The following is a 57671-nucleotide window of genomic DNA, read 5'->3' as shown; positions in this document are numbered from 1 at the left end:
TCTTACAAGCTGTGGCGCAGAGGTTCAAAAGGGTAATGCGCCTACGGAGAGAAAGATACAAAGGTTGTTTAGAAACCCTACTGTTGCAAAGATGATAAAAAGGTGTAATGACTTTGGTGCAGGAGGAGTTTCTGTTGCGATAGGCGAGCTTACAGACGGACTTGAGGTAGACCTTGACAAGGTGCCTAAAAAATACGAGGGGCTTGACGGGACGGAGCTTGCAATATCAGAGTCACAGGAGAGAATGGCAGTAGTTGTAGACAAGGGCGATGCAGACAGATTCATAGAGCTTTCCAATACTGAGAACCTAGAGGCTGTAGCAGTTGCAACTGTCACGGACACAAAAAGGCTTAGAATGAGCTGGAATGGCGACTATATAGTGGACCTGTCAAGGGAGTTCCTTGACACAAACGGAGTGACTCAAAACACAAAAATCCATGTAAAGGCGCCATCAAGTGCAGACTATTTTGAAGAAAGGGCAAAAGAAGCTGCATCTGGAAAAGACCTAAAGAGCACGTGGGTTAAAAATCTAAAGGATCTTAACATTTGCTCCCAAAAGGGGCTTGTGGAAAGATTCGACAGCACTATAGGAACTGGAAGCGTTATACTTCCTTTTGGAGGAAAGCACCAGGCTACGCCTTCACAGGCAATGGTTGCAAAGATACCAGCGCTTTCGGGCAATGTAAACACTGCTACTGCAATGAGCTATGGATACAACCCTCAAATAGGAAAGTGGAGTCCTTTCCACGGTGCAATGTACGCCGTTATTGACTCGGTTGCAAAGCTTGCAGCGATAGGTGTTGACTACAAGAATGTAAGGCTTACGCTTCAGGAGTACTTTGAAAAGCTAAGGGACGAGCCTTCAAGATGGGGCAAGCCTTTTGGAGCTCTGCTTGGGGCGTATGCAGCTCAAAAGGGGCTTGGAATACCTGCAATAGGCGGAAAGGACAGCATGTCTGGAACATTCAATGATATAGATGTTCCACCGACGCTTGTTTCGTTCTCTGTGGGGATAGTGAGGCCAGATAAAGTCGTTTCAAATGAATTCAAAAACGGCGGAAATGAACTTGTGCTTGTGAAGCCTCCTGTAAATGGCGACAAGACTTTTGATTTTGAAGGGCTTGGCAGATGTTTTGAAAAGGTGGCTGAATTTGCAAAATCAGGACAGGTATACTCGTCATATGCACTCGGCCTTGGAGGAATGGCAGAGGCCGTTTCAAAAATGGGCTTTGGAAACAGAGTAGGGGCAAGCCTTGAAGGAATTTCAGAAAAAGATCTGTTTGCACCTTCTTACGGAGCAATACTCATGGAAGTTGACTCTTCAGCTGACATAGAAGGAATGCTTTCGGGAGTGGACTATGCTGTAGTGGGAAGCACTATCTTTGAGCCGGTCATAAAGGCGCTGGGAGAGACTCTTGAGATAAGCGAGCTTTACTCAGACTGGGAAGAGCCTCTTGAAGACATATTCCCTTCATATACAAAAGAAATACAGGGAAAACCTGAAAGCAGAATATATACGGGCGGTTCGGCCATAGCACCTAAGATATCAATTGCAAAGCCGAAGGTGTTCATTCCGGCGTTCCCGGGAACAAACTGCGAGTACGACTCTTTAAGGGCTTTTGAAAAGGCTGGAGCGAAGGGCGAGATAATGGTATTTAAAAACCTTAAGCCAAGCGATGTGGAAGAGTCAATAAACAACATGGTAAGGCTTATAAAGCAGTCGCAGATAATAATGATACCTGGAGGTTTCAGTGCGGGAGACGAACCTGAAGGTTCAGGAAAGTTCATAGCGACTGTATTTAGAAACCCGGCTGTAAAAGAGGCTGTAATGGATCTTCTAAACAACAGGGACGGGCTTATGCTGGGAATATGCAATGGATTCCAAGCTCTTGTGAAGATAGGCCTTCTGCCTTACGGCGAGATAAGGGATATAGACGAGTCCTCGCCTACACTTACCTACAACACTATAGGAAGACACGTAGCAAAAGCTGTAATGACAAAAGTGGTTTCAAACAAGTCTCCTTGGCTTTCGCTTTCAGAGCCGGAAAGCATGCATACTGTGCCTGTATCGCACGGCGAGGGAAGGTTCTTTGCCAGCGATGAAATTGCTGCAAAGCTATTTGAAAACGGACAGGTGGCAACTCAGTATGTTGACTTCGAAGGAAATCCAAGCTATGACATAAGATTCAACCCTAACGGATCGGTCCATGCAATAGAGGGGATAACAAGCCCTGACGGAAGGATTCTTGGAAAGATGGCCCATTCAGAAAGAATCGGAAAGAACATATGCAAGAACACTCCGGGTGAGAAGGACCAGAAGATATTTGAATCAGGAGTTGCATATTTCAAATAAACAAGAATATTCAAAAGTGTAAAGCCGAGCTTTGTAAAGCTCGGCTTTTATGCTGCCTTTCGTCTTGTGAATGCACATACAAAATATGAAAAAGATGAAAAGAGAACTATCACAGCACCTGAAGGAATTCCTATCATGTATGAGACATAAAGTCCTAAAAGGCATGCTATGCAGCCTATAAGTATTGAAGTGACCATTATGGCCTTAAGATTATATGTATAAAGAGCGGCTATTGACGGAGGTATTGTAAGCAGTGCTATTACGAGTATTATTCCAACAACTTTTATTAGAGCCACTACTGACATGGCCACGAGTATGAAAAGTGCATTCTCGAAAAACCTCACGTTCATTCCCATCACTGCTGAAAATTCATCGTCAAACAGGAATGACTTCCAGTAACTGAAAAATGAAAACACAGATGCAGTCACTATAATGACAAGCGCCGCCATAAGCGTTACATTAGACCTTGAAATGGTAAGTATATCTCCGAAAAGGTATGATGTCATATCGGGAGGATATCCCGGAGTTACGGCTATAAAGAGTATCCCAAGGGCCATGCCGCTTGACCAGAACATTCCTGTAAGCGCATCTGAATTGGTTCCGGTGCTTCTCCGCATTCCTGAAACTGCAAGTGCAGAAGCCACGGCGAACAATAGCCCCGGTATTATGGGCTCAATGCCCATGAGATAGCCAAGTCCTATACCTCCAAACGAAGCGTGGGCTATGCCACCACTCAGCATAACGAGACGCTTTTGCACTATTATTGTACCTATTATTCCGCACACTATGCTTGAAAGAATGGCTCCCATTATGGCGTTTTGAACAAAAGAGTATCCAAGTGCATCAAACATCTTTACCATCCTCCTTTAGGGCGTTGTGATTTAAATGCGGACTTAAGACCCTGTGAGGGAAGCCATGAGCTATCATGTCTATAGGGCAGCCGTATGTTTTTTCAATGCTCATGCTCAAATCTATTTCATCTTCGCCATGATAGTATAGCTTTTTGTTGAGACAGGCTATGCTGTGAACATATGAGGATATTGTACCTATGTCGTGGCTTACAATTATAACGGCCATATCTTTGCTAAGGTGGCTTAAAAACTCATATATATTCGACTTTGAAGTCGAATCGACGCTTGCCGTAGGCTCATCCAGAAGGAGTACTTCGGGATTCGAAACAAGAGCCCTTGCTATGAGAACCTTCTGTAGCTGTCCCCCTGAAAGCGTGCCTATCTGCCTTTTTTCAAGATCCAGAATGCCTAAAAGGGAGAGTGTTTTTTGGGCCTTGTATATATCTGAGCTTGAGTATCTGTGAAAAGCTCTTGCCCTGCCTCCAAGCATTCCAGTCAAAACGACTTCAATGACGCTTATGGGAAAGTCCTTGCTGAAGGATGAAAACTGGGGTACATAGCCTATTGGGCGGGAGCTGTTGAGTTTTACAGTGCCGCTTGATGGCCTGATGAGTCCGCATATGGCCTTTAAAAGAGTACTCTTGCCCCCTCCGTTGGGCCCAATTATTCCGAGAAACTCATCTTTTCGTACGTCCAGATTTACAGACTGCAGGGCGCAGTGGCCTGAGTAGCAGACGGTAAGGTCTTTTATTTCAAGTATATAGTCTTCATTTTTCACTGGAGGACCTCCTTGAAAGTGCTGGCTATTTTCTCCATGTTTTCAATGTAGTTTCCCGAAAGTGTTGAAATTTCAGTGGTTTTGCCTTCTATTTCATTTGCAAGCGTTCTTGACTGACTACTGTCGATTTCAGACTGGTAGAATACGACCTTTATGTTTTTTTCTCTTGCAAAGTCGATTATGTACTCCAGCTCCTTTGCGCTTGCACTTTTTCCACTGCTTTCAACGCTTACCATTTCAAGGCCGTAATCGTCTGCGAAATAGCCGAGGGATGGGTGATATATTATAAATGATTTATTTGGGAGCCCTTCAAGGGTCTGCTTTATTTTCAGGTCAAGACTAGACAGCTTCTCCTTGTATGACTTTGCATTTGAAATATATGTCTCACTGTTTTCACTGTCCATTTTTGAAAGCTCGCTTGCTATTGTATCGACCATAACCATGACTCTTTTGGGAGACATCCATATATGAGGATCCTTTATTCCGATATCATGGTTTTCATAGTTATTTTCAGTACCACCCTTTTCGGTCAATTCATCTTCGTGAGAGTGAGCATCCTCGAAATACCTGTGAGGGTACATTTTCCCGACTTCGTCATCCAGCCTTACTATTTTGAGCTGTGGATTGAGTTCTTTTGCTTTTTTGAGTATATTTGCGTCCTCTGCGGGGACTCCAATTGCAAAATATATTGAAGCATTGCTGAAAGACTCCATTTCAAGCGGAGTGGGCTGGTAGTTTGAAGGGCTGCTTCCTGGCGGTATCATTGTAACCACATCTACAAGATCGCCAGCCACCGCACGTACAAATTCTTTTTCGGGAACTATGGATACGGCTATTACCGGTTTTGTTGGTTTCTCAGGCGAGGAACCATTGCATCCTGCAATCAGAAATGATAGTGATAGTACTGTCAGTAATAGTAAAATACGTTTTTTCATGTGACACCTCCAAAGGGTAAATGAAATTCGTTTGCAATTAATAATAGATTATACATTCATGCAGAGAATATCTCAAGTGTTTTAAAAACTATGGCATATTTATTTTAAATACCCATTTGGAAATTATAATACCACTGCGAAAGTGAGTCAAGCGGGGCAAAGAGGGATAATTCTTGAATATGGGCTTAATGATATGGTAATATGGGCTAAAATATAAAAAATCTAATGAATTTGGGCATATAAGCAAAAATAAAATACATTTCACATAAAGATTAAAGGGGGCTTATACATGTTTGAAAAAGGACTTATACAGATATATACGGGAGAGGGAAAGGGAAAGACCACAGCTTCTGTAGGACAGGGAGTCAGAGCATGTGGGCGAGGGCTCAAGGTGTATATGGTGCAGTTTTTAAAGTCTTCAGATACAGGAGAGATGAATATACTCAAAGACATCGATGGATTCCAGGTGTTCAGATTCCAAAGTGAACGAGGATTTTTTTGGACTCTGAGTGAGGAGGAGATAAAAGAGGTAAAAAAAGAGACCGACATGGCACTTGAGTTCATAGAAAAAACAATAAGCGAAAAGGCCTGTGATGTTCTCATACTTGACGAGATAATGGGAGCAATATCAAACGGGCTTGTCCAGATTGCAAATCTTTTGAGGATACTGGAGCAAAAGCCTTATGAAATGGAAATTATAATGACTGGGAGAAATGTTCCAAAAGAAATTGTGGAAATTGCGGACCTTGTTACGGAGATGAAAAAGATAAAGCATCCATTTGACAAGGGTATAGGAGCGAGGAAGGGAATAGAATACTAGACAGGTGTAAATGGCGTTAAATATGCAAAATGATTAAAGTGGAAATAATATCGCCACTTCAATCATTTTTGCACGTTGTAATTTGTTATGGGTCCGTATATGGATGCAGTCTAAAGCTCTATTGTCTCTATATCGGATTTCAAGTTGTATATAACATCTTTTCGCTCCACTATTATGCTTATCTTTTCGGAAAGCTCAGGCTCGCTTTTGATTTTATATATGAGTTCATGAGTAGGATTTATGGCTACGGGATGCTTTACCTTTTTAAGCATTGAAAGGTCACCGTTTGTATCGCCGTATGCATAGCACTGCGAAAGGTCTATGTCATATTTTTCTATGAATTCCCCTATGGCCACATTCTTGTCCTTTGATTCCCACATAGGCACTATTTTGCCGCTGAACACGCCGTCTTCAAATATATATTTTGTTCCTATATAGTCCGTGGCATCATACATCCTGGACATTTTTTCAACCAGAAAATCAGGGCTCCCGGATATGAATATCACAGTGTGGCCCATATCCACATGCCACTTTATCATGGCCCTTGTGTATCTGTAGACTTTATCGAACTTGAGGTTTATAACCCTGTCGCTTGTATAGTCTATTATTTCTTTTTTAACTCCCTTTAGCGAATCTATATATATCTGGGCTGCCTCGAGGAGATAGCTGTCATATTCCCCTTTTCTTTTCACCCACTTTTCGTGAGTGTGCTTGAGCTGGTCGTACCAGTATTTCTCGTCTATGACCTCGAATTTAATAAGTTTTTTAAAATGTTCTATCATCAGCGAGTCCCTGTGGAGAGTACCATCTATGTCGAAAAAAGCTGCAATATTTCCCAATAACAACACCTTCCTAGCATCATATATTTTCAGTGCAAAAATACAATCAGTATTGAATGTATACGTATTATTAATTATACAATAACAGTGAAGCATTTAAACAGTTATTATGTCTATTATAGAGAATATATGAGGTTTTGTCAGTTGTCAAAATACATGACGGTGGTTTTGAATTTTAATTGTACACTCATAAATGTGTTTTTGTGGAACGAATTGTTGAAATGAGTTTGAAAAATTATGGACAGAGTTATATAATTAGTAGTTAGATATTACAGATAGCGTGAATAAAAAGTAAAAGGGATATGGATTTATGAGTTTAAAAGCATTTACTTATGGTATTAAATAATTTAGTTTGCTAGACGTGTTGAGATTAAATTTCAAAAAGACTTTAGAGAAGGTGACATATGGAATTTTTATATGCAAAGATTACCAATTCAAGGCTCATGGGTAGCATGGGGCTTAGAATGTCTTGGAAAAATAAAAATAAAAAACTGGACCAGTACTTCCTTTTAGACTGCGAAGGGCTTGGGCTTGCAGACTATATGGGAATATACAACGGGGATGACAAGAGACTTTTTAATGAAGAGGAAAGACTTATGGGAGGCCTTGGTTCAGACCGGATGTATATATCAAAGGAGGAGGCCGTTTTCCTTGTGAAGGAATATGCCGGCAAGAACATAAGATATGGAAAACCACTTCCGGAAAACAAGGACGAATATGACTTCATACTGGAAATGGAAACTGATCCTGTAGATAAAAAGAGCCTGTTTTTCAAGCTGTGCAAAAAAATTGAAAGTGATGTGGAATTTATAAATTACATGGCTATGAGATTCATAGCAAGGGACAGGGAGGCTTTAGGGCAGTATTCCTTAAATCCCGAATTGAAAAATATGAAAATAACTTATGCAAATGGAACACTGCTCAAGAATTCAGTTAGAAAACTTAAAACGGGCAATTATATATGCAGCTGTATTTATGAGGACAGGAACGCATATTTTACAGCCAATATTGGTTTTTCAACTGACACATCAAAAGAGGGATATTGCGTCAGGTCTATAAAGATTGGCAAAGTGTCGCAAGTGGACTGCCTTGACGTCCTTGATGAAATAAAAAGGGACGAATATATAGGAATATATATCATAGACGATATTGAGAATTTCAAGAGACAATTCATTGAGGATATGAGCCACTGCCTTAAAAGTCCGTTTGAAAAGGGTGTGATGCTCACCCAGTTCAAGCCTGACAACAGCCATGTCGCAGCGGGAGAGTATTTAATAAGCAATGACCTGGATTCGATATTTTTTGTTTCAGATTCAGGTCAGCTCGTGGTTTCAAACTACGACATGGATGTCAGGATAGATGTGGATTCAAAGCTTTTAAGCAGATATGGAGAGTATTTGTCGCTCAATGATGAATTCATTTTTTCGGGATCGCTAATATATGATTTTGCACAGGATATTGCTGAAAGTTTTTATGAATTCCTGTCAAAAAGGTGATGCAATTAAAAAAGGCCTGGAAATGCTCAGATTTAGCTGAGCATTTCCAGGCTGTTTTATATTTGAAAATAGTACAGGGAGTATATAATCATTTCCATGAAATTTCAATTACATCGCCAGTTTTAAGCTTGTAATTGAAGCTTTCCCTTGTCCCGTTTACCGACATTGTTAAAAATCCCTGGGGCTTTGATATGTCGAAATCGATATATTCGAATATATCGGTAAGTATGAACTTTTCCTTTGAATGTGATATATCGACTCTTTCACCGTTCACAACCACAGACATGAATTTTTGTATTTTGACGGAATTTTCATGTGAAGCGGGTGGGCTTAAGCTTTCAAATTCATCATCATTTTCATATTCATCTGAACTTTCATAATCAAAGTCGAAATCCAGCTCATCCGTGCTGTAAGCAGGATCTGAAAATTCATCATATGCTGTATTTGCAGGGGCTGCATTAGAGATATATTCGCCCGTGGGCTTTATGGTTATGCTGTCTCCGGATGAAAGGGTAGAGTCCGATGTCGCATCAATACCGTTTACGCCTATAGATGATTTTGCTATCGCCACATCATCATACCATTCAAGCTTTAGACATTCATACAGAGAGGGCTTTCTCTGATCGCCTTTTTGAGCGCTCAATACAGTTATTTTGTCTCCGTCGGAAAGAACATCAGTAAGGCTTGAGTCTTTCCCATTCAATACTATTTGGGCAGGCATTCCAGGAAGGCCCTTTAGGTGCCTTTCAGATCCATTCAGTGAATACACAAACTCGTCCCCACTTTGAGGTATTAGGTTTCTCGGGTTGAATCCTGACATGACAAGGGCGTCTGATACGGTAAGCACTTTCGAGTTGAACATCCTTATGGATTTTTCATTGAACACTATCTCTATGAAATTCTTTTTTGCATTTATTGAATGTTCAAGTGCTATTCCAAGAGGCGTTATGGAATCCGGCCCACGTAGCCTGTCTTCTATGCCTTCGAATTCGTTTGCTATGGAAGAATCCCTCAAGGCAACCCTTTGCAGGGGTATTCCGAGTTCATCTGCTATGACCTGCGGAAGCAGCGGTATCTGACTAGCTCCTCCTACAAGGAATACGGCGCCTGGGGGCTTTGTATTATATTTTAGTATTTCCTGGGCTATTTGAACGCCCATGTCACGTATGGAATCTTCAATTGAAGACACCATCTCCTGAGCACTTATTACAGTTTCTATGCCGACTATGTCTGAAAAAGTTATGTTGCCAGGGCTTGAAAGCTGTCTTTTTACAATTTCGGCAGTGTCAAAGTCGAGAAGATATTTGTGGGATATGGCTTCGGTTATTTTGTCACCGGCTCCGGGAACCATTGCATAGGCACTTATTGTGCCGTTGTTTGTAACCGCTATATCGCATGTTCCTGCGCCTATGTCCACCATTGCAAGATTCAAAAGCCTCATGTTCTTCTTTATTGCTATGTTTATTGCAGCGATAGGCTCGAGCGTGAGGCTTTCGACTTCAAGCCCGACCCTGTCCATTACGCTGTACAGGCTGTCGACTACTATGTTCGGAAGGAATGTGGCAAGTATTTCAACAGATATTTGCTCCCCTCGGTGTCCTATGAGCGATTCGATGTAATTTCCGTCAAGGTAGTATGCGCTTACGGAATGGCCCACGCAGTAGTATTTGGCTCCCTGCTTTTCAAGGGTTTCACCCAGAAGTGACTGGGCATTTTGAATGGCCTCAAGCTCAATGCTTTCAACAGATGTCTTGTCAACTTCGCTAGTGAAGTCCACATCCATTTGAGCGCTTCCGCTAGCGGTTTTGAGCGCTCTTCCGGCTGCGGCTATTGCAACTCTCTTAAGCTGGAAACCTATTTGGGATTCTAGCGAATACTTTACCTTAGATACTATTTTTGCGACCCCGTCTATATCGTGTATCTGGCCGTCATACATGGTTCTTTTTTCATGCTCTATGATTTCACTTGCTACTATTTTAAGCTTCTCATCCTCCTGGGTGCAGACAATACCTATTATGGATCTGGTGCCTATGTCAAGTGCAAATATTATATCCTTATTTTCCATAAAAACTCTCCTTTTTGAACATATTAAGAGCCTGCTTACCTCGTTATTAAAATCAAGAGTTTACTTGGCTACTTAATAAAATAAAGCTGCCACATGTAAATGATATCAGATTTCAAGCGCAATTGGGACGACAAAATATCAGATATAATACATGTGATTCAAAATATACCCTATATGATATTATACATTATACTGCGTATGTTTTCAGGAGTTTGATTTGTGCAAATTCATAATAATCAGGTATAAATTATTTAAACCTACTTTCCGCGCATTGTTAATACATTTGTTTAATATGGGTATAATTAAACAAATGTATATTTGCGGGGTGATGCATATGGATATTAAGAAAGCTATACTGATTACGCTGATTTGTTTTGGCATTATGGGGTTTATTTCATCTGCTCAGGAGGAAAAGACATCGCCTGGAATAAGCGCGGACATAGACGTTGTATCTGAGTTGAACTGGGATATGGAGACAGTACCTAAAGTAAGTGAGGATATAGGAATTGTAATAGAGGGCCAAGATTTTGGGAAAGTTATATCTCCTATAGTATACGAAGGAAGGGCATACCTGCCTGTGAGATTTTTGGCTGAACTGCTGGGGACTGCTGTTTTTTGGAATGAAGATGAAAAGACAATAGAACTTGGAGAAAAGAACAAAGGGATAGGTGTCAATGTATATGAATATGAAGACAGGTTTAATTCGGAATATACTACTGACGAAGATATACTGAATATAAATGGAGAAAAAGGAGAGTACGGCATAGTTTTCAGAAAGGATTTTGGGGACAGCGGCAGTGATTCGGTAGGATATATAAACTACGCGGCAATAGTGAGGCCCTATGGCGCATATCAAAAGTTTGGAGGGTCAATACATCTGGAAAACGACACTAATGCAGACGAGGTGCTTTTCAAGTTTTATGAGAATTATGCTAGGGAAACGCTCATAAAGGAAATTCGGGTTAGAAGAGGCGAGAGGGTGGACTTTGAAATAGACATACCTGGAGTTCAAAGCATATATATATATCAAAGGAGCGAAGACAGGATAGAAAAATATAGCGATCCTGTAAAGATGGTTATAATAGAGCCGTATTTCAAATGATGGTTTAATGAAGTGTATTTATAGGAGAAAGCTGTTTTTATGAGGATTTGTCATATGACAAATCCTCCATTTACGCTCAGGACTTGTCCGGTTATGAAGTCTGACTCGTCACTGGATAGGAAGAGTGCGCTGTGAGCTATGTTTTGAGGTTTTCCTATTCTCATCAAAGGGGTTTCATATATTAGACTTTGTATGTCACTCTCGCTGTAATCCGAGAGCATGTCGGTTTGTATCACTCCCGGGGCTATGCAGTTTACCTGAATATTTGAAGGTCCCAGCTCTTTTGCAAGAGCTTTTGTAAGCCCTATGACCCCGGCCTTTGCGGCAGAATAATGGACTTCACAGGAGCCCCCCACAAGCCCCCACATTGAAGATATATTTATGACCTTGCCTTTTTTAACCGGTAGCATGTATCTAAGTGCGCTTTGAGTGCAGTTGAAAACTCCCTTCAAATTCACATTCATCATGCTGTCCCATTCGTCTTCTGTTATGTCGGTGAAAAGACTTGAATCAGATATGCCTGCATTGTTTATAAGAACGTCTATCGAGCCGAACTTTTCTATGCAAAAATCAACCATGCTGTCTACTTCAGTCCTATTTGAGACATCGGCCTTGAATGATTCAGCGGACATTCCGCAGGATTTAAGATTTTCCACAAGATCTTTTGCATCTGCAGCTGAACTGTTGTAGTTGACAACAACTCTATATCCTTTGTATGCAAAAATTTCTGCAATGGATTTTCCTATACCTTTCGAGCCCCCTGTAACTAGGACTGTTTTTCCTATATTCATAAATCACACCTCGTATTAATAGTATTTATTTGGATGAGAGCGGCCAAACACACCAGTTGTAATGAAAGTAGTATAAATGCGATTGGATACTTGTTGCGCATTATATGGTACATTTAACATTTTAATGCATAGGGAGATTTTTTTACAGACTATTTGAAGTTATTATGAAATGTATAATTAAAAATACAGATTTATATACGCGTTTATGGGTAATAAATAAAATGTTGGCAGTCCCACACTGTCGATACTATTTTCCTTTCTCAACAGACCTGCAGTCCGGTGGACTGCAGGTCTGTTGACTTTACAGAATTTTCAGAAAGATGAAATTTGACAGGGCTTAATTATTCGAGTATAATTTCTTTAAGTGTCTTTTAAATAGACATGCTACATATTCTCTATGATTTTTATGAGAAAATAAATTGTGGGAGAGTTGCATTATATGATAAAAAAGATATTTACTGGACTATCGATTTCTCTTATTACTTTGAGTTTGGGAATGGGGGCTGTATTTGCAGCTGGAAATAAAGTTGTAGAAGTGGATGCACAGACGCTGAATGTAAGATTGGGTGCGAGCTTAGATTCAAGCATAATATATAAGGCAGGAAAGGACCAAAGCTTTCCGTTTGTGTCTCGTGATGGAGAATGGATAGAAATAAAGCTGGATAATGGAAGAGATGGGTGGATTCACTCTGATTATGCAAATATAAAAGAGGAATTAAAAACTGGGGTAATAAACCGTAAAGACGTCAGCATGAGAGAGGGAGCGAGCCTTGTGGCCCCTTCAGCAGGAGATTTGGACAAAGGTGACAAAGTACAAATAATTGAAGAGTACGATGATTGGACTAGAATAAGGCTTGAAAATGGTGCGGAAGGGTTTGTCTATTCAAGCGTAATATTGGTAGAAAAGCATTCTTCGGCTGTAAGCAGGGGCGGAAGCAGGAGCTCCAACATGCTTAGGCTTGCAACTTCAAAGATAGGGGCCGGGTATTCAAGAGGAGCAGAGGGCCCGAATTCATTCGATTGCTCGGGATATGTGAAATACATATATAAACAGGCTTATGGAAAGGAACTTCCTCATAATTCAAGGGCACAGTATTCTGTGGGAACTTCGGTTTCAAAGGGCGAGCTCGTTGCTGGGGATATTGTTTTCTTTGCCACTGCAGGAAGCAGCGATATAAATCATTCTGGCATATATATAGGTGATGGAAATTTCATACATGCATCTTCATATGACGGAATGGTTTTAATAGATCCGATGGACACTGGGCATTACAGCAAAGCATACAGAGGAGCAAAGAGAGTGCTGGAATAAGGCGAAAAAGATATAACGAAAATTGTGTACATAAAAGCCTCCGGAAATTTTCCGGAGGCTTTTATGCGCATAATAGAAAATGTGAAGTAATAACAAAAATAGCTGTATACAAGCAAAAAAAGGATCAATGCAACAAATGCTATGAATATATATGCTTTTATGGATAGAAAATATACAATTGTATTGTTAATAACAAGATTTGATTAAAAAGCATTCTATTTAATTAGTAAGGATAAAATTTTATTATCATAAAAATGGAAAAAGCATAGCGGTATGTGTACTGGAAATATACAAAATACGTTAGAATATGCCAGCTACAAGGATTTCAGCAATTGAAATTAAAGTTCAGAAAATTTAGTTAAATTAATATCTTTTGTTGAAATGTGTTTGAGTGTAAGATATCATTACGTTAAACAAATACAAACCATATGAAGGCAGTGAGAGACACCTGACTAAAAGGTGGCCGACGGGGCAATATCACAAAACGCCAATGTGTGATAGAAACTCTCAGGCAAAAGAATTGCTGCTGGATGGAACTCTGGAAAAACCGTACATAATTCGGCACCGGCGGATTTGGGAAACCCCCTTCATCCAAGGTGAAAACACAGAGGGTATGATGGCGCACGAGTTTATTGTCATCATATCCTTTTTTGCGTATTTGGACACTAAATTGATTATCAGAGTAAATATAAATCAATTTGGGTAGATATGTAAACGCTTAAATTAATATTCAATTCAAATGCATAATAAAGAAATACAGTGGGTAAGAAGGTATTGTGAAAGATGCTTTCAGTATTGAGAGGAGGATGTTGTTAGTGGAAAATGTAAAAAAGACACCTATGTATGAGCTTCACAAAAAATATGGTGGTAAGATGATTGAATTCTGTGGATGGGCTCTTCCAGTCCAGTATGAGGGAATAAACGCAGAACACGAAGCAGTGAGAACTAATGCGGGAATGTTTGACGTTTCACACATGGGTGAAGTTGAAGTCAAGGGAAAAGGTGCAACTGATTTTATACAAAATCTGGTTGCAAATGACGTAAAGGTACTTGAGGACAACCAGGCTCTTTACACTCACATGTGCTATCCTGACGGAGGTACTGTTGACGACCTTCTAGTTTACAAATATACAAATGACGACTACCTTCTTGTAATAAATGCAAGCAATGTAGAAAAGGACTACAGCTGGATGGTTGAAAATACAAAGGGATTCGACGTTGAGACAAAGAACATATCAGACGACATTGCTGAAATTGCGCTTCAGGGCCCAAAGGCTCAAGAAATACTTCAAAAGCTTACAGACACCAATCTTGATGAAGTCAAGTTCTTCTACTGCAAGAAGGACGTTAACATAGCAGGAGCAAACTGCATGATATCAAGAACTGGATACACTGGAGAAGACGGATTTGAAATATACACTTCAAACGACTCTGCTGCAGATGTATGGGAAAAGATAATGGAAGCTGGAAAAGACGAGGGACTAAAGCCTGCTGGTCTTGGATGTAGGGATACTCTTAGATTCGAGGTTGCTCTTCCTCTATATGGACAGGAACTTGACAAGGACATATCTCCGCTGGAGGCAGGCCTTGGATTCTTTGTAAAGCTGGACATAGAAGACGATTTCATAGGAAAAGACGCACTTAAGAAGCAAAAGGCAGACGGTCTTACTAGAAAGATAGTTGGCTTTGAACTTAAAGGAAAAGGAATCCCAAGACATGGATACGACGTTCTTTCAAATGGAGAAAAAATTGGTTTTGTAACTACAGGATACCAGTCTCCATCAACAGGAAGACTAGTTGGACTTGCAATGGTTGACATTGCACATGCAGAGCTTGGATCTGAAATAGAAATCCAGATAAGAAAGAAAGTAGTTCCTGCTGAGGTAGTTAAGAAGAGATTCTACAACAAGAGCTACAAAAAATAGATTACAAATAGATGATTAATAATATATAAATGGGGTAAAAAGGAATACTCGAGGCCCTATTGGCCTCAAGAATACTAATAAAATAAAAAAATGAAAATACAGGGAGGAATTTAACATGAGTAAAATAGTTGAGGGTCTTTATTACACTGAGCATCATGACTGGGTAAGAGTAGAAGGCGACAAGGCATACATAGGAGCTACTGACTACGCTCAGCATGCTCTTGGAGATATAGTTTACGTAGAGCTTCCAGAAGTTGACGACGAGTTTGGTGTAGAAGAGTCTTACGGAGTAATAGAGTCTGTTAAGGCGGCTACAGACGTATACATGCCTGTGGCTGGAAAGATAGTTGAAATAAATGAAGAGCTTGAAGATGCTCCAGAAAGTATAAATGAAGACCCATATGGAAAGTGGCTTGTTGCTGTTGAAATGTCAGATAAGTCTGAGATTGAGAAGCTAATGGACGCTAGCGCTTACGAAGCATTCTGCAGCAAGGAGGACTAATATGAACAAGTACATTCCAAATACAGAAGCTGAAAGAAAGTCAATGCTCGAAAGTATGGGAATGAACTCTATGAATGACCTTTTTGCGGATATTCCAGAGGACCTTCGCCTTGGAAGGGACCTTGATATTCCTGATGGCCTTTCGGAAATGGAGCTTTCCAAGCACATGAGCGAGCTTGCAGCAAAGAATAAAAGTGAGTTAACATGCTTTATGGGTGCTGGTGCATATGACCACTACATACCATCACTTATAAACCACCTTATACTTCGTCAGGAGTTTTTCACTGCATATACGCCATATCAGCCGGAGATAAGCCAGGGAACACTTCAGATGATATTCGAATACCAGAGTATGATATGCGAGCTTACGGGCATGGATGTTTCAAATGCATCAATGTATGATGGTGGAACAGCGTGCGTAGAGGCTGCCATAATGAGTCTTGCAGCCAAGAAGAAAAGCGACAATATAGTAGTTTCAAAGACGGTACATCCTGAGACCATAAAACTTCTTAAGACTTACATGAAGGCAAAGGGAATAGATGTCATAGAAGTGGACATGGACAACGGAGTTACAGACCTTGCGAAGCTTAGGGAGGCTGTAAACAAGACTACTGCAGGTGTAATAGTTCAAAGCCCTAACTTCTTCGGAATAATAGAAGATGTGCAGGCTGCAGCTGACATAGCGCATGAGCAAAAGGCTCTTTGCATAGACTATGTGGACCCTATATCTCTAGGCCTTCTTAAAAAGCCTGCAGACATGGGAGCAGACATAGCTGTTGGAGATGCCCAGTCGTTTGGAAGCGCACTTAACTTCGGCGGACCTTATATAGGATTCCTGGCTACAAACTCAAAGCATGCAAGAAAAATGCCAGGAAGAATAGTTGGGCAGACTGTCGACGTCGAAGGCAAAAGAGGATTTGTTCTTACGCTTCAGGCGAGAGAGCAGCACATAAGAAGAGAAAAGGCTACATCAAATATATGTTCAAACCAAGGACTTTGCTCTCTTATAGTTACAATTTACCTTACTACAATGGGTAAAGAGGGACTTAAAGAGGTTGCTACACAGTGTATGGAAAAGGCTCAGTACGCTTACAAAAAGCTTACAGAGTCTGGAAAGTTCAAGCCTATGTTCGAAGGGAGACCTTTCTTCAAGGAGTTTGCGCTTACAACAGGCGTTGACGTTTCAAATGTGAACAAGAAGCTTCTTGAAAAAGACATACTTGGCGGATACGAGCTTTCAAGAGATTTTAAAGACATGAAAAACGGACTTCTTCTTTGTGTTACAGAGAAGAGGACTAAAGCAGAAATAGACCTGTTGGCACAGGTAATGGAGGTGGCTGAATAATGAAATACGATAAGCTTATTTTCGAAGTTTCGACAGAGGGAAGAGTTGCGTACAGCCTTCCAAAATCAGATGTGCCTAAGGTGGAAGCGAGCGAAGCGATACCAGCTGAATTTTTAAGCGATGTGGCTCCTGAGCTTCCAGAGGTTAGTGAAGTTGATGTAATAAGACACTTTACAAACCTATCTAAGAAGAACTTTGGCGTTGACGAAGGCTTCTATCCACTGGGATCTTGTACGATGAAGTACAACCCTAAGATAAACGAGGACATGGCAAGAATACCTGGCCTTGTAAATGTACACCCTTACCAGCCTGAAGAGACTGTTCAGGGATCTTTAGAGCTTATGCACAATCTTGATGGCCTTCTTGCGGAAATAGCAGGAATGGACAGAGGATGCCTTCAGCCGGCAGCAGGTTCTCATGGAGAATATACAGGGCTTTTGCTTATAAAGGCATACCATGAAAAGAGAGGCGACACTAAGAGAACTAAGATAATAGTTCCTGACGCCGCTCACGGAACAAACCCTTCAAGTGCTCACGTTGCAGGATTTGAAGTTGTTGAGATAGCGTCAAACAAAGACGGCGGAGTTGACATAGACAACCTTAAGGCTGCTCTAAGCGACGAAGTTGCAGGATTAATGCTTACAAACCCAAGTACTCTTGGATTGTTTGAAGAAAACATAAAGGAAATAGCTGCTCTTATACACGAGGCAGGAGGACTTCTATACTATGATGGAGCCAACATGAATGCCATAATGGGAGAAGCAAGACCGGGAGACATGGGATTTGACGTTATGCACTATAACCTTCACAAGACTATGTCAACTCCTCACGGTGGAGGAGGACCTGGAAGTGGAGCGATAGCTGTCAAGGAACGTCTTGTTGAATTCCTTCCAGTGCCAGTTATAGAGAAAAAAGACGATTCATATGTGCTTGACTACGACAGACCGAATTCAATAGGAAAAGTTAAAAACTTCTATGGAAACTACGGCGTGTGCTTAAAGGCATATGCATATATGCTTACAATGGGAGGAAAAGGACTTAACGAGGCGAGCCAAAATGCTGTACTGAATGCAAACTACCTTATGAACAAGCTTAAGGGAGAATACAATCTTCCTTTCGACAGAGTTTGCAAGCATGAGTTCGTACTTGGAGGAATCAAGGAGGGCGATGTAAGCACGCTTGACGTTGCTAAGAGACTTCTTGACCATGGATACCATCCACCTACAGTATACTTCCCTCTTATAGTGAACGAGGCTATAATGATAGAGCCTACGGAGACTGAAAGCAGAGAAACTCTTGACGGCTTTGTAGAGGCTATGCTTAGCATTGCAAAAGAGGCGAAAGAGGATGCAAGCATTCTAAAGAATGCTCCTTACAACACAGAAGTAAGAAGGCTTGACGAAGTTAAGGCGGCAAAAGATCTTGTACTTAAATGGGAAAAATAATATTTTAAACTTGCATAAAAATAATATATGACAAAAATACAAGTGCCGGCAGAATATTCTGCCGGCATAAAAAACAGCAAAAACAGCAAAAAGCGATAAAAACTCGAATAATAGATACGCGTGACGAATGAATTGTATGTGTTGAATAGAATTATAAATCTGTTATAATTTATAACATGCAGGTATAAAATCATATGGGAGGTACAGGTCTTGAAACTTATAGACGGAAAAGCAGTATCAGCTGAAATTAGAAAAGAACTTGAAGTAGAAGTTAAAAAGCTAAAGGAAGAAAAGGGCATAACACCAGGACTTGCAGTTGTGCTTGTGGGAGAAGACCCAGCTTCAAAGACATATGTAGCGAGCAAGGAAAAAGCTTGTGAAAAGATAGGGATCTATTCAGAAGGTCATAAACTTAATGCAGACACAAGCGAAGAAGATCTTTTAAACCTGATAGACGAACTGAACAACAAGCAGTCAATAGACGGAATACTTGTTCAGCTTCCTCTTCCATCTCACATAGATGAGAAAAAGATTATAAACAGAATAAATCCTGAAAAGGATGTGGATGGATTCCACCCTATAAACGTAGGAAAGCTTTCAATAGGCGAAGAGGCATTCATACCATGTACGCCTCACGGAGTAATAAAGCTTATGGAGCATGAAAATATAGAAATGGCAGGCAAAAAGGCTGTCATAATAGGAAGAAGCAACATAGTTGGAAAGCCTGCGGCAATGCTTCTTCTCCAAAAGAACGCTACAGTTACAATTTGCCACTCTAGAACAAAGGATCTTGTAAAAGAGGCAAGCGAAGCAGACATTCTAGTTGCGGCAATAGGAAAACCTAACTTTGTCACAGCAGACATGGTAAAAGAAGGTGCTGTGGTAATAGATGTGGGTATAAATAGAGTCGACGGAAAGCTTGTTGGAGATGTTGATTTTGAATCAGTGAAGGAAAAGGCCGGATATATAACTCCTGTTCCAGGCGGGGTTGGCCCTATGACAATAACAATGCTTCTGTTCAATACTGTGGTATCTGCAAAGAGAAAAGCTAAATAATAAGGGGGAATTTATAGTATGAAAACTGACGTTCAAATAGCACAGGAAGCCAAGATGCTTCCGATAGTAGACATTGCAAAGGATCTTGGCCTGAAGGAAGACGATATAGAGCTTTACGGAAAGTATAAGGCGAAAATATCGCTTGACGTTTACAAAAAACTTGAAGACAAGCCTGACGGAAAGCTTGTGCTTGTAACTGCTATAAACCCTACTCCAGCAGGAGAAGGTAAGACTACTACAAACGTAGGTCTTAGCATGGGTCTTAACAAGATAGGCAAAAAGACTATAACTGCACTTAGAGAGCCTTCTCTTGGACCTTGCTTTGGAGTAAAAGGTGGAGCAGCAGGCGGAGGATACGCACAGGTTGTGCCAATGGACGACATAAACCTTCACTTCACAGGAGATATACACGCTATAACTACTGCAAACAACCTTCTTGCAGCTCTTCTTGACAACCACATAAAGCAGGGCAACCTACTTGAAATAGACCCTACAAAGATAACTTGGAAAAGATGCCTTGACATGAACGACAGAGCTCTAAGAGACATAGTAATAGCTCTTGGCGGAACTGGAAACGGAATTCCAAGACAAGACGGATTTGACATATCAGTTGCATCTGAAATAATGGCAATACTGTGCCTTGCTACAAGCATGACAGACCTTAAGGAAAGGCTTAAAAAGATGATAGTGGGATACACTTATGACAACAAGCCTGTAACAGCAAATCAGCTTCATGCTACAGGATCACTTGCACTTCTTCTTAAGGATGCCATAAAACCTAACCTTGTTCAGACTCTTGAAAACACTCCGGCTATAATACACGGAGGACCTTTTGCAAACATAGCACACGGATGCAACTCTGTAATGACTACTAAGACGGCTCTTAAGATAGCTGACTACGTGGTTACGGAGGCAGGATTTGGAGCTGACCTTGGAGCTGAGAAGTTCTTCAACATAAAGTGCAGATATGCAGGACTTAAGCCAGATGCAGCAGTGGTTGTAGCTACAGTAAGAGCGCTTAAAAACCATGGTGGGGTTCCAAGGACAGAGCTAAACAACGAGAACATGGAAGCTCTTGAAAAAGGATTTGGAAACCTTGAAAAGCAAATAGAAAACGTTCAAAAATTCGGAGTGCCTGTTATAGTTGCCATAAACGCATTCCCTACAGATACTAAGCAGGAGCTTAAGTTTGTTGAGGAAAGATGCAGAGAAATGGGAGCAGATGCTGTACTTTCAGAAGTATGGGCAAATGGCGGAGAAGGCGGAGTTGCTCTTGCAAAGAGAGTTGTTGAAGTTGTTGAAAGCGGAAAGGCAAACTTCAAGCCTCTATACGATCTGGATATGCCTATAAAGGAAAAGATAGAGACAATAGCAAAAGAGATATATGGAGCTGACGGAGTGGACTTCACTGCAAAGGCTGAAAAAGAAATAGCTAAGTATGACAGCATAGGACTTTCAAAGCTTCCTATATGTATGGCTAAGACTCAGTACTCGCTTTCGGACAACCCTAAGCTTCTTGGAAGACCTTCAGGATTTAGAGTAACAGTAAGTAATGTAAGAGCTTCAGCTGGAGCAGGATTCCTTGTAGCGCTTACCGGAGACATAATGACTATGCCGGGACTGCCTAAGGTTCCAGCGGCAAACAAGATGGATATACTTGAAAGCGGAGAAATAATAGGATTGTTCTAATGGGAAAAAATTATACTGGTGGACATGGCTCATCATTACAATAACCCTTGCATATTTCACATCGGGGAAAACTTAGGTTTTCCCCGATCTTATACAATCCATTATAGAATAAATCGATAGAAACGACACTGTGAATAAAGGGAGGAAATAAAATGGCTTTTATAATTGAAAATGGGGATGTAAAGAAGGCTCTTCAAAAGAGCATAGAGGAATCACTAAAAGACAGAGCAGACAACGCATGTGCAACATGAGACATCAACGCGGTCCTTGCAGTTGCATGGGGAGTTAAGGAGTCTGTAGAAGTAAGTGATGCTGACGAAGTTCAAAAATTCATGGACGATACGGCGGGTTCTGTAATTGAACTTGAAAATGGAGAAAAGGTTGACTTTATAAAGGGCGGAGTAAAAGTAAAAGGAGACAATGCGCTTCTAATATACAGATACCAGCTTATACAAAAATAGTAGTGTTTTTAATTTTATCAATTACATTAATAATAAACAGGCCGTGTAAAAGCGGCCTGTTTATAATTTGGAATCATATTTTTTATAATTATAATGGTAAAAATTAAAACTGCTTTGTCATATATCAAATGGGTATTTATTAATTGCAAAGGGTGAAGGGGACTGACAGATCAATGGATACTATTCGCACAAAATATAATGGTGACAATAGGTTCACTCCATTTTGCAATAGTGATATAATATACTATAATCATTGGGTGGAGTGGATTTTTCTTGGATAGAGCAGGTGAAACAATGGACTTTAGCGATAAGATATTTGAATATGTATATAGGTATAGAAATAAAGAAGATATAATAGCAGTAATTCTTGTGGGGTCGAGCTCTCAAATGGCGCAAAAGCCTGAAATAGTTCCAGGGGACATAGACCTCTTTGTAATCACGTCTTCAGGAAAATTCCAGGAAAGAAAGATAGTCAAATCCGAAGGCCTTGAAATCGACATAAATTATTTCCCGCTGGAGGTTGCAAAAGACCTAATAGAAAGTGAAAAGATGTTTATTGTACACGAGCTTGCAAACAGGGCATTTGTGATAAGCCAAAGTGAAAATGCAGCAGACAGCCTTATAGATATGGCGAAAAAGAAATATGAGAAAGGGCCAATGCCACTGCCAGAGGAACTTGTAGCACTTGAAATGAACCAGCTAAAAGGGCTTATTGAAGGGAATAGCAAGGAGGCCGATCCGGTTCAAAATAGATTTAGCAGGATAATTATATTCGAAAGGCTTATAAAAGCATATTTTACAGTAAATGCCATATGGCTTCCGAAGGAAAAAAGAATATTAAAAGAGCTTAAAAAAATTAATCCAAGGCTATACACAAAATCAAGTGAATTCCTAGAATGTTTCGAGCTTTCAAAGCTTGAGGACATATACTGTGAAGTCTTTGGGAAAAGACCCATTGTGCAAGAGATAAGCCTTGTATACAGTGAATAAAATAAGGCACTAAATGCGCCTGGCAAACAATTTTGGAATATCGAATGGAGGAATTAGATTTGGATAGAGAAAGAATAAATAAGGCTGTCATAGAGATAATAAAGGCGGTAGGTGAAGACCCTGAAAGAGAGGGGCTTAAAGGGACGCCAGACAGAATAGCGAGGATGTATGAAGAGATATTTTGCGGACTGAATGAAGACCCTAAAGACCATTTAGAAGTGTATTTTGAAGAAGAAAGCTATGAGGAGATAGTGCTTGTAAAGGACATACCGTTTTATTCAGTATGCGAGCACCACTTCGTGCCGTTTTTCGGAAAAGCACATGTGGCGTATATACCAAAGGGAGGAAGGCTTACAGGGCTTTCAAAGCTTGCCAGGGTAGTGGAGTCTGTGGCAAAGAGGCCTCAGCTTCAGGAGAGAATAACCCAGACTGTTGCAGATGCAATAGTTGAAAAACTTGCGCCTTATGGAGTGGTTGTCGTGATAGAAGCCGAGCACATGTGCATGACAATGAGAGGCGTTAAAAAGCCAGGTTCTAAGACTGTGACATCTGCAATAAGAGGAATATTTAAAAATGATACTGCGGCTAGGGCGGAGGTCATGAGCCTTATAAATCAAAAATAGATGATCAAATAAAGTGAAAGGAGGCATTTGGCTTGTTTGAATTTTCGAAAAAGACTTATATAATGGGAATACTCAATGTCACTCCAGACAGTTTTTCAGACGGAGGAAGATATAATGAGGCAGAGTCGGCTATTAAAAGGGCGATTGAAATGCAAAACCAGGGAGCGGACATAATAGATGTAGGCGGAGAGTCTACAAGGCCTGGGCATACCCCGGTAAGCGAGCATGATGAGATAATCAGGATTTCAAAAGTGGTAAGGTCATTGAGAGAGAATATAGACATACCTGTATCAATAGACACATACAAGTCAAATGTGGCAGCTTGCGCATTAAAGCTAGGTGCAAGCATAATAAATGACATATGGGGGCTTCAAAAAGATCCGGAAATGGCAAGAATAGTTGCGCAAAATGACGCATATGTAGTTGCCATGCACAACCAGGATGGAACAGAGTATGAAGCGGACATAATGGAAGAGATAAAGAGTTTTTTGAAAAAGAGCGTAGAAATAGCCATAAATGCAGGAGTGGACAAGGACAAGATAATACTGGATCCGGGAATAGGTTTTGGAAAGACTCCTGAGCAAAATATCGAGGTGATGGCAAGGCTTGAAGAGCTAAAAAGCCTTGGATACCCAATACTTCTTGGAGCGTCCAGAAAGTCGATGATAGGCAAGATACTCGATCTTCCTTCGAATGAGAGGGTTGAAGGCACTGTAGCAACCACTGTAATAGGCATAGAAAAGGGAGTGGACATAGTAAGAGTCCACGATGTAAAGGAAAATTACAGGGCTGCAAAAGTAGCTGATGCCATACTCAGAAGGAGGGGAATTTAGGGTGGATGAAATACTTTTAAAGGGAATGACCTTCTATGGCTACCATGGAGCACTTGAAGAGGAAAACCGTCTGGGGCAAAGATTCATAATAGATGCAAAGCTTGGACTGAGCCTTCAAAAGGCCGGCGAGACAGACCAGCTTGAGCATACTGTAAGCTATGCCGATGTATTTGAAAATATCAGGAATATATGCGAAGGGGAAAGATACAGCCTTATAGAAGCTCTTGCCCACAGGATTGCGCAGTGTATACTTGATAATTTTAATATTGTTCAAAAGGTGCAAATCAGTGTAAAAAAGCCTCAAGCTCCAATAAGCGGCATGTTTGACTACATGCAGGTTAGCGTGAGGAGGGTCAGAAATGGCTGATGCATTCATATCTTTAGGGAGCAATATGGGAGATCGGCTTTTGAACCTTAAAAATGCCATAGAAAAGATACAAGGCCTTGAAGATACAAATGTATTATCGAAGTCATCAGTATATGAAACTGAGCCCTGGGGCCTTGAGGAGCAGGACAGTTTTTTAAACATGTGCATAAATATAGAGACAGGGCTTTCCCCTAGAGAGCTTCTCCAAAAGCTTTTGGGAATTGAATCAGAGCTTGGGAGAAAGAGAATTATAAGATGGGGGCCAAGGACTATAGACCTGGACATACTCATATATGACGACATAAGTGTTGAAGAGGAGGATCTTTTAATCCCTCATCCAAGGATAAGCGAAAGGGCGTTTGTGCTTATGCCTTTGGAAGAGATTGCAGCTGGAATGACTATAAACGGCAGGAGCATTGACTACTGGCTGAAGAAAGCGTCAAATCAAGGGATAGCAGTATATGAGAAAGAATAAATGCATATAGAAGATTAATGAATTAGAATAATCCCACTTTGATTGGAAAAACAAGTGTGAACTTCGAAGTCTGTCAAGAAATTGATGCATTTTCTCCGAAAAAAAATATAAAAACTTCTATAGTTTTGCAGGCATATAGAGCAATGGATTTTATTGTTGCTTTATATGCCTTTTTTGATAAATTATTGAAGTGAAAGACTGTAAAAAAATATTCCAGCCAATTGGAAGTTTTAGCGATCTTCAAATATATCCAATCTTTAAACGGTAAAGTTATCTACTATTTTACTTAATTCTTGAGAGATTGCATGCAGCCTAGTTGTTAATTTAGATACTTCTTCAATCGTTGCTGATTGTTCTTCTATAGATGCAGATATTTCTTGTGTTGATCCAGCCGATTGTTGTGTAATAGCTGAAATTTCTTCCATAGCTAACATTACAGTATCTTTATCTGTATTAATTTGATTGATATTTTCTATAAGTTCGCTAGCTTCATTAACAATAATATTAATAGCACTATTAATATTTTCAAATGCTCTGCCAGTATTAACAGATACTTTATTAGTTTGTCCTATTGCTTCTTTTGAAAAATCCACTTGTATTTTTGCATTCTTTATCTCACTTTGAATATCCTTCGTGGTATGTTCAATTTCCCCAGCATTTACTGAAACTTGTTCTGCCAATTTTCTTATTTCTTCTGCTACAACAGCAAAACCTCTTCCTTGTTCACCTGCACGAGCAGCTTCTATAGCTGCATTAAGCGCTAACAAATTTGTTTGTTCAGCTATAGTTTTTATTGTATCCGTTATTTGACTTATTGAGCTGGACTTTCCATCTAGTAAATTTACCTGAGTGTCCACTTTTTGGATAATGTCATTATTATATTCAACAGTATTATGTAATTCATCAATAGATTGAACTCCGACTTTATTAAGTTCCATTATTTGTTCTATATGTGTTTGGATTTCATTTGCATTATTAACACACTTGTTTATTTTTTCTGCCAAAATATTAAGCTTGTCAGAGCCTTCTTGAGTGTTTTTTGCTTGCTCATTAGCTCCTTTGGCTACATCATCAATAGCGTTGGCAATTCCATCTACAGATGCCGCTGTTTGATCCATTGAATCCGAAAGATTTAAAGAACCATTTCCTATTTCTTCCGATGTGTTTTTAATGTTCTTAATTATATTTTGAATATTATTCTTTGTTTGTACAATGGCTCCTGCTAATTGTCCTATTTCAGAGTCATCTGCAGTAATTTCTAATTCTTGGGTTAAATCTCCATTAGACATAACTAGCATATTATCTTTTAGCTTTATTAATGGATTGATTATTTTACGGGTCGCTATTATAAGATTTATAACTATAACTATCGCAGTTAAAGTCATAATTACAATCATGGATACAATATATGAATGTAATTTGTTGCTGTGCTGTTGTAATTCTTGCTGCACCCTATCATTTAGAGTTGTCTGGAATTTGGTAATTGGAGCCATGATTTTTGTTTTCTCAGCCTCATAATGTTCACCGAACATTAACTGTCTAGCAAGTTCAAAATCACCATTCTCAACAGCCTTTATTGCCGCTTCCTCTGTTACGATTAATCCATCTGAATTTTTTTTTGCTTCCTCAATTAAATTTAACTCTTCTTGTGTTGCATTTAATTCTTCCAGTCTTTGAACAATCCTATCTCTTGTTTTTGTTTCATTTACTTCTCTCAAGTAATTATCCAAATGCATTTTTTCTCCAAATTGTGCATAATATCTCATCTCATTTGTTAAATAGTCTGATGCGTTGGCTAAGTCTATTCCAAGTTGTTTAAATTCTTTACTTCGCTCTTGATCATCGATTACTTTATTAAAAGTTATAGATATCAATAATGAATTAATAATTAATATTGCTATCAAAAACATATTTAATGCTCCAGTAAATATATTCATTGTTGACTGTTTAATTGATTTTCTTTTCATTTTAACATCCCTTCTGACATTAGTTCATCTTTGAAATTTTCGATTCAAAAGCTCAATCATATTGGTTGATGAAAGCTTCTTGAATAACGTTCACCAGAGCTATATCTGAACGTGTGCAGACTTAATTGTGCGCTAGAATTTTTTTAATTGACAAGCTTGAACTTGCTTATATTTATCTCGAGCTCTTTCGCAAGGCTCTTAAGGTCGTTTGAGGTTGAATTGAATTCGTTTATCACGGCGCTTACCTCTTCTGCTGATGCAACAACTTCCTCTGTGCTAACTAAATTTTGCTCCGCCACATTGGATATGTTGACTATTTTATTTGAAATAATCTCTTTTTCTTTGTTGGTATCGCAGATGGAGTGTTCTATCTCTTTTATCTTGTGAATCAATGAATCGACCGAGCTGATGATGTTGGTGAAGATTTCTACTGTCTTGTCTACGGAGTAGGTCTGCTCATTAATAGTCATCTTTACGATTTCCATTGAATCCACAGCTGATTTGGATTTGGATTTTATTTTCTCGATTACGGTATTGATTTGCTTTGTAGATTCCTTTGATTGTTCCGCCAAAGTTCTTATTTCATCTGCTACAACCGAAAATCCATTGCCTGATTCTCCTGCCCTTGCGGCTTCGATGGCAGCATTGAGCGAAAGGAGGGTGGTCTGATGGGCTATATTGTCTATGGCGTGTGCCATGACTTCGATTTCAGCCGCCGCATTGTTCATATCGACAACTATGTCATTGACTTCAAGGCTTGAAGAATTCACCTGGGCTGTTTTGCCAGTGAGCAGGTCCATGACTTCAAGTCCCTCTCTGCTGTGCTGCGTGGCATGGGTTGATATGTCATTCATCTCTTTTGCCAGATGTTCGATTTTTTCGATCCCGTTTGCAAGCATGTTGATTGATTCAACGCCGCTATAAATATCTGAAGACTGCGATGCGGCGCCAAGGCTTACCTGGTCGATGGCAGCGCAAACTTCGTTCATTGCCGTAGATGTTTCTTCCACATTTGATTTCAATATGTCAGAAGCCGAAGATATTGTTGTGCAGGAGTGCTTAACATTGTAAATGAGGTTATTTATGTTTTCTATCATATTGTTGAAATGTGTCCCTAGGTTTTCAAATTCATCTTGAGTTCTTATGTTGCTTTTGACTGAAAGGTCCCCAGAGGATGCTTTTTGAAAAAGGCTTATCATTTCAAAAAGGTGTTTTGAAATTGAATTGCTTGCAGTCAAAGCTACAAAAACAGCTATGAATGCTATGAGCAATATGGAAATCAAAGTGAAATTCTTTATTGCATTTGTGTCGGAAAGTAATTCCCCTTTGTCCAATGACGCCATTATTTTCCAGCCGGTCGATGAATTTGTGCTGAAAACGGCAAAAGCATCATCGCCTTTGTATTTATATTGAGAAAAACCGCTGCTGTTTGAAGCGACACTATTCCAAATGCTTAATATCTTTGAAAGGTCGGCCCCTAAAAGCTCTTCGTCAGGATGCGCCAGTATTAATCCGTTTGCATCTGCTATTACTACGTATCCGCTAGTGCCTATTTTCACTTCTGAAAGACTTTTTGAAAGCTCATCCAAATCTATATCGCATGCTACAACTCCTACAATTTTATCGTTGCTTTTTACAGCCTTCGATACTGAAATCACCAGTTCGCCTGTATTTGCAACATATGGCTCCGAATAAGCCAGGCCGCCTGCTGACAGCGCGCTTGTATACCAGGGCCTGACTGTGGGCCTGTATCCGTCCGGCAGTTGTTCGAAAGGATACACATAAAATTCATCAGAAGAAAGGCCGAAGTAAATGCTGGAAATATCAGGGTTGTTTTTTTGGACTTCTTCTAAAAGACTATTGGCATTTGACAAATTTGCTGAATTTAAATGGATCTCTTCGAAATTGGAGTTGTTGGAAAGCATGTTTATTGTGCTTTCAAAGCCTTTGAAGTAATTGTCTATGCCTTTGTTCACCTGCTCGACATTTTGCTGAGAGGTCAGCTTAAGCTTGTTTGACAGCAAGCTGTATGACTTTTTATATGACAGGCTGCCCAGAGCAACCACTGGAACAATGCAGACAATGAGCAACATGGCTGTCAGCTTTGTCTTTATGCTTTTTATTTTCAAAATTTTTTTCATATGATGATGACTCTCCTTTTAGTTTAGAATATTGCACGGTTGAACATAGATCACCTTGCAATTGTAAAAAATATCGACAAGGTTGCTACAAAACACACTATTACAATGGGAATGAATAGGCATTCAGATGGAAAACGGCGTGATTTTGTGCAAATGGATGTGACTGCTGCTTTTTTATGCTTGCTTTTTTTGAAGTTTCTAATGGATCTTTTCTTGTCAAGGTCAATCAGATTGTCATATTCAAACATACATATCCCTCCATGGAAAAAAATATTTTTTAATACAAATTATAGAAGCAATATACATGCCAACAATACGAAGGTAAAGCCCGATGAGGATTTGATTAAAGCACGCTTTAATTTGGCACAATAATTGCTTGATTATAAAAATGTCATTCATTGTAGATTGTAATAATTTTGTGGAGAGGGGGCTTATACTGTGATTTTTCAAATCAAGTGCAATCAAATCAAATTAAAGGAATTATCGTTTCAAAGAAACTCCCGGTGCTTGAGTTTAAAAAAGTTTAAATTGCAATTTGTTGAATATTATTAGGAGGGGTCATATGAGTAATTCTTTTTTGGCAATGAAAAAAAGTTTTAAGAAAGCGGCAGTCGCGCTTATGATGTGCTGCATAATGATATCAAGCATTTTCGCCAGCAGATCGTATGCATCTGGAGGCATGGATCTTGGAGGAGGCGAAGGAGGAATAAAGCCGCTGCCGGGATGGTCAATGCTGAGCATACTGTGCGGGCTTGGAATAATGTTTGTGGTGCTCGTGTGGTTTGTGGGAAGGACAAGACAGACATCCGCCGAGGACTTTCTGACGGGCGGAAGGGACATAGGACATGGAATGATCAACGCATCTGTAATTGCCACATGGATTTGGGCAGCAACGCTTATGATGAGCAGCTGGACCGCATATTCATATGGTTTCATAGGCCCTTGGTGGTATGGACTTGGAGCTGTGCTGCCGCTGCCGATAGTGGGATTCTTGGGCAAGAGGCTGAGAGAGGTAATGCCTAATGTGCGCTCTTATCCAGAGTTTTTAAAATCAAGGCTGGACACTAAAAACCACATACTTCTTACTATGATATCAATATTGGTAAGCGCAGCTGTTGCAATAATGATAGTAACAGGAGCCTCCGTTATGGCGGTTGCATTTGCCGACGTGCCGTTTTGGCTTGTGGCGGCGCTTTTCCTGATAATATTCGTGTCGTACACGTCTATTGCAGGACTTTGGGCAAGCGTATTTGCAGATACGCTTATGACTCTTTTGATGTACGCAAGCATGGCTGTCATAATTTTCGGAGCTATATTCCTTGTAGGACCTGGGGCCATTTATGACGGGCTTGCAGAGGTTGTCAAAACAAAGCCTATGCTTCAGCCGAATGCAGGCGCTGTAATGCAGGCAAATCAGCATGATCCTCTTAACTGGCTGAATATTGGCGGTATAGGATTTTTGATTGTAAATATAATAGGCAACCTGGGCGCTGTAATTTGCAACCAGACATACTGGGCAAGGACAATAGCTGCAAAGGATGCGAAAACCGTTACAAAGTCGTTCCTGTCGGCTGCATTTTGCTGGGCGCCGATTCCAATAGCTGTCGCTTCTACGCTAGGCCTTTACGGGCTTTCAAAAATGCTGGTTGTAGGGCAGACATATGATTACAACGGCATACAGATGATGTTTGCCGAAGCCGAGGCGATTGCACCTCTTAGCGCATTCCTTATAATGGGATTCGCAGGGCTGGCATTTTTTATATTGGCAGTCGTTGGGGCTTCTATAAGCACCGGGGCTGGAGAGATAATGTCAGTTACAACCTGCGTTGTAAATGACCTTTATGGGGCTTACATCAACAAGAATGCCTCTGAAAAGCAGGTTCTCTTCCAAAGCAGGCTTTGGCTTAGCCTTACAGCCATCATTACGTACGCCCTTGTGATGCACCTAAGGGCAATACACTTTCCGTTTGCGGGGATGTACCAGGCAATGGGAATATCGTTTTCATCTGCTGTAATCCCGCTTGTACTAGCTCTTTTGTGGTCAAAGACAAACCGAAACGGAGTTTTCTGGGCGATAATAGGGGGAGCGTTTGCGGGGCTGTCGTACTGGTGGTCTGTAGGATTTGACATGAGCTGGGGAGTTGTTTGGAGCAACATAATTGTAATGTGTGTTTCGCTTGTGACTGTCACAGTATGGTCGCTTGTGAAGCCTGAAAACTTTGACTACAGTTCACTGAGCGGCGGATTGGATGAATCAGACATTGGAAATGAAGCTAAAATTATATAGCGTTCACATTTTTAACTTGAAGTGGAGGGATGGAATTGATTTCTAAAAATGCTTTCATATTTATATACATGCTGGGAGTCGCATGGTTTGTAATTGCTGCCGTATACACATACAAGTCTGTGTTTAAAGATTTTGCAGAGATGTTTAAATCAAACAAATAATTGTTGTTGATTGCCATATCCCGTGTCGAAAAGCGATATATTTTGACGCGGGATATGCTGTTTTGGAGTCATATATTAAAACACCGAAGGAGGCAATTTTGCACGCGGAGGCAAAATTGCCTCCTTCGTGAAAAAGTTTCAAAAAGATTCAGAAAACAAACGTTTTCCGGTTTTCAAAAAAACAAAACGGAGGCAAAAATGCCTTGTACATTATGGATTTCGAAATGTCGATGGGTATCGGTTGTTTAAATAGGGCTTGAAAATATTTAGCTCCATTCGTGGAAAAGCACAAATATAAACGGATATACGACAATGTTTAATTTTTTTAGCCACTAGCCGCGAAATTGGCACGGGTTTTGCTCTATAGTATGTCAGATTCAAAAAAACTATCGAGGAGGCATTTATTATGTCAAAAGAAAATCAACCAGCAAGTGCACTAAGTTCACCAAGGTTTTGCAACACAGGAACATTTATGCGTATGCCAAGAATGACTGAGCTAGAAGGTCTTGATTTTGCAGTAGTAGGGGTTCCGTTTGATACTGCAAGTTCATATAGAACGGGTTCGAGATTCGGACCAAGTGCAATAAGAAACATATCTTCACTTATAAAGCCGAACAACGTTAATCTTCAGGTTAATGTACTGGAAAGTCTTAAAGGAGCAGATTGTGGGGATGTGAATGTTGTTCCAGGATGGATTCATGAGACTTTTGAAAACATTGAAAACGAGCTGAAGCCTATACTAGATGCAGATGTAATACCCATAATATTAGGAGGAGACCACTCTATATCGCTGGCGAACCTAAGGGCAATAGCCAAAAAGCATGGCCCGGTTGCAATGGTTCACTTCGATTCACATGCAGATATAAATGACAAGGTATTTGGAATGCCTCACAACCACGGTACTCCATTTAGAAGAGCACACGAAGAGGGACTTATAGATCCAGACCACGTAATACAAATAGGAATGAGAGGATCGCTTTATGATCCTGACGAGCACAGAGTAGCTGAGGAAGAGCTTGGCTTTAGACTTATAGCAGCTCACAAAGTAAGAGAGATGGGCATAGAGGGTCTTATAAAAGAGATAAAGGACAGAGTAGGAGATAAAAAGGTATTCCTTACTTTCGACATAGACTTTGTAGACCCTGCTTATTGCCCAGGAACTGGAACTCCAGAAGTTGGAGGATTTACAACTCTTGAGACTCTGACTATATTGAGAGAGCTTAAGGACTTGAATTTCGTAGGCTGCGATATCGTAGAGGTTGCACCACAATACGATCCTAGCGAAATGACAGCTTTCATGGCTGCGAATGTGGCATTTGAATTCATATCAATGCTTGCGGCAAAGAAAAACAAGTAAAATAAAGCGCTATTGGATTATTCAGAGTATAATAATTGTAAATGAAAACAAATGAGCATTTTGACACTTAAAATAACAAGTATATATACTCCTAGTTAGGTGCAAAATACCACAAGAAAGTATTTTCTTGTGGTATTTTGGCAAAAAAGATAATTATTCGGGAGGTTTTAATATGGAAAATGCAGTGAGAAAGCAAGTTTTGGAAAACGTAGTCCCGCATGACATAGACCCCAACGATCCGGCGGATCTCGACCGTGTACACCTGGACAGTAAAAGCTATAAGAAAGGCCTAATTAAAGCTTTAGCATACACAGCCATAGCTATATTCGTATTTTTCTGGCCATTGACTGTAGGCGATACTACAGACGTACCTTTCGGACACATATATAAGTTCCTTCTGAATCTGACAGGCGTATACGGGCTTTACGCCGTGACAGGCATGACAGTTGTAAATGCGCTCTTGAGCTTTTACGGTAAATTTGCATCCAAGGAAGGGTCAAAGCTTTATGACTACTATGGCCACGACTCGATATTCCACCCGTTTTTCTATGCACTAGGGGCTATATTTACACTGATGTATACTCTAGATGCGAACTTGGCAGGCTACAGCGCCCCTCACCTTATAGTAGGGCCTGAAACTGGGGGTACAGTTGTGCCTGCAATAGTAATGGGTGTTGCATTCATAATACCTGTAGGCGCTATGACAATGCCTTTTCTTTTGAATTACGGAGGCATAGACTTCATAGGAGCCGTGCTTGAGCCGCTTATGAGGCCGGTATTCAAGGTTCCTGGCAAAAGCGCAGTTGACGCACTTGCATCATTTGTAAGCTCTTCATCTATGGCCGTAATAATAACAAGCAAGCTTTACTATTCAAAGGTGTATACAAAGAGAGAGGCTTCGATAATATGCACCTGTTTTAGCGCAGTAAGCGTAGGATTTGCAGTGCTTGTAATACAGACAGCCGGGCTGGGGGAGCATTTTTTAAAGGTTTATTTTTCAACTCTTGTAATTGCATTCATGGTTACATTCTTTATGGTTAGAATACCTCCGCTTTCGAAAAAGGCAAATGAATTCTGTGATGGAAGCCCTCAGGTCTTATCTGAAACCGGGGAGAAATTCCACTTGGGCCTGTTTAAAAGGGGAGTTCACAGGGCAGCAAAGAGGGCGTTCCTTGCCCAGCCTCTTCACAAGGAGATAAAGGCGAGCCTTGTAGATGGATTTTTAGTAATACCAAAAGTCCTTACGCTTCTTTCGGCGGTTGGCATACTTGGGCTTATAATTGCAGAACACACTCCGATTTTCCAGTGGATAGGAATGATTTTCGTACCTTTCATAAATATTCTTGGAGTTCCTGATGCAGCAACAATAGCGCCTTCACTTCCTGTTGGAATAGCTGAGATGTTCCTGCCTGTTCTACTTATAGCAGACAAGGTGGATGTGTTGAGCGTGCAGTCGAGATATTTTGTAACGGCAGTTTCAATGGTCCAAATAATTTTCTTCTCAGAAACAATAGTTGTAATGATTGCTACAAGACTTCCTGTAAAACTCAAGGAGCTGGTAATTTGTTTTCTTGAGAGGACATTTATTGCCATGCCTTTAGTTGCGGTAGCTATGCATATTTTGTTCTAGCCTAAAATAAAAGATAAAATTCTGGCAGAAAAACTCTGCCTTAATTTTATCTTTTAGATAAAATTGTGGTATTATAGAATAAATGTATAATTATTCTATTGAAAAGGTGTTGAGCTTTATGAAAAGTCAATTTAAACTGGAAAAGGATTTTTTCATATATGAGGACGAAAAGGATTTCGATGAAATAATTCGAAAGTTTCAAAGTTCAAATACCGTGCAGCTTCCAGTACTCAGCATAGACAAGCATGTCGTGGGGGTCCTTTGCATTTGTGACTATGTAAAATGCAACTGTGTAAAAAGAGCTGTGAACACCAAATTTGCATCAATACAAGAAACCGAGCATATTGCGGATTTTAAAAATATAGACCAAGAGGTATTTCCATTTGTAAACCGCTTTAAAAAATATATTGGCTTTGTAAGAAAGGCAGATATATTAAAGTACATTGAAATCAAAAGATTCAAACAGGCCTTTAATGATAAAAATAAAAAAGAACTTAAATTTTACAGGGACATTCACAGTGAGTTAAACAGCATATTAGAGCTGTCGTCTGACGGGATATTCATAACAGATGGAAGCGGAAATGTGCTTAGAATGAACAGCGCATGCGAAAAACTGGACGGAGTGAAAAAGGAAAACATAATAGGCAAGAATATGGATGAGCTTGTAAGGACAAGCATGTACTCCAATTCAGTAGCGCTGCAGGTGCTGGAGCAAGGACAAAGGATAACGGTCATTCAAAAGGTTAATAATGGAAAAGAAGTCGTATCTACGGGAACTCCGGTTTTTAAGGACGGCAAAATTTCAATGGTTGTAGTAAACGTGAGAGATGTTACAGAGCTCAACAATTTGAAAAATCAACTGAAAAAAGCAAACGACATATCAGAGAAGATCTCTTTTGAGCTTGAGACGCTTAGGATGCAGCAGATGGACACCGGAAATATGATACTGGACAGTCCGGCTATGAAAAAAATCGCGCAGTTGGCTTTAAAGGTTGCAAAGGTGAGCTCAACGGTACTGATAGAAGGGGAGTCTGGTGTTGGAAAAGGCGTTATAAGTAAATTCATACACAACAACAGCAGCAGAAAAGAAGGGCCGTTCATAAAAATCGAATGCTCATCAATACCGGAAAATCTTTTGGAGTCTGAGCTCTTTGGATACGAAAAGGGGGCTTTTACTGGAGCGGAAAGGACAGGCAAGATAGGACTTGTCGAGCTGGCAAATGGCGGGACGTTGTTTCTGGATGAAATAGGAGAGATTCCGCTGAATACACAAGTAAAGCTGCTAAGGCTCATACAGGATAGAGAATTTCTGAAAATAGGGGGAAAAACTCCCATAGCTGTTGACATAAGAATAATAGCAGCAACAAACAAGGACTTGAGAAAGCTTGTTGCCGAAAAAAAATTCAGGGAAGATCTTTTTTATCGCCTCAATGTAATTCCGGTATATATTCCACCGCTAAGGGAAAGAAAAGAAGCGCTGGGATCAATGATTCTGAAAAACATAGAACAATTCAATGAAAAATATAAAATGGATAAGGAACTGGACCCTGAGGCATTGAAAAAGCTCATGAACTACAAATGGCCGGGCAATGTCAGAGAACTTGAAAATATCATGGAAATGCTTGTCGTAACCTCGACAGGGAGAATTATAGATATTTACGATTTGCCGGCTAATATAAAGGAATCTGACGAGATTTTGAGCATAGCCTACGGGAGTTCATTCAAAGGGATTATGGATGATTATGAGAAGAAGATTCTCTTGAAAGCCATGGAGGAATCATCAAACACGCAGGAAATGTCAAAAATTTTGGATATCGATTCAAGTACAATAAGAAGGAAACTGAAAAAGCACAATATTAAAATAGCATACTAAAAATAGTAAGCAATATGTAACAGTTGCAATTGTCAAAGCCCCTAAAGGGGAAATCTTTATAGAACTGTTGACAAATCATGAACATAACAACCATCGCTATAGCATTTGAAAGAGAGGGTTGTTTTTTTTTGACTTTTTAGGGCCTGTATTTGAAGAAGTAGATTATTAGATATTTAGATTTGTGCATTTTATGTAATTTTTTTGCCAAGTCATTTCAAATCTTATTTTCGTGGAGACATTAGTTTTATAATAAGGATAGGGTACAAGGAGTTTGTTGTCAACCACCGGAGCAGTGTATCAAAACGAGACGATAGCTTCATTTTAATACACTGTGCGTGTCGTATACAATATATCAATGTCTTGAAATGAAACAGATGCTGGGAGTGAGCATTCACGGACACAGGTGCAGCAAAGCATGTATAATTTTTGAGTGAGGCTTAGCGTTGGAAAATAAGGGTTTCAAATGTTGAATTCCAACAAAGTGTAAAAGTGGCATGGTTTTTGCTCTATATATTTATAACTTGAGTCAAATAAAGAACAAGTCAGTTGACAAAAATATACCAAAAAAAATTAAATGTGTATAAATGTTTAGAATACTCACTAAACATTTATATTTTAGACTGAAGGGTGTATATTTTTGTAAAACGGAATAACAAGGAGGGCTGTCATGAGATCATCATCACTGATAATAATGCTGGGAATTTTTTGGTGCGTTCTAGAAGGAAAATTCAGCTCTGAGACTTTGATATTAGGAGCTTTAATATCAATTTGCGTGTATTGTCTTAACAAATTGAACTATACATCAAAATAGGTGGGATGAAAATTGATTAAAAAATCACTGTATTTTTGTAAATATATAGTTTTGTTGATAAAAGAAGTGATAATTGCAAATATAGCTGTAGCCAAAATAGTGCTTAGCCCCAAACTGGAAATCTCACCCGAGATTGTAGAGTTTGAAAGCAGTCTGAGATCGGAATTTTTGAGGGTTGTTTTGGCAAACTCCATAACTCTCACGCCTGGAACTATAACAATAGACATGAAAGGTGGCCTTTATACAGTGCATTGCCTTAAAAAAGAGTTTGCAAGAGACTTGATTGATTCAAAGCTGGAAAAGATACTTTTGGAAATTGAAGGGGAGTAGAGCATGGATACTATTTTGACAATAGCAAGCATAGCGCTTTCTGTTACTATAATACTTTGCATGGCAAGAGCCTCAAAGGGGCCATTGGCGGTGGACAGGCTTATAGCTGTAAACGTTATAGGAACGAAGACCATAGTACTGATAGCTCTAATTTCATTCATTTTAGATGAAACATATTTCATAGACGTTATTTTGGTATATGCGATGATAAGCTTCATAGCTTCTTTGGGACTTTCAGAGCTTATACAAAAAGCGGGAGGGGATTAGGCATGAAGATGACAATTGTAGCTCTCCTCATATCAGGTGGGATATTCTTTTTTTCAGTCGGCACGATCGGGATACTTAGATTCAAAGATACGTTCGAAAGGGCTCATGCTGCCGCAAAATGTGATACATTGGGTGCTGTTTTAAGCCTCTTGGCGCTTGTGGTACATGAGGGGATTACCAGTGCGAGCGTAAAGCTTCTTATTGTAATATTTTTTCTCTGGATGACAAATCCCACAGCCACTCACATTATTTCAAGGGCTGAATACAGAAGAAGGGGCATGGAAAAAAGCGTTGGGGGAGTTGATAGAGATGAAATTATTTAGCCTTATAATGCTTCTGTTTTTGATAGGTTCGTCAATAGCCGTGTCGCTCATAAAGGACATGCTTAGCACGATAATAGTATTCATGGTGTACAGCCTCATAATGGCGATACTATGGCAGCAGCTCAACGCACCTGATCTGGCTATAACAGAGGCTGCCGTCGGAGCGGGGGTTACTACTCTCCTTTTCATACTCACACTTAAAAAGATAAGGGGGGAGTCGAAATGAGAAAAATCGCTTCAGCGGTATTGACTCTCAGCCTAATTGGAATATTGCTTGTGGCGGTGGCCCAGCTTCCCGAGTTTGGAAGCGAATATTCCCCTGCGCACAACTATGTGAGCAGGGCGTATCTTGAAGAGGCAATGCACGAGACCGGGGCTATGAACATAATAACGGGGATAATACTTGACTACAGGGCGTTTGACACGTTCATAGAGGCTACAGTCATGTTCACTGGAACAATTGCTGTAATGTTGCTTTTAAGAAAGGAAGGTGGAGCTGATGAACAGCGCAATACTTAGCGTGGTTTCGAGCTTTATAATTCCTTTCATACAGATATTTGGAATATACGTGGTGGTAAATGGACACCTGTCGCCGGGAGGAGGCTTTGCCGGAGGAACCGTAATAGGCGCAAGCCTCATTCTTTCTAGGATTGTAAACGGAGGAGAGTTTGCAAAAAAGAGGTATCCATTTGAAAGGCTTATGAAAATAGCATGTTTTTCTCTTTTGGCATACGGTGTTATAAAGGGATATTCATTTGTAAACGGAGGACTTGAGCTTCACCTTTATGACATTCCAATTGGAACTCCGGGGAAGATATTTTCAGGAAGGTACCTTCTGCCTTTGAATATATTTGTAGGCGGCATAGTTTCTGTAACGATGTATTTTTTCTATGCATTGTTTAGTGAAGGAGAGATATAATGGAACGACTAGCTGTGAATTATGTAGAGGCATGCTCTGTAATCCTTTTTGGTGTGGGCTTTATGACTCTTCTTATGCACAACAACATGATAAAAAAAATAATAGGGCTTAATATAATGGACACGGCGATTTTTCTGTTTTTCATTGCCAAGGGTTATATAGATGGGAAAAAGGCTCCCATTGTAGTTGGAGGGCTTGAGGGCGCTGGAAGCTATATAAATCCGGTCCCAACTGCATTGATGCTTACAGGAATAGTCGTAGCGGTGAGCATGACGGCTCTTGGGCTTGCGCTCATAATAAAGCTGCATGAAAAGTATAATACTGTAGAAATGGATGAAATTATGAGGATGAGGGAGGTGTAGGCAAATGGAATATTTTAAGAGTTTTCCTCTTTTCATAATATTAATTCCTTTCATGGCCTCTTTTTCAATGCCCCTTGTAAAAAATGAAAAGACAGCAAAAACAATTTCGCTAATAACGAGCTTCGTATGTCTTGCACTTTCGGCATTCACTTTTTTCTATGTCATCACAAATGGAGCATTCAAATATGACATGGGGCACTTCAAAGCGCCTTTAGGCATAGAGCTTAAGGTTGGGATTTTCGAATCGGTCATGGTAAGCGTATTCATGTTTGTAACTTTTAGCGTTATAGCCCATTCTGTGTGCAATAGCCAAAATGACATGACATCAAAAAAAGTGCCTATTTACTATCTGCTGCTTAATGTATTTAGTGCGTCGATTTGCGGGATAACGCTTACCAATGACATTTTCAACGCGTTTGTGTTCATAGAAGTTAGCACTATTGCGGCTTGTGGGATGATAGTCGTGAAAGACAAGGAAGAGAATATACTGGCGGCTATAAAATACCTCGTATACAGCAGCCTTGGATCGGGGCTAGTGCTGATGGGAATAGCCTTTATATATTCCATAACTGGAAATTTGAATATGGATTTTATTAATATGGAGCTATCGAAGGTCTATATGGAATATGACAAAGTGGTCATGATATCTCTTGCCCTGTTTACTTTTGGAATAGGTATAAAGGGGGCCATGTTTCCATTTTACGTTTGGCTTCCGGACGCGCACTCTTCTTCTACAGATTCCACAAGCGCCATAATATCGGCAGTAGGCCTCAAAGGGCCTGTGATTCTGCTTATTAAGGTTTTCTACACTGTTTTCGGAGCTTATATATTAAGGCAAAGCTCAGTGCTTGACATGGTACTTGCACTTGGCGCAACGGGAATGATAATGGGTTCGGTATTTGCCATATTTCAAAACAACATCAAAAAGATGGTTGCATATTCGAGCGTAGCGCAAATGGGGTATATATTTTTGGGAATAGGGCTTGGAAGTGTTGCAGGGCTTACAGCTTCGGCATTCCACATCATAACGCATGCGCTTACGAAGTCGCTGCTTTTTCTGAGCGTCGGAACCATGATAAAAAGGAGAAATACCTATTTAATAGGTGATATGAGCGCATTAGGAAAAAACATGCCCTTAACTTTGGGAGTGTTTTCTATCGGGGTATTTTCGATGGTTGGAATTCCGATTCTTCCAGGTTTCATCACAAAGTGGAACCTTTCGATGGCAAGCATTGAGTCCGGAAAAGGATTTATGGTGGCTGCAATAATACTCAGCTCGTTGCTCAACTGCATTTACTATCTGCCTGTTGTCATAAACGGATATTTCAAAAAAGGCGCGGAACATTCAGATAATGCAGGAGTAGAAAAAAACGTGGATAAAGAAAAGCTATTGACTATGGCGCCTTCCCTGTTGCTTGCCGGCGCGGCAATAGCAGTTGGGATAACGTCTGGAAAAATAATAGAGGTATTGACTTTGGCTTTTGAAAATACCATGTGATAAGGTGGTGCGTATGAAAAACATGCTTTTTATATTGCCGGTTATAATGCCATTTTTATTTTCGGCTTTGATAAGCTCAAAAAAATTCGAGGAGAAAAAGGTCAGAAACGTAGTTGTGGGAATTGCAGTAATATCCAATCTGGCGGTGCTCTTACTTGCGCTTTACACCGGGGCGGAAAAGAAAATAGAAATACTAAGGCTTAATGAATTTATACACATATATTTCAATGTCGACAAGCTGGGTGTGCTCTTTGCGGTCATGGCATCCTGCCTTTGGGTATTCACAGCTTTTTATGCCATGGGATATATGGAGCATGAAAGCGGCCAGAAGAGATTTTTTGCATTCTTCACAGCAACTCTCGGAATCACCATGGGAATAGCATTTTCAGGAAGCCTTTTGACACTGTATCTCTTTTACGAGATGCTTACGCTTTCAACTTTCCCCCTTGTAATACACTCTCAAAACAAGGAATCATTTGAGAGCGGCAGAAAATATCTCATTTACTCATTCGGCGGTGCGGCTCTTGTGTTTTTCGGGATGATTCTGTTTCACAGCGCAAACCCTTCTCTTGACTTTAACGCGTATGGAATCGACTACAGCTCAAAAGACAAACTGATTTTGACCGCATCATTTTTAATGATGTTTGTAGGGTTTGGGGTCAAGGCTGCGCTCGTGCCGCTTCACTCATGGCTGCCGGCGGCGATGGTTGCCCCGACTCCGGTAAGCTCTTTGCTGCATGCCGTAGCTGTTGTGAAATCAGGTGTATTTTCAATAATAAGAGTCTGCTATTTCGTATTCGGAGCAAATACCGTAATGAACATAAAAGGGCACTTGTATGCAGGCGTGTTCATTGCGCTTACCATACTCATGGGGTCGTTTTTGGCGCTCACCCACGACAACCTCAAAAAAAGGCTTGCATACTCTACAATAAGCCAGCTTGGGTATATACTTCTAGGCGTTTTCATGCTCAATGAAAAGGCGCTCGAAGGAGGGCTGTTGCATCTTGTAAACCATGCAATAATAAAGATAGTACTGTTCTTTTGCGCAGGGGCGATATATGTTAAGTCTCACAAGAAGAACATATCAGAGCTAAAGGGAGTTGGAAAGGCAATGCCTGTTACAATGGCGTGCTTTGCTATAGCATCGATATCCCTCATAGGGATTCCTCCTACAAGCGGATTTGTAAGCAAGTGGTATCTTGCGCTTGGGAGCCTGGGAGCAGGGAGGGTCTGGTTTGCTGTCATACTGCTACTTAGCGCTGTTCTCACAGCGGCATACCTAATGCCTATAATAATAATGGCGTTTTTCTCAGAAGAATCAGGAGGGAGAAGCCATCCGGTAGAGAAGATGGAAGTGGACGGCAAAATGCTTGCTCCAATTGTAATTCTTACAGGAATAATAGTGTTTACAAGTATTTTCCCAGCTGTAGTGCTTGACTTTATAGAGAGCATTGTTTCGGATATAAGGTTTTAGACTTCTTACCAGGAGGTGGAAATTTGAAAAACTACTTGCTTTTATTCTTGCTTTTATTCCCGGCGGTATCTGCAGCAGCTGTACATGTTGCCGGATTGAAATGCAAAAGATATTCCAAAGTCTTTATGGCAATTGCCTGCATGATTGAATTTGCAGCTGTAACGGCTATTTTTCCAAGTTTAAGAGGCGAGGATATCCAGCTGTACATGCCTCACGTAATGGGGACTGGGCTATATTTGAAAATGGACATTTTCAGGTATATATTCGTATGGATATCCTGCTTTATATGGCTTGTTACCAGTGTGTATTCGATGTGGTACTTCAAAGCGGACAACAAGGCAACTCGATTTTATGTGTTCTTCCTCATAACGCTTTCAGCTATAATAGGCGTTTTTACTTCTGAAAACCTGCTCAATCTCTTTACGTTTTTTGAAGTGATGGCGCTGACATCATATGTAATGGTGATTCACAACGAGAGCAAAAGAGCCCACGAAGCCGGACGGTTGTACCTTATAGTCTCAATAGCAACAGGAATGATAACCCTCATGGGAATATTCATACTTTATGAATACACTGGAGAGCTTAACATTTCAAGCCTTCCGCATGCCGTAGCCCAAATGGGCAGCATCAAGTATATTGCAGTGCTGCTTATGAGCAGCAGCTTTGCAGCAAAGGCATGTGTTTTTCCACTTCACATATGGCTTCCAAACACATACTCCCAGTCACCATCTCCGGCTACTGCGATTTTGTCAGCAGTACTTGCCAAAGCAGGGGTTTTCGGGATTATGATCATAGGCTTTATGATGAGTTGGGATGAGACTTTCAGCGGAGTACTTCTTGCACTGGCGCTTGTGAGCATGATTACAGGTGGAGCTTTGGCACTTGTGCAGGTTGAAGTTAAAAAAATACTTGCATACAGCAGCATGAGCCAAATTGGATACATGCTCCTTTCGCTGGCCGCCACCGGACTTATGCATTCTCATGCCGATGCAGCAATTTCCGCAGGTATTTATCACGTTGTAAACCATGCGCTCTTCAAGACACTTCTCTTCATGTCTGCCGGAATGATGATATCTGGAATGGATTCGGACAATCTGAACTCTATGGGGTTAAGGCCTCACAATAAGGCGTTAAGAATATTCTTGCTGATAGGGTTGCTTTCAAATATGGGAATGCCAGGATTCAATGGATTTACAAGCAAGACGCTCATACACCATGCCATAGCCAATATTGAGCATATAAATGGATATGGCCTTGAAATCATTGCAGAATCAGTGTTTTTGATATCAAGCGCACTTACAGTTGCATATTCAGCGAAGCTGTACTTTGCAGTGGTTTCAAATATAGACGAAAATGATTTGACAGGCAGCGCAAGAGGCGGCATTGCGGCGTACATTCCAATGTCTGCACTTGTGATTGCGATGGCATTCATATCTATAAGGCCTCAACTTGTAAACCAGATAATGAGCCAGGGCGCAGGGCTTTTGTTTGAAGAGGCCTCGTCGACAGCAGCGCCGCATTTTTACACGTTGGACTCCATTAAATCCTCGGGAGTGATATTGCTTCTGGGTACGTTCATATACAGGATGTATGCGACAAAGCATATTGTCATAAAAGAAGATAAATCAGTATACTATTCATACATTGCCAAGAACTGGCCGAGTGTTGAAAGAAATCTTTACCTGCCCGTAATCGCCTGCATGTTTAGGATATCCAAGGCGGTGTTTAGCTTTTTAGACAGGTTCATGAGCAGCTTTGCCAATAGGGTGTGCTGGGAATTCAAGCGCATCTGCAGTTTCAAGATAAGAAGTGAAAGATTCAAATCGGGAGAGGGTTCATATTACAGTGTATCAGACATGACGCGAAAAATGGTTTTCAGGATGGAAAGCGTAAACTATTCTGTTTTTGTTACGGCATCGATACTGGTGTTTTTGATGTTTTCTCTTGTTAAAAGCTGATTTGCAAAAGGGTTATTGGAACATGTGATTGTTCCGATGGCCCTTTTTGCAAATAATGATAAGAATTGAGTTGTTAGGGAATATATTATATTGGAGAAATATAAAAAAGCAGGTGGCAAATATGAAAAATATTGAGCTTAAGCTTCAAACGAAAATCACTATATTGATAGTGGTGGTGCTTTCCATATCAATAGCAAATATAACATACCTCATGATAGAACTGGCAAAATACACTGTTCAGGACAAGATAGAGGTGGATATAACCAATGTAGCGAAAATGATTGCGCAGGCTCCGAGTATAGAAAGGGCCCTGGTTGAAAAGGATCCGGAGGGGCTTATACAGTACTATGTAAAAAATGTACTTGCAGTCCTAGAGGAAGTCGAAATAATAGTTGTTGCAGATATGGATGGGATAAGGTATGCACATCCCAATCCCCAAAATATCGGACAAAGGTTTGTAGGCGGGGACGAAAAGAGGGTGATAGAATACGGCGAGACGTATGTTTCGCAGGCCACAGGAACACTCGGAGCTTCAGTGAGGGCTTTTGTGCCAGTATTTTATGAGGGCAGACAGATAGGATTCGTGATGACAGGAACCCTCATAAAAAGCCTGGAGAAGGAAAAAAAACAAGCCATATTCGGGATAGTTTATGCATCTTCGGTAGGACTTATAATAGGCATGGCGGGGGCCTTTTTGCTTGCACAAAACGTAAAAAAGTCAATATTTGGGCTTGAACCGCATCAGATAGGCAGGTTATATACTGAAAAGCAGGCAATGCTGGACGCCATACATGAGGGGATAATAGCCATTGACAGCAACAGCAACATAACTCTAATAAACGACTCAGCGATAAATATGCTTAATGTGGACGAAAAAGAGGTCTACGGGAAAAATGTCTTGGAGGTATTTCCAACGAGCCATCTTGCAGAGGTTATGAACAGCGGGAAGTCAGAATATGACGATGAGCAGGTCATAAACGACACTGTCATACTCACCAACAGAATGCCCATAAAAAGGGGAGACGAAATAGTGGGTGCAATAGCCACGTTCAGGGACAAGACGGAAGTTACAAGGCTTGCGGAGGAAATAACCGGTGTTAGGCAGATAATAGAGGCTCTAAGGGCCAACACGCATGAATTTATGAACAAGCTGCACGTGATAATGGGGCTAATACAAATGGACGATGTTGAAGAGGCCAAATTCTATATAATGGACATAACCCAAAACCAGCAGCAGATAATGAGCTTCATAATAAAAAAGGTGAAGGATCCCACGATAGCGGCTCTGCTGCTTGGAAAGTTCAGCGAGGCAAACGAAAGGGGAATACAGATTCAAATAGACGAGTCGACAAATATTGAGAAAGACCACGGAAATATAAACAGCAATATGCTAGTCACGATAATAGGGAACTTGGTTGAAAATGCAATGGACGCCATAAGCCTCGACAGGTCTGATAAGTATGAAAAGAGCATAGACATAAGAATGGAAGAAACTGAAAATTCAATAGAAATAGACATAGCCGATACAGGCATGGGCATAAAAAAAGACCATTTGGACAAGATATTCCAAAGGGGATATACTACAAAAGAAGGAAACTCCGGAATAGGGCTTGCTCTGGTTAAAAAAGCCGTTGAGAGCATGGGTGGAAAACTGGATGTTTCTTCGTATGACGGCATAGGGACTGAATTTATAATAAAGCTGCCAAAACAAGGAGGGAGGAGAATATGATAAGGGTTCTTATTGTGGAGGACGATCCCATGGTGGCCTCTATAAACAAGAGATATGTTGAAAGTATAGAGGGATTTAGCGTTGTGGGCATAGCGGCCAACGGGGAAGAGGCTTTAAAACTTATAAAAAACAAGGATATAGACCTTATAATACTGGACATATACATGCCAAGAATAGACGGGATAAGCTTTTTGAAAAAGATAAGGCAAAATAACATAACAACAGATGTAATACTTGTGACCGCTGCGAAGGAGACGGATTCTTTCGACCAGTCAATGGCGCTTGGAGCGGTAGACTACCTTGTGAAGCCCTTTGAATATGAAAGGTTTAAAAAAGCCCTTGAAAACTACAAGAAGAGGCATAAAATACTCAGTGGAAAGGATGTCGTAAGGCAGGAGGACATAGACAAGATAACATGGGCGGACTCGTCTGAAAAGGAAAAGTCAACCCCAAAGGGGCTTCACATTAAAACGCTGAACAGGGTAAGGGATTATATGTGCAAAAGAAGCGGCGTTTTGGTGTCGGCAGACGAGATATCAAAGGCTCTGAGCATAACAAAGGTCACGGTGAGAAGGTACCTTGAATATCTTGCATCAATAGGTGAAATAGAAATAGAGGTGGAATACGGGGCTGTTGGAAGGCCCACCAACATGTACAGGTTCATAAAATAAAGGGAGTGCAATGTGACAAAAAAATATCGGAGAATTTTTAATTTGAAAAACATTTAGGTTAATTTCTAAATGTTTTTTATTTTGTACAGAAAGTGTATATTCTACGTAAGAAGTAAAAAAATTCTGAAATATTGAAAGGATGATACCGGATGAATTATTCTGAACTGAGCCTTAAGATGCATGAGGAAAATATCGGCAAGATCGAAGTTGTTTCAAAGGTGAGTATTGAAAACAGAGATGACCTGAGCACTGCATACACTCCTGGGGTTGCAGAGCCGTGCAGGAAGATACATGAAAACAAGGAGGATGTATATAGATACACCGCAAAGGGAAACCTTGTAGCAGTAGTCACTGACGGGTCTGCAGTGCTTGGGCTTGGAAATATAGGGCCGCAGGCGGCAATGCCGGTGATGGAAGGAAAGGCCGTGCTGTTCAAGGAGTTTGCAAATGTGGACGCTTTCCCTATATGCATAGACAGCAGCGATGTGGACCAGATTGTAAATACAGTCAAAATGATAGCCCCTACATTCGGGGGAATCAATCTTGAGGACATAGCCGCTCCGAGATGTTTTGAAATAGAGGAAAGGCTTAAAAAGGAAATTGACATACCGGTATTTCATGACGACCAGCATGGAACTGCCATAGTCGTATGCGCAGGCTTTATAAATGCGCTAAAGCTCGTGGGCAAGGATATACGGGATGCAAAAATAGTTGTAAATGGAGCGGGGTCTGCAGGATGCGCCATAGTCAAGATGCTGTTTAGCATAGGTGCGAAGAACATAACCGTGTGCGACAGGGAGGGAATAATATACAAGGGGTCACCTTTTAATTCGCCTCATATGGAAGAGCTTGCAAAGACTACAAACCTTGAGTGCAAACAGGGGATCTTAGCAGACGCTATGAAGGGATCGGATGTATTCATAGGGGTTTCAGCAGCGAACGTTGTAAGCGGAGAAATGGTATGTTCAATGAACGAGGGCGCAGTAGTGTTTGCGATGGCAAATCCGACTCCGGAGATAATGCCGGATATTGCAAAAAAGGCAGGTGCAAAGGTTGTGGGTTCGGGCCGTTCGGATTTTGCAAACCAGGTCAACAACGTGCTGGCTTTTCCGGGAATATTCAGGGGAGCGCTGAATGTGAGGGCAAGCGACATAAATGAAGAGATGAAGGTTGCAGCGGCATATGCAATAGCCAATATAGTTAAAGATGATGAGCTAAGTGAAGACTATGTAATACCAAATGCACTAGACAAGAGGATAGGAGTTGAAGTGGCCGAGGCAGTAGAAAGGGCGGCAAGAGAAAGCGGCGTTGCAAGGCTGAAATAGTATCAATTCAAACTGTTACTGGAATGGGAGGTTTTTATATGAGTGTTAATGTTTCGCTATCAGAAAAAGATGCAGCTCAAAAGGCTTTTGAAAAGCCAGAGTACAGGATTATGGGAATGCCACTGCCGCTGTTTGCAGCACTGGCGTTGGTGGTAATTGCAGCGACATATCTTGGAGTTTTGCCAAAGGGAATGGTTGGAGCAATCCCGCTCATGATGGTGGTTGGCGCAGTGTTAAACGAAGTAGGAAACAAGACCCCTATAGTGAAGGACTATTTTGGAGGAGGACCTATAGTTGTAATATTTGCATCGGCAGCGTTTGCGGCATATGGAGTATTTCCGCAGGCGTCTTCAGAAATAATGACAAATTTCATGAAGGGTGAAGGATTTTTGAACTTCTATATTGCAGCACTTATAACGGGAAGTATACTTGGAATGAACAGAAAGCTCCTCATAAAGGCCGCTGTAAGATATCTTCCGGCGATAATAGGAGGAGTTGTGGCTGCACTTGGACTTGCAGGCATTGTAGGCGCACTCATAGGATACGGTGCAAAAAAGGCGATACTGTATATAGCACTTCCGATAATGGGAGGAGGAATGGGAGCTGGAGCCGTTCCACTGGCTCAAATATTCGGGGGATCACTTGGAGTAGACCCCGCAGACATGCTTTCGGTAATGGTTCCTGCAGTAGCGCTTGGAAACGCAATGGCAATAGTGGTTGCAGGTATTCTCGACAAGATTGGGAAAAACAACAAAAAGCTTTCTGGAGACGGGAAACTTATGAAATCCCAGGAAGCAGAAATGGGATCGCAGGAAAAGAGAAGGGATTTGGACTTTAAAATGATGGGAACAGGCCTTGCTCTTTCCACAGCATTCTTTGTACTTGGATGTCTTTTAGGAAAATTCATACCTCTTCATCAGTTTGCACTCATGATACTTTCGGTTGCAGCAGTAAAGGCTTTTGGAGTGCTTCCAAGGGAGTTTGAAGAAGGCGCAGCCCAGTGGTTCGGATTCATAATGGCCAACCTCACGCCTGCACTTCTTGTTGGAATAGGTGTCGCATATACAGACATAAACCAGGTTATAAACTCATTAAACGTTCAGTATGTAGTTCTTGTAGGGGTTACTATACTTGGAGCTACCATAGGGTCGGGATTTGTGGGAAGCTTCTTCGGATTCTATCCTATAGAATCGTCGATAACGGCAGGACTTTGCATGGCAAACATGGGCGGAACGGGAGACGTTGCAGTTCTTTCGGCTTCAAAGAGAATGGAGCTTATGCCATTTGCCCAGATATCATCCCGTATAGGAGGAGCATTCATGCTCATACTGGCAACAGCTCTTTTGAAGATATTCACGTAGTCACGGAACATTGTGCATAATAAAAATATAGAGATATACAATTGAAAGTCAATGTATGAACATAAAAAAGCCCCGCATTTTGCGGGGCTTTTTTATGTTCATAACAATATTATATTATTTAAGTTCCATTAGCTTTGAAGCTATGAAGCTCTTAAGGTCATTCATTTCTATCATTTCTCTTGCTTCAACGTCAATGTCAAGGTTAGAGTCAGTTGGCGCAGCAGACTCTACACCCTCAGGCTTAACGCAGAAGAAGTTTATAAGCAGCGTGTCGCTAGAAGTGTAGTAAGGCTTTAGGTGAAGAGGAAGGAATACTACTTCTACTTCTTCAACTCCAAAATCACCTTTTGAATTCACTTCTTCTATAACTGAATCAAGGTTAAGAACTTTAAGAGGCTGCATTATAGCTCTCATATAGTCCATGTCCTCAAGCATCCACATGTTGTCGTTCCAGAAACGTCCTTCATTTCTGTTTTTAGGAACGAAAGGCTCTGTGTTCGATATTGCGCTTAGGCCTCTTCTTGCAGATTCTTCATCGAAGTCATCGTCATAAGTAAGCTTCATTTCCTTAGCTCCGGCAACGGCCTTTATGAAAGCTTCTCCAACTTTTTCCCTGTCCTTAGTGGCTTCCCAGTAGTAAAGCATAGATTCCATTACTGTAAGATTCAATTTTATTTTCTTAAGCATAAAAACATCTCCTTATATAATAGATATGGAATATAAAATTAATTTATCACAATAAACTATACTGCCATATAGAATTCGCTGTCAACTTTAATTTTTCCAAGTGTCACCAGTTTCTTTAGATCAATTTCTGAAACAAGGGGGAAAATTTTTTTTATTTCTTCAAAAGTGACCTTTCGGTTCATCCGTATAAAAAGAAAAAGTTCTATATTATACCATTCATATATATGGGAAATCACTCTCACATACTCCCTAATAGTTCCTGATTAAGACTTCTTCTATTTGTCCACGTTTTGAAGAAATGGAATTTATATTTCGCCCGATTTCAATTATCTCTATATTGTAGTCCTTGTACAGGTCATGTACAAACGGATCAGATGAATTTGAAAGAAGAAAGTTGATTCCTCTCGAGGAGAGATTGTCGCAAAGCTCTTTAAGCTTCATATGGTCTTCCATTACAAATCCATTTGCAAATTTCGAATTATCAGAAACTGGAGTATATGGAGGAGCCAAGTATACGAAAGCTCCCTTTTCCACGTCTTTAATGGACTCTTCAAAGCTTTTGTTTGTAAACTGGATATTATTTTTATTAAAATATTCGCTTACGGCTCTGAGTATTATTTTATTCACAATTTTTGGATTTTTATATGAACCGAAAGGAGCATCGAATTGGCCCTGTTCGTTAACCTTAAAAAATCCGTTGAAGCATGTCTTGTTAAGGTATATCATTCTAGAGGCTCTTTCAACGTCTGAAAGCTCATGAATCTTACCGTTTCTATCTAAAGATCTTATATGGTAGAAATAGTCTTTTTCATTCACATGACTTTTGAGGTCTTCAATCAAGTATTCGACTTTGTCTCTTATAACTGTGTAAAGATTCAAAAGTTCGACGTTGACTGCATTCAGCACGGCATTTTGAGGCTGAATGTGGAACAGAAGTGCTCCGCCTCCCAAAAAAGGCTCTCTATAACTTGTAAAGTTTTTAGGCACATATTTTTCAAGTTCTGGGACAAGATGTTTTTCGTCCTTAGACCATTTTATAAAAGGACTTACGTATTTATTGTTTTTCATATTCAAAACCCCTCCTAACTCAATAACCGGTTAAAGTCGCTTGTTTTTAGATGCTACAAAACCAGATTCCGACTGTCAGCATTGCAGTTTAACAGGATTTTGATCGAATATTGGCAATATGTTTTGCAAATGTATGATTTTTAAAAATAAAAAAGGTATAAAAAGGCACTATAAAACCGCGCCATTTTACACCTCTGTATATTATACCTGAGAGTTTAAGTGTGCATATTAAACAACACATTTTCTCCTTCGGTGTCAACCAAATATCAATTGGTCGAGCTCTTCAGAGTTCCATCGTGCAGCGATACTTGTGCCTGAAAGTTTCTATGAAGAACTAGGCTTATCCTTCATATTGCATCTTCGGCTACCTCATAGGAGATATCTCACACTGCAGTCATTTGGTTTGAAATTTTAAATCAGCCAGTAAAAAGTAGACTGAAAATAAAAAATAATAATTAATAAAAAAACAAAAAACTATAGGCTTAACTTATAATACAATATATACCGAATTTAAAATTATTTCAAGGCAAAATTTAAAAATTAAAAAAATTAATAAAAGCACATGTACTTTAAAGGCACAAAAATATATATTTATGCACTACATAAACCGAGCATGTTAAGTGGGGAAAAATAAATAAAAAAAAACTATTGAAAGAACTTGATTTAAAAACTATAAAAAACTATAATATAAGTAGGCAAGTATAAAAAACTTAAATAGCAAACTGGAAGAAGGGTATGCGAGAGAGCTGGCAGGTTTGAATTTGCCGGCCGCCGAAGGGACAAGTCTTTATTTTACCAAAATACAAGATGAAATTCTCAGGCAGAAGGATCATATCTGGACAGCCTCTGGATGATATATAAACAGAGAGATCATGGAAAATCCTTGGTTTCTCTGTTTTTGTTTTATGCTGAAGTTTATATGTAGAATTTGTCAAAATATCATCAGTAAAAAAAGCATTCGAAAAAATAAAATTTCACAGCGACAATTTGAAATTTCGCGATGCTTTTTGAAACTCGCACATACAATAGTGAGGCTAGCGTCAAATAGTGGAAATCTCTATAGTGGTAGATGGATATAGTAGGAATATCAATATACACAGATCAAAGTGAACTGACATCCGACTGGCGATTCACTGCAGGAATCTGAAAAATCAGAAAAATTCGAAAAAACCGAAAAATCTGAAAGCCACAAGAGGAAAACCAATGTATATACAGTGTAGCTGAAAAAAATATCGGGAATTTCAAAAAAAGATGTTGAAATGGTTAAAAAAAAGTCATATAATTAAAACAAGAATTATTTAAAAAATGAATAAATGAATTGGAAGAAGGGTATGAAAGAGAGTTCGAGTTTTTTACGAACCGCCGAAGGGACAAACTTTGGAGTTAGCCGCTCTAAAGTGAAATTCTCAGGCAAAAGGATCATATCTGGACAGCCTCTGGATTAAAACAGAGAAACCTGGTGTTAATGGGATTATGGCTTTAAGGGTTTTTCTGTTTTTGTTTTTTTGATTGTATGAATAGAAGATGCGTGCAATTAAACTGGTTTCGTGAAAAATGTTGGAGTTTCAAGAGGTAAAGCGGTTTATACTCTCCAATGTTTCGAAATGAGAAATGATTAATTTTATAACAATGAAAATTGACAGGAAAACTCCGGGATTTTGTCGAAACAATGGTTCAAAGTGGTTTTGCGAAATGTATGATTTTTAAAAATTGTTTAAAAAATGAATTATTTTTAAAAAAACTATTGAAAAGGCTTAAGAAATTTTTTATAATGCAAGTAGGACAAATAAAAAAAATGAATAGTCAAATTGGAAGAAGGGTATAGGAGAGAGCTTGCTACAGATCAGCAGGCCGCCGAAGGGACAAGTCTTGTTTTTCCCAAAAAAGCAAGGTGAAATTCTCAGGCAAAAGGACTATATCTGGACAACCTCTGGATAAAAACAGAGAAGCTTACTTGGGATTTAGGGTGAGTTTTAGCTGTTTTTTTTATGCGCAGGATGTGTTTTTTTACACTGAAATGCCTAAAATATAACAATAACTTTTAAGGAAACTCATCTGAATGGCGGCGGCTGTTCAGTAGGAGAATATGAGTAGAACTTGAAAATGCATAATGCTAAAAGTTTTGAAATTAATAAAAATTCAATCTATATAATATATACATTATAAATATGCAGGTTGGATTTTTTAATGGAGAGGCTGGAAAACATTTTCAAGAGATTTACAGGAGGTGTCTGAGTTGAAGATAATAACGAACAATCCTTTGGTGAAAGAAGAATTAGTTCGACAAGCAAACAGACCGGACAAAGTAGAAGAGATAATATTTGTAGATTGTGATTACATGGGTGTGCTAGAAAAAGTTAGAGACCTTGTTCACACTGGCTACGAAATACTTACTCATCCTCTTTACGGTAGTGTAAAACCTAATGAAACTCCATATAGAACTATATTCATCAAAGAAGGAAAAGGGCTGAATGTTGAGTCTCTAACTCTTATAGAGGGAGCGATTCAGACAGTTCAAAAATTCCAACTAAACTACAAGACGCCTGTATGGGATGAAAAGGTTACTAATGATTTTCAGGTTGTAGACCTGGATTTGATTGTAAACACATTAAATGAAATTCAATTTCTTTAACAACTAATCTATCTATTATCTGCACGGCAAAGCCGGCAGAGTAATATATTTTATTTTTCAAAATTGAAGGAGGTACTTTTATATGCGTTTAGAACTTGGAAATATCTTCATTAAAGACGTTCAGTTCGCTGCAGAGACAAAGGTTGAAAATGGTGTTTTATACATCAACAAAGAAGAAATGATAAGCAAGCTTTCTGCAATAGAGCACATAAAATCAGTAGACATCGACATAGCTCGTCCAGGAGACAGTGTAAGAATTACACCAGTTAAGGACGTTATAGAGCCAAGAGTTAAGGTTGAAGGTCCTGGCGGAATATTCCCAGGCGTTATCAACAAGGTTGACACAGTTGGTTCAGGAAGAACTCACGTACTTAAGGGAGCAGCAGTTCTTACAACTGGTACAATAGTTGGATTCCAGGAAGGAATAGTTGACATGTCTGGTACTGGAGCAGAATACACTCCATTCTCTAAGACTGTTAACGTTGTAGTAATAGCTGAGCCAGAAGATGGAATAGACCAGCACAAGCACGAAGAGGCTGTGAGAATGGTTGGACTTAACTCTGGAATATACCTTGGAGAAGCTGGAAAGAATGTAGAGCCAGACGAAGTTAAGGTATATGAAACAGCTCCAATACTTGAGGGAGCGGCACAGTACCCAGAGCTTCCAAAGGTAGGATACGTATACATGCTTCAAACTCAAGGTCTTCTTCACGATACTTACGTATACGGAGTAGACGCTAAGAAAATAGTTCCTACTATACTATACCCAACAGAAATGATGGACGGAGCCGTACTAAGCGGAAACTGCGTTTCATCATGTGACAAGAATCCAACATACATCCACTGCAACAACCCAATGGTTGAAGAACTTTACGCAATGCATGGAAAAGAAATCAACTTTGTTGGTGTAATAATAACAAACGAGAACGTATACCTTGCAGACAAAGAGAGATCTTCAAACTGGACTGCTAAGCTTTGTAAGTACCTAGGACTTGACGGAGCCATAGTATCTCAGGAAGGTTTCGGAAACCCAGATACAGACCTTATAATGAACTGCAAGAAGATAGAAATGCAAGACGTTAAGACTGTAATATCTACAGACGAGTACGCAGGAAGAGACGGAGCTTCTCAGTCGCTTGCTGATGCTGACGTTAGAGCTGACGCAGTTGTATCTAACGGAAATGCAAACATGGTAATAACTCTTCCTAAGATGGACAAGGTTATAGGACATATCCAGTACATCGACACTATAGCTGGAGGATTCGACGGATCACTTGCAGAAGACGGAAGCATAGTAGTTGAGATCCAGGCTATAACAGGAGCTACAAACGAGCTAGGATTTGGATACCTTTCAGCTAAAGGATACTAATATTAGCCTGTAAATAGAAAAACTCATGCTTTAATAAAATATAAATCAGAAGGAGCGACTTTGGTATGTCATTATTCGACGGCAAAAAAGTCATCATAATCGGTGACAGAGACGGAATACCAGGTCCTGCTATGGCAGAATGTCTGAAAGGAACAAACGCAGAAGTAGTTTATTCAGCTACTGAGTGTTTTGTCTGAACAGCTGCAGGTGCTATGGACCTAGAGAACCAAAACAGGGTTAAAAACTTTACAGATCAATACGGAGCAGAGAACATAATAGTTCTTGTTGGAGCAGCGGAAGCTGAATCAGCAGGACTAGCTGCCGAGACTGTAACAGCAGGAGACCCTACATTCGCAGGTCCACTAGCAGGAGTCCAGTTGGGACTAAGAGTATTCCACGCAGTTGAACCAGAATTCAAAGGAGCAGTAGACTCAGCAATATACGATGAGCAAATTGGAATGATGGAAATGGTTCTTGACGTTGACTCTATCATAGAAGAAATGAAGTCAATAAGAGCCGACTACTGCAAGTTCAACGACTAATTAAGGGAGGTAAAATCATGGGAAAATTAAGAGTAGTTCATTATATAAACCAGTTCTTCGCAGGAATAGGTGGAGAAGAAAAAGCTGACATAGCACCTTTCGTAGCAGAGGAGCTTCCACCAATAAGCCAAAACCTTGACAAACTTCTAGGAGAAGACGCAGAAGTAGTAGCTACAGTAGTTTGTGGAGACTCTTTCTTCGGAGAAAACCTTGAAACAGCACAGGCAACAGTACTAGAAATGGTAAAGGGTGCAAGCCCTGACCTATTCATAGCTGGACCAGCATTCAACGCAGGAAGATACGGAGTTGCAGCTGGAGCTATAACTAAGGCTGTTCAAGACACACTTGGAATACCTGCTGTTACAGGAATGTACATCGAGAACCCTGGTGCAGACATGTACAAGAAGAGCGTTTACGTAATGTCAACAGCTGACTCAGCTGCAGGAATGAGAAAGTCTCTTCCAGCGCTAGCTAAGTTCGCTCTTAAGTATGCTAAGGGAGAGGAAATAGGATCTCCAGCAGAAGAAGGATACATCGAAAGAGGAATAAGAGTCAACGGATTCAAAGAAGACAGAGGAGCTAAGAGAGCTGTAGCTATGCTTGTTAAAAAGCTTAAAGGCGAAGAGTTCGTAACTGAGTACCCAATGCCAGTTTTCGACAACGTTGTGCCAGGAAGAGCTATAGTAAACATGTCAAAAGCTAAAATAGCGATAGTAACTTCTGGTGGTATAGTTCCAAAAGGAAACCCAGATAGAATAGAGTCATCTTCAGCATCTAAGTACGGAAAGTATGACATAGACGGAGTAGACGATCTTACTTCAGAAGGCTGGGAGACAGCTCACGGTGGACACGACCCTGTATACGCTAACGAAGATGCAGACAGAGTTATACCTGTTGACGTTCTTAGAGACATGGAGAAAGAAGGAGTAATAGGAGAGCTTCACAGATACTTCTACTCTACAACAGGAAACGGAACTGCAGTTCTAAGCTCTAAGCAGTTTGCTAAAGAGTTCACTCAAGAACTAATGGCAGCCGGAGTAGACGCAGTTATACTTACTTCTACGTGAGGCACTTGTACTCGTTGCGGCGCAACGATGGTTAAAGAAATAGAAAGATCAGGAATACCTGTAGTTCACATATGTACAGTTACTCCAATAGCACTTACAGTTGGAGCTAACAGAATAGTTCCAGCAATAGCTATACCTCACCCACTAGGAGATCCAGCTCTTTCTCCAGCAGAAGAGAAGGCTCTTAGAAGAAAAATAGTTGAGAAGTCTCTTAAGGCTCTTGAAACAGAAATAGAAGAGCAGACAGTATTCGAAGACTAATAAGTAAACCCGGGGGTAGTTCATTCTATCCTCTCCTTAAAAAACAGGTGCGAAAGGCTTTGCCTTTCACACCTGTTAAAAAAAGTTTTCAAGGTATCTTTAAAAGCTGTAAAGATATTTTGAAAATGTCCTTGATATTATCGAGGACGCATATAATTGTCAGAGGTTACATAAAACAAAACATAAAAAGCAAACGATTTTAAGGAGGAAGCTAAAGTGGAAAACGTATATGATATAGCCATAATAGGTTCAGGACCTGCAGGACTTGCAGCAGCACTTTACGGAGCAAGAGCAAAGATGAAGACTCTTCTTCTTGAGGGAATGAAAGTTGGAGGACAGATAGTAATAACTCACGAGGTTGCCAACTATCCAGGATCAGTTCCAGAAGCTACAGGACCGTCTCTAATAGGAAGAATGGAAGAGCAGGTTGAAGAATTCGGAGCAGAAAGAGTAATGGACAACATAGTAGACGTTGATTTTACAGACCAGATAAAAGTACTTAAGGGAGCAAAAGGCGAGTACAAGGCTAAGGCTGTAATAGTTGCTAC

General features: G+C 40.2%; 51 protein-coding genes and 6 riboswitches (1 of these 57 running past the window's edge). Of the genes, 41 read left to right on the top strand and 10 right to left on the bottom strand.

The window, feature by feature from the left end; genetic code table 11:
• Positions 1–2353: the 3' portion of a phosphoribosylformylglycinamidine synthase gene (locus BUQ87_RS11315; RefSeq protein ID WP_038267013.1), read on the top strand. The gene continues 1424 nt to the left of window position 1, outside the view; the window shows 2353 of its 3777 coding nt (coding positions 1425–3777); its start codon lies off the left edge, out of view; it ends in the stop codon at positions 2351–2353.
• Positions 2354–2400: 47 nt separating this feature from the next.
• On the opposite strand, the gene BUQ87_RS11310 is transcribed toward BUQ87_RS11315, so the two are convergent.
• Genes BUQ87_RS11310 through BUQ87_RS11300 form a run of 3 tightly spaced genes read right to left on the bottom strand, consistent with a single transcriptional unit; the run spans position 2401 to position 4917 of the window.
• Positions 2401–3204 carry a metal ABC transporter permease gene (locus BUQ87_RS11310; protein WP_143182466.1) on the bottom strand — a complete coding sequence of 268 codons (804 nt, stop codon included), beginning with the start codon at positions 3202–3204 and terminating at the stop codon, positions 2401–2403.
• Positions 3197–3982, bottom strand: coding sequence for a metal ABC transporter ATP-binding protein (locus BUQ87_RS11305; RefSeq protein ID WP_038267018.1), 786 nt, complete (start codon positions 3980–3982; stop codon positions 3197–3199). The genes BUQ87_RS11310 and BUQ87_RS11305 overlap by 8 nt, the downstream gene beginning before the upstream one ends.
• Entirely contained in the window at positions 3979–4917 is a 939-nt protein-coding gene (locus BUQ87_RS11300; RefSeq protein ID WP_038267021.1) for a metal ABC transporter solute-binding protein, Zn/Mn family, read from the bottom strand. The genes BUQ87_RS11305 and BUQ87_RS11300 overlap by 4 nt, the downstream gene beginning before the upstream one ends.
• A 289-nt stretch (positions 4918–5206) precedes the next feature.
• Between BUQ87_RS11300 and BUQ87_RS11295 the strand changes: the two genes are divergently transcribed.
• Entirely contained in the window at positions 5207–5737 is a 531-nt protein-coding gene (locus BUQ87_RS11295) for a cob(I)yrinic acid a,c-diamide adenosyltransferase (protein ID WP_038267025.1), read from the top strand.
• Between the two features lie 110 nt (positions 5738–5847).
• Here the strand turns inward: BUQ87_RS11295 and BUQ87_RS11290 are convergent, their stop codons facing one another.
• Entirely contained in the window at positions 5848–6576 is a 729-nt protein-coding gene (locus BUQ87_RS11290; RefSeq protein WP_038267028.1) for an HAD family hydrolase, read from the bottom strand.
• 404 nt (positions 6577–6980) lie between these two features.
• Here BUQ87_RS11290 and BUQ87_RS11285 point away from each other — a divergent pair, with 404 nt between their 5' ends.
• Complete coding sequence (locus BUQ87_RS11285) at positions 6981–8072, top strand: hypothetical protein (protein ID WP_038267030.1); 1092 nt, start codon at positions 6981–6983, stop codon at positions 8070–8072.
• Between the two features lie 88 nt (positions 8073–8160).
• Here the strand turns inward: BUQ87_RS11285 and BUQ87_RS11280 are convergent, their stop codons facing one another.
• Entirely contained in the window at positions 8161–10137 is a 1977-nt protein-coding gene (locus BUQ87_RS11280) for a cell division protein FtsA (protein WP_052636267.1), read from the bottom strand.
• A 334-nt stretch (positions 10138–10471) separates the two neighbouring features.
• On the opposite strand from BUQ87_RS11280, the gene BUQ87_RS11275 reads away from it, so the two are divergent.
• The gene (locus tag BUQ87_RS11275) at positions 10472–11239 is read left to right on the top strand and encodes a stalk domain-containing protein (RefSeq protein WP_038267035.1); all 768 of its coding nucleotides are present in this window, start codon (positions 10472–10474) and stop codon (positions 11237–11239) included.
• A gap of 50 nt (positions 11240–11289) precedes the next feature.
• Here the strand turns inward: BUQ87_RS11275 and ymfI are convergent, their stop codons facing one another.
• Positions 11290–12030 (bottom strand): elongation factor P 5-aminopentanone reductase, encoded by a 741-nt coding sequence (gene ymfI / locus BUQ87_RS11270; RefSeq protein ID WP_038267037.1) that lies wholly within the window; start codon positions 12028–12030, stop codon positions 11290–11292.
• A gap of 439 nt (positions 12031–12469) precedes the next feature.
• Here ymfI and BUQ87_RS11265 point away from each other — a divergent pair, with 439 nt between their 5' ends.
• From BUQ87_RS11265 to folK, 13 genes are all read left to right on the top strand, one after another.
• The gene (locus tag BUQ87_RS11265; RefSeq protein ID WP_052636270.1) at positions 12470–13342 is read left to right on the top strand and encodes a C40 family peptidase; all 873 of its coding nucleotides are present in this window, start codon (positions 12470–12472) and stop codon (positions 13340–13342) included.
• A gap of 428 nt (positions 13343–13770) precedes the next feature.
• Positions 13771–13875, top strand: a riboswitch (glycine riboswitch).
• A 273-nt stretch (positions 13876–14148) separates the two neighbouring features.
• Positions 14149–15267, top strand: coding sequence for a glycine cleavage system aminomethyltransferase GcvT (gene gcvT, locus BUQ87_RS11260; protein ID WP_038267141.1), 1119 nt, complete (start codon positions 14149–14151; stop codon positions 15265–15267).
• 115 nt (positions 15268–15382) lie between these two features.
• The gene (gene gcvH / locus BUQ87_RS11255) at positions 15383–15769 is read left to right on the top strand and encodes a glycine cleavage system protein GcvH (protein WP_038267043.1); all 387 of its coding nucleotides are present in this window, start codon (positions 15383–15385) and stop codon (positions 15767–15769) included.
• A 1-nt stretch (position 15770) separates the two neighbouring features.
• A complete protein-coding gene (gene gcvPA / locus BUQ87_RS11250; RefSeq protein WP_038267046.1) occupies positions 15771–17114 on the top strand; it encodes an aminomethyl-transferring glycine dehydrogenase subunit GcvPA in 1344 nt (447 codons plus the stop codon).
• Entirely contained in the window at positions 17111–18559 is a 1449-nt protein-coding gene (gene gcvPB, locus BUQ87_RS11245) for an aminomethyl-transferring glycine dehydrogenase subunit GcvPB (protein WP_038267048.1), read from the top strand. Before gcvPA ends, gcvPB begins: the two co-directional genes overlap by 4 nt.
• Positions 18560–18769: 210 nt before the next feature.
• On the top strand, positions 18770–19615 hold the full coding sequence (gene folD, locus BUQ87_RS11240) for a bifunctional methylenetetrahydrofolate dehydrogenase/methenyltetrahydrofolate cyclohydrolase FolD (RefSeq protein WP_038267052.1): 846 nt from the start codon (positions 18770–18772) through the stop codon (positions 19613–19615).
• Positions 19616–19633: 18 nt separating this feature from the next.
• A complete protein-coding gene (locus tag BUQ87_RS11235) occupies positions 19634–21304 on the top strand; it encodes a formate--tetrahydrofolate ligase (protein WP_038267055.1) in 1671 nt (556 codons plus the stop codon).
• A gap of 332 nt (positions 21305–21636) precedes the next feature.
• On the top strand, positions 21637–21765 hold the full coding sequence (locus tag BUQ87_RS15690) for a hypothetical protein (RefSeq protein ID WP_278309053.1): 129 nt from the start codon (positions 21637–21639) through the stop codon (positions 21763–21765).
• Between the two features lie 294 nt (positions 21766–22059).
• Complete coding sequence (locus BUQ87_RS11230) at positions 22060–22755, top strand: hypothetical protein (protein WP_038267057.1); 696 nt, start codon at positions 22060–22062, stop codon at positions 22753–22755.
• A 59-nt stretch (positions 22756–22814) separates the two neighbouring features.
• Positions 22815–23378, top strand: a complete 564-nt coding sequence (gene folE / locus BUQ87_RS11225; protein ID WP_330391345.1) for a GTP cyclohydrolase I FolE — start codon at positions 22815–22817, stop codon at positions 23376–23378.
• Positions 23379–23410: 32 nt separating this feature from the next.
• Entirely contained in the window at positions 23411–24211 is an 801-nt protein-coding gene (gene folP / locus BUQ87_RS11220) for a dihydropteroate synthase (RefSeq protein ID WP_038267063.1), read from the top strand.
• A complete protein-coding gene (gene folB, locus BUQ87_RS11215) occupies positions 24183–24578 on the top strand; it encodes a dihydroneopterin aldolase (RefSeq protein WP_200774464.1) in 396 nt (131 codons plus the stop codon). The genes folP and folB overlap by 29 nt, the downstream gene beginning before the upstream one ends.
• Positions 24571–25053 carry a 2-amino-4-hydroxy-6-hydroxymethyldihydropteridine diphosphokinase gene (gene folK / locus BUQ87_RS11210; protein ID WP_038267069.1) on the top strand — a complete coding sequence of 161 codons (483 nt, stop codon included), beginning with the start codon at positions 24571–24573 and terminating at the stop codon, positions 25051–25053. The genes folB and folK overlap by 8 nt, the downstream gene beginning before the upstream one ends.
• A 257-nt stretch (positions 25054–25310) precedes the next feature.
• On the opposite strand, the gene BUQ87_RS11205 is transcribed toward folK, so the two are convergent.
• The gene (locus tag BUQ87_RS11205; RefSeq protein WP_052636273.1) at positions 25311–27020 is read right to left on the bottom strand and encodes a methyl-accepting chemotaxis protein; all 1710 of its coding nucleotides are present in this window, start codon (positions 27018–27020) and stop codon (positions 25311–25313) included.
• A 143-nt stretch (positions 27021–27163) separates the two neighbouring features.
• On the bottom strand, positions 27164–29161 hold the full coding sequence (locus BUQ87_RS11200) for a methyl-accepting chemotaxis protein (protein ID WP_038267071.1): 1998 nt from the start codon (positions 29159–29161) through the stop codon (positions 27164–27166).
• Between the two features lie 562 nt (positions 29162–29723).
• Between BUQ87_RS11200 and BUQ87_RS11190 the strand changes: the two genes are divergently transcribed.
• The 19 genes from BUQ87_RS11190 (at position 29724) to BUQ87_RS11105 (ending at position 49497) form a co-directional block, all read left to right on the top strand.
• Positions 29724–31448 carry a sodium:solute symporter family transporter gene (locus tag BUQ87_RS11190; protein ID WP_038267076.1) on the top strand — a complete coding sequence of 575 codons (1725 nt, stop codon included), beginning with the start codon at positions 29724–29726 and terminating at the stop codon, positions 31446–31448.
• Between the two features lie 35 nt (positions 31449–31483).
• Positions 31484–31609: a hypothetical protein gene (locus BUQ87_RS15685; protein WP_278309052.1), complete on the top strand. Its 126-nt coding sequence runs from the start codon at positions 31484–31486 to the stop codon at positions 31607–31609.
• Positions 31610–32015: 406 nt separating this feature from the next.
• Entirely contained in the window at positions 32016–32966 is a 951-nt protein-coding gene (gene speB, locus BUQ87_RS11185) for an agmatinase (protein WP_038267078.1), read from the top strand.
• Between the two features lie 172 nt (positions 32967–33138).
• Positions 33139–34596: a YjiH family protein gene (locus tag BUQ87_RS11180; protein ID WP_143182463.1), complete on the top strand. Its 1458-nt coding sequence runs from the start codon at positions 33139–33141 to the stop codon at positions 34594–34596.
• A gap of 118 nt (positions 34597–34714) precedes the next feature.
• The gene (locus BUQ87_RS11175) at positions 34715–36469 is read left to right on the top strand and encodes a sigma-54 interaction domain-containing protein (protein WP_038267080.1); all 1755 of its coding nucleotides are present in this window, start codon (positions 34715–34717) and stop codon (positions 36467–36469) included.
• Between the two features lie 823 nt (positions 36470–37292).
• Positions 37293–37610 carry a Na+/H+ antiporter subunit E gene (locus BUQ87_RS11170; protein WP_052636276.1) on the top strand — a complete coding sequence of 106 codons (318 nt, stop codon included), beginning with the start codon at positions 37293–37295 and terminating at the stop codon, positions 37608–37610.
• Positions 37611–37613: 3 nt separating this feature from the next.
• Entirely contained in the window at positions 37614–37877 is a 264-nt protein-coding gene (locus tag BUQ87_RS11165; RefSeq protein ID WP_038267082.1) for an MrpF/PhaF family protein, read from the top strand.
• A gap of 2 nt (positions 37878–37879) precedes the next feature.
• Positions 37880–38200: a monovalent cation/H(+) antiporter subunit G gene (gene mnhG, locus BUQ87_RS11160; RefSeq protein WP_038267085.1), complete on the top strand. Its 321-nt coding sequence runs from the start codon at positions 37880–37882 to the stop codon at positions 38198–38200.
• Positions 38187–38426, top strand: a complete 240-nt coding sequence (locus BUQ87_RS11155; RefSeq protein WP_038267089.1) for a hydrogenase subunit MbhD domain-containing protein — start codon at positions 38187–38189, stop codon at positions 38424–38426. The genes mnhG and BUQ87_RS11155 overlap by 14 nt, the downstream gene beginning before the upstream one ends.
• Positions 38423–38719 (top strand): hydrogen gas-evolving membrane-bound hydrogenase subunit E, encoded by a 297-nt coding sequence (gene mbhE / locus BUQ87_RS11150; protein ID WP_052636279.1) that lies wholly within the window; start codon positions 38423–38425, stop codon positions 38717–38719. The genes BUQ87_RS11155 and mbhE overlap by 4 nt, the downstream gene beginning before the upstream one ends.
• Positions 38700–39119: an MnhB domain-containing protein gene (locus BUQ87_RS11145; protein WP_052636282.1), complete on the top strand. Its 420-nt coding sequence runs from the start codon at positions 38700–38702 to the stop codon at positions 39117–39119. Before mbhE ends, BUQ87_RS11145 begins: the two co-directional genes overlap by 20 nt.
• Positions 39119–39481, top strand: coding sequence for a sodium:proton antiporter (locus BUQ87_RS11140; RefSeq protein WP_052636284.1), 363 nt, complete (start codon positions 39119–39121; stop codon positions 39479–39481). Before BUQ87_RS11145 ends, BUQ87_RS11140 begins: the two co-directional genes overlap by 1 nt.
• A gap of 4 nt (positions 39482–39485) precedes the next feature.
• Entirely contained in the window at positions 39486–40979 is a 1494-nt protein-coding gene (locus BUQ87_RS11135; RefSeq protein WP_038267092.1) for a complex I subunit 5 family protein, read from the top strand.
• A 13-nt stretch (positions 40980–40992) separates the two neighbouring features.
• The gene (locus BUQ87_RS11130) at positions 40993–42453 is read left to right on the top strand and encodes a complex I subunit 5 family protein (RefSeq protein WP_052636292.1); all 1461 of its coding nucleotides are present in this window, start codon (positions 40993–40995) and stop codon (positions 42451–42453) included.
• A gap of 23 nt (positions 42454–42476) precedes the next feature.
• Entirely contained in the window at positions 42477–44411 is a 1935-nt protein-coding gene (locus BUQ87_RS11125) for a complex I subunit 5 family protein (RefSeq protein ID WP_038267095.1), read from the top strand.
• A 121-nt stretch (positions 44412–44532) separates the two neighbouring features.
• Positions 44533–46140 (top strand): DcuS/MalK family sensor histidine kinase, encoded by a 1608-nt coding sequence (dcuS, locus tag BUQ87_RS11120; protein WP_038267098.1) that lies wholly within the window; start codon positions 44533–44535, stop codon positions 46138–46140.
• Positions 46137–46811, top strand: a complete 675-nt coding sequence (locus BUQ87_RS11115; protein ID WP_038267101.1) for a response regulator — start codon at positions 46137–46139, stop codon at positions 46809–46811. Before dcuS ends, BUQ87_RS11115 begins: the two co-directional genes overlap by 4 nt.
• A gap of 149 nt (positions 46812–46960) precedes the next feature.
• On the top strand, positions 46961–48136 hold the full coding sequence (locus tag BUQ87_RS11110) for an NAD(P)-dependent malic enzyme (protein WP_038267103.1): 1176 nt from the start codon (positions 46961–46963) through the stop codon (positions 48134–48136).
• A 38-nt stretch (positions 48137–48174) separates the two neighbouring features.
• Positions 48175–49497: a 2-hydroxycarboxylate transporter family protein gene (locus tag BUQ87_RS11105; protein WP_052636295.1), complete on the top strand. Its 1323-nt coding sequence runs from the start codon at positions 48175–48177 to the stop codon at positions 49495–49497.
• A gap of 114 nt (positions 49498–49611) precedes the next feature.
• Here BUQ87_RS11105 and BUQ87_RS11100 read toward each other — a convergent pair whose 3' ends face one another.
• Together BUQ87_RS11100 and BUQ87_RS11090 are read right to left on the bottom strand one after the other, a co-directional pair.
• Positions 49612–50184, bottom strand: a complete 573-nt coding sequence (locus tag BUQ87_RS11100; protein ID WP_052636298.1) for a TDE2712 family protein — start codon at positions 50182–50184, stop codon at positions 49612–49614.
• Positions 50185–50433: 249 nt separating this feature from the next.
• The gene (locus BUQ87_RS11090; protein WP_038267108.1) at positions 50434–51252 is read right to left on the bottom strand and encodes a DNA adenine methylase; all 819 of its coding nucleotides are present in this window, start codon (positions 51250–51252) and stop codon (positions 50434–50436) included.
• 190 nt (positions 51253–51442) lie between these two features.
• Positions 51443–51543, bottom strand: a riboswitch (glycine riboswitch).
• 1 nt (position 51544) lies between these two features.
• Positions 51545–51650: riboswitch (glycine riboswitch) on the bottom strand.
• Between the two features lie 328 nt (positions 51651–51978).
• Positions 51979–52094: riboswitch (glycine riboswitch) on the top strand.
• Positions 52095–52574: 480 nt separating this feature from the next.
• Positions 52575–52684, top strand: a riboswitch (glycine riboswitch).
• A gap of 380 nt (positions 52685–53064) precedes the next feature.
• A riboswitch (glycine riboswitch) is annotated at positions 53065–53178 on the top strand.
• Positions 53179–53479: 301 nt separating this feature from the next.
• Here BUQ87_RS11090 and BUQ87_RS11085 point away from each other — a divergent pair.
• The 5 genes from BUQ87_RS11085 to BUQ87_RS11060 all read left to right on the top strand — a co-directional run.
• Complete coding sequence (locus tag BUQ87_RS11085; protein WP_242943838.1) at positions 53480–53884, top strand: GrdX family protein; 405 nt, start codon at positions 53480–53482, stop codon at positions 53882–53884.
• Between the two features lie 82 nt (positions 53885–53966).
• Entirely contained in the window at positions 53967–55253 is a 1287-nt protein-coding gene (locus BUQ87_RS11080) for a glycine/sarcosine/betaine reductase component B subunit (RefSeq protein WP_038267114.1), read from the top strand.
• A 65-nt stretch (positions 55254–55318) separates the two neighbouring features.
• Positions 55319–55795 (top strand): glycine/sarcosine/betaine reductase complex selenoprotein A, encoded by a 477-nt coding sequence (gene grdA / locus BUQ87_RS11075; protein ID WP_077216470.1) that lies wholly within the window; start codon positions 55319–55321, stop codon positions 55793–55795.
• A gap of 17 nt (positions 55796–55812) precedes the next feature.
• Positions 55813–57123, top strand: a complete 1311-nt coding sequence (gene grdB / locus BUQ87_RS11070; RefSeq protein ID WP_081823016.1) for a glycine reductase complex selenoprotein B — start codon at positions 55813–55815, stop codon at positions 57121–57123.
• Positions 57124–57339: 216 nt separating this feature from the next.
• On the top strand, positions 57340–57671 hold a 332-nt coding region (locus BUQ87_RS11060), incomplete at its 3' end, for an NAD(P)/FAD-dependent oxidoreductase (RefSeq protein WP_143182462.1).

The sequence above is a fragment of the Peptoclostridium litorale DSM 5388 genome (genome assembly GCF_900141635.1).
Lineage (GTDB): Bacteria > Bacillota > Clostridia > Peptostreptococcales > Peptostreptococcaceae > Peptoclostridium > Peptoclostridium litorale.
The sequence above is the reverse complement of the archived record's forward strand: the minus strand, read 5'-3'. Positions and strand labels throughout refer to the sequence as shown.

Coding starts and splice junctions, on each gene's coding strand:
- BUQ87_RS11310 (WP_143182466.1), bottom strand. CDS start 3,204: ATGTTTGATGCACTTGGATACTCTTTTGTTCAAAACGCCATAATGGGA.
- BUQ87_RS11300 (WP_038267021.1), bottom strand. CDS start 4,917: ATGAAAAAACGTATTTTACTATTACTGACAGTACTATCACTATCATTT.
- BUQ87_RS11295 (WP_038267025.1), top strand. CDS start 5,207: ATGTTTGAAAAAGGACTTATACAGATATATACGGGAGAGGGAAAGGGA.
- BUQ87_RS11285 (WP_038267030.1), top strand. CDS start 6,981: ATGGAATTTTTATATGCAAAGATTACCAATTCAAGGCTCATGGGTAGC.
- BUQ87_RS11280 (WP_052636267.1), bottom strand. CDS start 10,137: ATGGAAAATAAGGATATAATATTTGCACTTGACATAGGCACCAGATCC.
- BUQ87_RS11275 (WP_038267035.1), top strand. CDS start 10,472: ATGGATATTAAGAAAGCTATACTGATTACGCTGATTTGTTTTGGCATT.
- ymfI (WP_038267037.1), bottom strand. CDS start 12,030: ATGAATATAGGAAAAACAGTCCTAGTTACAGGGGGCTCGAAAGGTATA.
- BUQ87_RS11265 (WP_052636270.1), top strand. CDS start 12,470: ATGATAAAAAAGATATTTACTGGACTATCGATTTCTCTTATTACTTTG.
- gcvT (WP_038267141.1), top strand. CDS start 14,149: ATGTTGTTAGTGGAAAATGTAAAAAAGACACCTATGTATGAGCTTCAC.
- gcvH (WP_038267043.1), top strand. CDS start 15,383: ATGAGTAAAATAGTTGAGGGTCTTTATTACACTGAGCATCATGACTGG.
- gcvPA (WP_038267046.1), top strand. CDS start 15,771: ATGAACAAGTACATTCCAAATACAGAAGCTGAAAGAAAGTCAATGCTC.
- BUQ87_RS11235 (WP_038267055.1), top strand. CDS start 19,634: ATGAAAACTGACGTTCAAATAGCACAGGAAGCCAAGATGCTTCCGATA.
- BUQ87_RS15690 (WP_278309053.1), top strand. CDS start 21,637: ATGGACGATACGGCGGGTTCTGTAATTGAACTTGAAAATGGAGAAAAG.
- BUQ87_RS11230 (WP_038267057.1), top strand. CDS start 22,060: ATGGACTTTAGCGATAAGATATTTGAATATGTATATAGGTATAGAAAT.
- folB (WP_200774464.1), top strand. CDS start 24,183: ATGCCATACTCAGAAGGAGGGGAATTTAGGGTGGATGAAATACTTTTA.
- folK (WP_038267069.1), top strand. CDS start 24,571: ATGGCTGATGCATTCATATCTTTAGGGAGCAATATGGGAGATCGGCTT.
- BUQ87_RS11205 (WP_052636273.1), bottom strand. CDS start 27,020: ATGAAAAGAAAATCAATTAAACAGTCAACAATGAATATATTTACTGGA.
- BUQ87_RS11200 (WP_038267071.1), bottom strand. CDS start 29,161: ATGAAAAAAATTTTGAAAATAAAAAGCATAAAGACAAAGCTGACAGCC.
- BUQ87_RS11190 (WP_038267076.1), top strand. CDS start 29,724: ATGAGTAATTCTTTTTTGGCAATGAAAAAAAGTTTTAAGAAAGCGGCA.
- speB (WP_038267078.1), top strand. CDS start 32,016: ATGTCAAAAGAAAATCAACCAGCAAGTGCACTAAGTTCACCAAGGTTT.
- BUQ87_RS11180 (WP_143182463.1), top strand. CDS start 33,139: ATGGAAAATGCAGTGAGAAAGCAAGTTTTGGAAAACGTAGTCCCGCAT.
- BUQ87_RS11175 (WP_038267080.1), top strand. CDS start 34,715: ATGAAAAGTCAATTTAAACTGGAAAAGGATTTTTTCATATATGAGGAC.
- BUQ87_RS11165 (WP_038267082.1), top strand. CDS start 37,614: ATGGATACTATTTTGACAATAGCAAGCATAGCGCTTTCTGTTACTATA.
- mnhG (WP_038267085.1), top strand. CDS start 37,880: ATGAAGATGACAATTGTAGCTCTCCTCATATCAGGTGGGATATTCTTT.
- BUQ87_RS11155 (WP_038267089.1), top strand. CDS start 38,187: ATGAAATTATTTAGCCTTATAATGCTTCTGTTTTTGATAGGTTCGTCA.
- mbhE (WP_052636279.1), top strand. CDS start 38,423: ATGAGAAAAATCGCTTCAGCGGTATTGACTCTCAGCCTAATTGGAATA.
- BUQ87_RS11145 (WP_052636282.1), top strand. CDS start 38,700: ATGAACAGCGCAATACTTAGCGTGGTTTCGAGCTTTATAATTCCTTTC.
- BUQ87_RS11140 (WP_052636284.1), top strand. CDS start 39,119: ATGGAACGACTAGCTGTGAATTATGTAGAGGCATGCTCTGTAATCCTT.
- BUQ87_RS11135 (WP_038267092.1), top strand. CDS start 39,486: ATGGAATATTTTAAGAGTTTTCCTCTTTTCATAATATTAATTCCTTTC.
- BUQ87_RS11130 (WP_052636292.1), top strand. CDS start 40,993: ATGAAAAACATGCTTTTTATATTGCCGGTTATAATGCCATTTTTATTT.
- dcuS (WP_038267098.1), top strand. CDS start 44,533: ATGAAAAATATTGAGCTTAAGCTTCAAACGAAAATCACTATATTGATA.
- BUQ87_RS11115 (WP_038267101.1), top strand. CDS start 46,137: ATGATAAGGGTTCTTATTGTGGAGGACGATCCCATGGTGGCCTCTATA.
- BUQ87_RS11110 (WP_038267103.1), top strand. CDS start 46,961: ATGAATTATTCTGAACTGAGCCTTAAGATGCATGAGGAAAATATCGGC.
- BUQ87_RS11105 (WP_052636295.1), top strand. CDS start 48,175: ATGAGTGTTAATGTTTCGCTATCAGAAAAAGATGCAGCTCAAAAGGCT.
- BUQ87_RS11100 (WP_052636298.1), bottom strand. CDS start 50,184: ATGCTTAAGAAAATAAAATTGAATCTTACAGTAATGGAATCTATGCTT.
- BUQ87_RS11090 (WP_038267108.1), bottom strand. CDS start 51,252: ATGAAAAACAATAAATACGTAAGTCCTTTTATAAAATGGTCTAAGGAC.
- BUQ87_RS11080 (WP_038267114.1), top strand. CDS start 53,967: ATGCGTTTAGAACTTGGAAATATCTTCATTAAAGACGTTCAGTTCGCT.